This is a genomic window from Burkholderia latens, from assembly GCF_001718795.1.
Classification (GTDB): domain Bacteria; phylum Pseudomonadota; class Gammaproteobacteria; order Burkholderiales; family Burkholderiaceae; genus Burkholderia; species Burkholderia latens_A.
Genome location: NZ_CP013435.1, coordinates 1,820,887 through 1,877,764, shown reverse-complemented (window position 1 = coordinate 1,877,764; position 56,878 = coordinate 1,820,887). Strand labels below are relative to the sequence as shown.

51 protein-coding genes (2 of these 51 running past the window's edge) are annotated in these 56,878 nt (G+C 66.8%); 34 read left to right on the top strand and 17 right to left on the bottom strand.

Going from position 1 to position 56,878, the window contains the following annotated elements; translation table 11 throughout:
• From hflX to WK25_RS08700, 8 genes are all read left to right on the top strand, one after another.
• Positions 1-129, top strand: the 3' end of a protein-coding gene (gene hflX / locus WK25_RS08735) for a GTPase HflX (RefSeq protein ID WP_069241437.1). It extends 1,047 nt beyond the left edge of the window; the window shows 129 of its 1,176 coding nt (coding positions 1,048-1,176); the start codon falls outside the window, past its left edge; its stop codon occupies positions 127-129.
• A gap of 47 nt (positions 130-176) precedes the next feature.
• Entirely contained in the window at positions 177-1,553 is a 1,377-nt protein-coding gene (gene hflK, locus WK25_RS08730; RefSeq protein ID WP_040144275.1) for an FtsH protease activity modulator HflK, read from the top strand.
• Positions 1,554-1,568: 15 nt separating this feature from the next.
• Positions 1,569-2,468, top strand: a complete 900-nt coding sequence (gene hflC, locus WK25_RS08725; RefSeq protein ID WP_069241436.1) for a protease modulator HflC — start codon at positions 1,569-1,571, stop codon at positions 2,466-2,468.
• 36 nt (positions 2,469-2,504) lie between these two features.
• Positions 2,505-2,696 carry a DUF2065 domain-containing protein gene (locus tag WK25_RS08720; protein ID WP_009687995.1) on the top strand — a complete coding sequence of 64 codons (192 nt, stop codon included), beginning with the start codon at positions 2,505-2,507 and terminating at the stop codon, positions 2,694-2,696.
• A 98-nt stretch (positions 2,697-2,794) separates the two neighbouring features.
• Positions 2,795-3,943, top strand: coding sequence for an ATP phosphoribosyltransferase regulatory subunit (locus WK25_RS08715; RefSeq protein WP_069241435.1), 1,149 nt, complete (start codon positions 2,795-2,797; stop codon positions 3,941-3,943).
• 113 nt (positions 3,944-4,056) lie between these two features.
• On the top strand, positions 4,057-5,403 hold the full coding sequence (locus WK25_RS08710; protein ID WP_040144272.1) for an adenylosuccinate synthase: 1,347 nt from the start codon (positions 4,057-4,059) through the stop codon (positions 5,401-5,403).
• A gap of 8 nt (positions 5,404-5,411) precedes the next feature.
• Positions 5,412-6,008: a phosphoribosyltransferase gene (locus WK25_RS08705; protein ID WP_040144962.1), complete on the top strand. Its 597-nt coding sequence runs from the start codon at positions 5,412-5,414 to the stop codon at positions 6,006-6,008.
• Positions 6,009-6,275: 267 nt separating this feature from the next.
• Positions 6,276-8,189, top strand: coding sequence for a potassium transporter Kup (locus tag WK25_RS08700; protein WP_040144271.1), 1,914 nt, complete (start codon positions 6,276-6,278; stop codon positions 8,187-8,189).
• Positions 8,190-8,304: 115 nt separating this feature from the next.
• Here WK25_RS08700 and WK25_RS08695 read toward each other — a convergent pair whose 3' ends face one another.
• The gene (locus WK25_RS08695; RefSeq protein ID WP_040144270.1) at positions 8,305-10,629 is read right to left on the bottom strand and encodes a Tex family protein; all 2,325 of its coding nucleotides are present in this window, start codon (positions 10,627-10,629) and stop codon (positions 8,305-8,307) included.
• 160 nt (positions 10,630-10,789) lie between these two features.
• Between WK25_RS08695 and WK25_RS08690 the strand changes: the two genes are divergently transcribed.
• From WK25_RS08690 to WK25_RS08680, 3 genes are all read left to right on the top strand, one after another.
• On the top strand, positions 10,790-11,539 hold the full coding sequence (locus WK25_RS08690) for a hypothetical protein (RefSeq protein WP_069241434.1): 750 nt from the start codon (positions 10,790-10,792) through the stop codon (positions 11,537-11,539).
• A 77-nt stretch (positions 11,540-11,616) separates the two neighbouring features.
• Complete coding sequence (locus WK25_RS08685) at positions 11,617-11,832, top strand: YdcH family protein (protein ID WP_006755091.1); 216 nt, start codon at positions 11,617-11,619, stop codon at positions 11,830-11,832.
• Between the two features lie 55 nt (positions 11,833-11,887).
• On the top strand, positions 11,888-14,128 hold the full coding sequence (locus WK25_RS08680) for an ATP-dependent DNA helicase (protein WP_040144268.1): 2,241 nt from the start codon (positions 11,888-11,890) through the stop codon (positions 14,126-14,128).
• A gap of 82 nt (positions 14,129-14,210) precedes the next feature.
• Here the strand turns inward: WK25_RS08680 and WK25_RS08675 are convergent, their stop codons facing one another.
• Positions 14,211-15,035, bottom strand: a complete 825-nt coding sequence (locus WK25_RS08675; protein WP_040144267.1) for an outer membrane protein assembly factor BamD — start codon at positions 15,033-15,035, stop codon at positions 14,211-14,213.
• 41 nt (positions 15,036-15,076) lie between these two features.
• Here WK25_RS08675 and WK25_RS08670 point away from each other — a divergent pair, with 41 nt between their 5' ends.
• The 6 genes from WK25_RS08670 to phaR all read left to right on the top strand — a co-directional run bounded on the left by WK25_RS08670 (position 15,077) and on the right by phaR (position 22,193).
• Positions 15,077-16,282, top strand: a complete 1,206-nt coding sequence (locus WK25_RS08670; protein WP_069241433.1) for an RluA family pseudouridine synthase — start codon at positions 15,077-15,079, stop codon at positions 16,280-16,282.
• Positions 16,283-16,288: 6 nt separating this feature from the next.
• Positions 16,289-17,128, top strand: coding sequence for a peptidoglycan editing factor PgeF (gene pgeF / locus WK25_RS08665; RefSeq protein ID WP_040144265.1), 840 nt, complete (start codon positions 16,289-16,291; stop codon positions 17,126-17,128).
• A gap of 365 nt (positions 17,129-17,493) precedes the next feature.
• Positions 17,494-19,368: a class I poly(R)-hydroxyalkanoic acid synthase gene (phaC, locus tag WK25_RS08660; protein WP_069241432.1), complete on the top strand. Its 1,875-nt coding sequence runs from the start codon at positions 17,494-17,496 to the stop codon at positions 19,366-19,368.
• A 99-nt stretch (positions 19,369-19,467) separates the two neighbouring features.
• Positions 19,468-20,649 carry an acetyl-CoA C-acetyltransferase gene (locus WK25_RS08655; RefSeq protein ID WP_040144263.1) on the top strand — a complete coding sequence of 394 codons (1,182 nt, stop codon included), beginning with the start codon at positions 19,468-19,470 and terminating at the stop codon, positions 20,647-20,649.
• Between the two features lie 118 nt (positions 20,650-20,767).
• Complete coding sequence (locus WK25_RS08650; RefSeq protein ID WP_040144262.1) at positions 20,768-21,508, top strand: 3-ketoacyl-ACP reductase; 741 nt, start codon at positions 20,768-20,770, stop codon at positions 21,506-21,508.
• A gap of 118 nt (positions 21,509-21,626) precedes the next feature.
• Complete coding sequence (phaR, locus tag WK25_RS08645) at positions 21,627-22,193, top strand: polyhydroxyalkanoate synthesis repressor PhaR (RefSeq protein WP_011549704.1); 567 nt, start codon at positions 21,627-21,629, stop codon at positions 22,191-22,193.
• Positions 22,194-22,481: 288 nt separating this feature from the next.
• Here the strand turns inward: phaR and WK25_RS08640 are convergent, their stop codons facing one another.
• Positions 22,482-22,736, bottom strand: a complete 255-nt coding sequence (locus WK25_RS08640) for a hypothetical protein (RefSeq protein ID WP_040144261.1) — start codon at positions 22,734-22,736, stop codon at positions 22,482-22,484.
• A 284-nt stretch (positions 22,737-23,020) separates the two neighbouring features.
• Between WK25_RS08640 and rimO the strand changes: the two genes are divergently transcribed.
• From rimO to WK25_RS08620, 4 genes are all read left to right on the top strand, one after another.
• Positions 23,021-24,382: a 30S ribosomal protein S12 methylthiotransferase RimO gene (gene rimO / locus WK25_RS08635; RefSeq protein WP_069241431.1), complete on the top strand. Its 1,362-nt coding sequence runs from the start codon at positions 23,021-23,023 to the stop codon at positions 24,380-24,382.
• 3 nt (positions 24,383-24,385) lie between these two features.
• Entirely contained in the window at positions 24,386-25,312 is a 927-nt protein-coding gene (locus WK25_RS08630) for a sugar kinase (RefSeq protein WP_040144259.1), read from the top strand.
• Between the two features lie 196 nt (positions 25,313-25,508).
• Positions 25,509-26,051, top strand: coding sequence for a hypothetical protein (locus WK25_RS08625; protein WP_069241430.1), 543 nt, complete (start codon positions 25,509-25,511; stop codon positions 26,049-26,051).
• A gap of 110 nt (positions 26,052-26,161) precedes the next feature.
• Positions 26,162-27,346 carry a cystathionine beta-lyase gene (locus WK25_RS08620; RefSeq protein WP_069241429.1) on the top strand — a complete coding sequence of 395 codons (1,185 nt, stop codon included), beginning with the start codon at positions 26,162-26,164 and terminating at the stop codon, positions 27,344-27,346.
• 76 nt (positions 27,347-27,422) lie between these two features.
• Here WK25_RS08620 and serB read toward each other — a convergent pair whose 3' ends face one another.
• Complete coding sequence (gene serB, locus WK25_RS08615; protein WP_069241428.1) at positions 27,423-28,268, bottom strand: phosphoserine phosphatase SerB; 846 nt, start codon at positions 28,266-28,268, stop codon at positions 27,423-27,425.
• Between the two features lie 186 nt (positions 28,269-28,454).
• The gene (locus WK25_RS08610) at positions 28,455-29,396 is read right to left on the bottom strand and encodes a LysR family transcriptional regulator (RefSeq protein WP_040144255.1); all 942 of its coding nucleotides are present in this window, start codon (positions 29,394-29,396) and stop codon (positions 28,455-28,457) included.
• Positions 29,397-29,526: 130 nt separating this feature from the next.
• Here WK25_RS08610 and WK25_RS08605 point away from each other — a divergent pair, with 130 nt between their 5' ends.
• Both WK25_RS08605 and WK25_RS08600 read left to right on the top strand, forming a co-directional pair.
• A complete protein-coding gene (locus WK25_RS08605) occupies positions 29,527-30,543 on the top strand; it encodes a zinc-binding alcohol dehydrogenase family protein (protein ID WP_040144254.1) in 1,017 nt (338 codons plus the stop codon).
• Positions 30,544-30,703: 160 nt separating this feature from the next.
• Entirely contained in the window at positions 30,704-31,255 is a 552-nt protein-coding gene (locus tag WK25_RS08600) for a DUF6013 family protein (RefSeq protein WP_040144961.1), read from the top strand.
• Positions 31,256-31,375: 120 nt separating this feature from the next.
• On the opposite strand, the gene WK25_RS08595 is transcribed toward WK25_RS08600, so the two are convergent.
• The gene (locus tag WK25_RS08595; RefSeq protein ID WP_040144253.1) at positions 31,376-32,179 is read right to left on the bottom strand and encodes an ABC transporter permease; all 804 of its coding nucleotides are present in this window, start codon (positions 32,177-32,179) and stop codon (positions 31,376-31,378) included.
• A complete protein-coding gene (locus tag WK25_RS08590) occupies positions 32,176-32,877 on the bottom strand; it encodes an ABC transporter ATP-binding protein (protein WP_069241427.1) in 702 nt (233 codons plus the stop codon). Before WK25_RS08590 ends, WK25_RS08595 begins: the two co-directional genes overlap by 4 nt.
• A gap of 158 nt (positions 32,878-33,035) precedes the next feature.
• On the opposite strand from WK25_RS08590, the gene WK25_RS08585 reads away from it, so the two are divergent.
• The gene (locus WK25_RS08585; RefSeq protein ID WP_069241965.1) at positions 33,036-35,324 is read left to right on the top strand and encodes an AsmA family protein; all 2,289 of its coding nucleotides are present in this window, start codon (positions 33,036-33,038) and stop codon (positions 35,322-35,324) included.
• 129 nt (positions 35,325-35,453) lie between these two features.
• Here the strand turns inward: WK25_RS08585 and WK25_RS08580 are convergent, their stop codons facing one another.
• The gene (locus WK25_RS08580; RefSeq protein ID WP_069241426.1) at positions 35,454-35,906 is read right to left on the bottom strand and encodes a lipocalin-like domain-containing protein; all 453 of its coding nucleotides are present in this window, start codon (positions 35,904-35,906) and stop codon (positions 35,454-35,456) included.
• A 167-nt stretch (positions 35,907-36,073) separates the two neighbouring features.
• Here WK25_RS08580 and WK25_RS08575 point away from each other — a divergent pair, with 167 nt between their 5' ends.
• Complete coding sequence (locus tag WK25_RS08575) at positions 36,074-37,666, top strand: ABC-F family ATPase (protein WP_040144250.1); 1,593 nt, start codon at positions 36,074-36,076, stop codon at positions 37,664-37,666.
• Positions 37,667-37,894: 228 nt separating this feature from the next.
• Here WK25_RS08575 and WK25_RS08570 read toward each other — a convergent pair whose 3' ends face one another.
• The gene (locus WK25_RS08570; RefSeq protein ID WP_059544056.1) at positions 37,895-38,941 is read right to left on the bottom strand and encodes a zinc-dependent alcohol dehydrogenase family protein; all 1,047 of its coding nucleotides are present in this window, start codon (positions 38,939-38,941) and stop codon (positions 37,895-37,897) included.
• Between the two features lie 136 nt (positions 38,942-39,077).
• On the opposite strand from WK25_RS08570, the gene WK25_RS08565 reads away from it, so the two are divergent.
• Positions 39,078-39,542, top strand: coding sequence for an Lrp/AsnC family transcriptional regulator (locus WK25_RS08565; protein ID WP_040144248.1), 465 nt, complete (start codon positions 39,078-39,080; stop codon positions 39,540-39,542).
• 28 nt (positions 39,543-39,570) lie between these two features.
• Here the strand turns inward: WK25_RS08565 and WK25_RS08560 are convergent, their stop codons facing one another.
• Positions 39,571-39,936 carry a hypothetical protein gene (locus WK25_RS08560; RefSeq protein ID WP_040144247.1) on the bottom strand — a complete coding sequence of 122 codons (366 nt, stop codon included), beginning with the start codon at positions 39,934-39,936 and terminating at the stop codon, positions 39,571-39,573.
• 256 nt (positions 39,937-40,192) lie between these two features.
• Here WK25_RS08560 and WK25_RS08555 point away from each other — a divergent pair, with 256 nt between their 5' ends.
• The 3 genes from WK25_RS08555 to WK25_RS08545 all read left to right on the top strand — a co-directional run bounded on the left by WK25_RS08555 (position 40,193) and on the right by WK25_RS08545 (position 43,659).
• Complete coding sequence (locus WK25_RS08555) at positions 40,193-41,629, top strand: aldehyde dehydrogenase family protein (RefSeq protein ID WP_040144246.1); 1,437 nt, start codon at positions 40,193-40,195, stop codon at positions 41,627-41,629.
• Between the two features lie 132 nt (positions 41,630-41,761).
• Positions 41,762-42,952 carry an NAD(P)H-dependent flavin oxidoreductase gene (locus tag WK25_RS08550; RefSeq protein ID WP_069241964.1) on the top strand — a complete coding sequence of 397 codons (1,191 nt, stop codon included), beginning with the start codon at positions 41,762-41,764 and terminating at the stop codon, positions 42,950-42,952.
• Positions 42,953-43,017: 65 nt separating this feature from the next.
• Positions 43,018-43,659 carry an OmpW/AlkL family protein gene (locus WK25_RS08545; protein ID WP_040144245.1) on the top strand — a complete coding sequence of 214 codons (642 nt, stop codon included), beginning with the start codon at positions 43,018-43,020 and terminating at the stop codon, positions 43,657-43,659.
• A gap of 81 nt (positions 43,660-43,740) precedes the next feature.
• Here WK25_RS08545 and WK25_RS08540 read toward each other — a convergent pair whose 3' ends face one another.
• On the bottom strand, positions 43,741-43,944 hold the full coding sequence (locus WK25_RS08540; RefSeq protein WP_040144244.1) for a DUF1289 domain-containing protein: 204 nt from the start codon (positions 43,942-43,944) through the stop codon (positions 43,741-43,743).
• A gap of 340 nt (positions 43,945-44,284) precedes the next feature.
• Here WK25_RS08540 and WK25_RS08535 point away from each other — a divergent pair, with 340 nt between their 5' ends.
• From WK25_RS08535 to WK25_RS08520, 4 genes are all read left to right on the top strand, one after another.
• Positions 44,285-45,379, top strand: coding sequence for a polyamine ABC transporter substrate-binding protein (locus tag WK25_RS08535; RefSeq protein WP_069241425.1), 1,095 nt, complete (start codon positions 44,285-44,287; stop codon positions 45,377-45,379).
• Between the two features lie 86 nt (positions 45,380-45,465).
• The gene (locus WK25_RS08530; RefSeq protein WP_040144242.1) at positions 45,466-46,626 is read left to right on the top strand and encodes an ABC transporter ATP-binding protein; all 1,161 of its coding nucleotides are present in this window, start codon (positions 45,466-45,468) and stop codon (positions 46,624-46,626) included.
• Positions 46,623-47,552, top strand: coding sequence for an ABC transporter permease subunit (locus tag WK25_RS08525; protein WP_040144241.1), 930 nt, complete (start codon positions 46,623-46,625; stop codon positions 47,550-47,552). The genes WK25_RS08530 and WK25_RS08525 overlap by 4 nt, the downstream gene beginning before the upstream one ends.
• Complete coding sequence (locus tag WK25_RS08520; protein WP_040144240.1) at positions 47,549-48,370, top strand: ABC transporter permease subunit; 822 nt, start codon at positions 47,549-47,551, stop codon at positions 48,368-48,370. The genes WK25_RS08525 and WK25_RS08520 overlap by 4 nt, the downstream gene beginning before the upstream one ends.
• A 128-nt stretch (positions 48,371-48,498) precedes the next feature.
• On the opposite strand, the gene WK25_RS08515 is transcribed toward WK25_RS08520, so the two are convergent.
• Genes WK25_RS08515 through WK25_RS08505 form a run of 3 tightly spaced genes read right to left on the bottom strand, consistent with a single transcriptional unit; the run spans position 48,499 to position 51,913 of the window.
• Positions 48,499-49,305, bottom strand: coding sequence for a sulfite exporter TauE/SafE family protein (locus WK25_RS08515; protein ID WP_040144239.1), 807 nt, complete (start codon positions 49,303-49,305; stop codon positions 48,499-48,501).
• A gap of 18 nt (positions 49,306-49,323) precedes the next feature.
• Complete coding sequence (locus WK25_RS08510) at positions 49,324-51,015, bottom strand: bifunctional protein tyrosine phosphatase family protein/NAD(P)/FAD-dependent oxidoreductase (protein ID WP_069241424.1); 1,692 nt, start codon at positions 51,013-51,015, stop codon at positions 49,324-49,326.
• 28 nt (positions 51,016-51,043) lie between these two features.
• Complete coding sequence (locus WK25_RS08505) at positions 51,044-51,913, bottom strand: MBL fold metallo-hydrolase (protein ID WP_264162708.1); 870 nt, start codon at positions 51,911-51,913, stop codon at positions 51,044-51,046.
• 262 nt (positions 51,914-52,175) lie between these two features.
• On the opposite strand from WK25_RS08505, the gene WK25_RS08500 reads away from it, so the two are divergent.
• Positions 52,176-53,588 carry a sigma-54 interaction domain-containing protein gene (locus WK25_RS08500; protein WP_069241423.1) on the top strand — a complete coding sequence of 471 codons (1,413 nt, stop codon included), beginning with the start codon at positions 52,176-52,178 and terminating at the stop codon, positions 53,586-53,588.
• A 104-nt stretch (positions 53,589-53,692) separates the two neighbouring features.
• Here the strand turns inward: WK25_RS08500 and WK25_RS08495 are convergent, their stop codons facing one another.
• From WK25_RS08495 to WK25_RS08485, 3 genes are all read right to left on the bottom strand, one after another.
• Positions 53,693-54,721: a MerR family transcriptional regulator gene (locus tag WK25_RS08495; protein ID WP_040144236.1), complete on the bottom strand. Its 1,029-nt coding sequence runs from the start codon at positions 54,719-54,721 to the stop codon at positions 53,693-53,695.
• Between the two features lie 129 nt (positions 54,722-54,850).
• Positions 54,851-56,440: an efflux transporter outer membrane subunit gene (locus tag WK25_RS08490; protein ID WP_069241422.1), complete on the bottom strand. Its 1,590-nt coding sequence runs from the start codon at positions 56,438-56,440 to the stop codon at positions 54,851-54,853.
• Positions 56,441-56,442: 2 nt separating this feature from the next.
• On the bottom strand, positions 56,443-56,878 hold the final stretch of the coding sequence (locus WK25_RS08485) for an efflux RND transporter permease subunit (protein WP_069241421.1). 2,699 nt of this gene lie beyond the right edge of the window; 436 of the gene's 3,135 nt are visible here — the last part of the coding sequence; the start codon falls outside the window, past its right edge — the gene reads right to left on this strand; it ends in the stop codon at positions 56,443-56,445.

Here is a 56,878-nt window from a genome sequence, read left to right as displayed (position 1 = left end):
TTGCGTGCCGCCATCGCCGAAATCGCCTCCGCGGAACACCTCTCCGGCGCGACGTTGCCCGACGACGCGCTCGACGGCGCACCCGCAGAACCGCACGAAGACCACACGATTTCCGAACACGGGCGCTAACCGGTCCCGGCCGGTTCGCCGGCGTCCAATCTGGTGAACAAACTCTGGTGAACGAATACAACGAGCGGAGTACCTGGCGGCGGATGCGCGCCTTGCTGTCGATCAACGATCCCCGCTGGGGGCGTGGTGATGGCAAGGGCAACGACGGATCCCGTCCGCGTGCGAACGAATCGAAGCGTCCGCCCGGCGGCGACGGTGACGGCCCGCCCGATCTCGACGAGATGTGGCGCAACTTCAACCGGCGTCTGAGCGGCCTGTTCGGCGGCAAGGGCGGCAACGGCTTCCGGCCCGATAATGGCCGGGCCGCGCGCGTCGGCGTCGGCATCGTGATCGGCGTGCTGATCGCCGTATATGCGGGCAGCGGGCTGTTCGTCGTGCAGGACGGCCAGACGGGCGTCGTGCTGCAGTTCGGCAAGTTGTCGGGCACGGTAGGCCAGGGCGTCCACTGGCGCGCGCCATATCCGTTCGCGTCGCACGAGATCGTCGACACGTCGCAGGTCCGTTCGATCGAGATCGGCCGAAACAACGTCGTGCGTCTCGCGAACGTGAAGGAAGCGGCGATGCTCACGCGCGACGCCGACATCGTCGATGTGCGTTTCGTCGTTCAGTACCGGATCCGCTCCGCCACCGATTACCTGTTCCGCAGCGTCGATCCCGAGCGCAGCGTGTCGCAGGCCGCACAGGCTGCGGTGCGCGCGATCGTCGGCACGCGCAGTGCAGCCGACCTGCTGAACCAGGATCGCGACGCGCTGCGCGAGCAGCTATCCGCCGCGATTCAGCGCGATCTCGATCGCTACCAGTCCGGGCTCGAGGTCACGGCCGTCACGATGCAGAGCGTCACGGCGCCCGAGCAGACGCAGGCCGCGTATGCGGAAGTCGCGAAGGCGCGCGACGAGCGCGAGGCTGCGAAGCGGGCCGCGCAGGCCTACGCGAACGACCTGCTGCCGAAGGCGCAGCGCGATGCGGCGAAGCTCGCCGACGACGCAAATGCGTATGCGCAGCGCGTGGTCACCGAAGCCGAAGGCGACGCCGAGCGCTTCAAGCAGGTCTATGCGCAATATTCGAAGGCGCCCGCGGTGATTCGCGAGCGGATGTACCTCGAGACGATGCAGCAAATCTATTCGAACGCGACGAAGGTGTTCGTCGGCAACAAGGGCGGCAACAGCGTCGTGTACCTGCCGCTCGACAAGCTCGTCGAGCAGGGGCGGCAAAGCGCCGCGAATGCGACGGCCGCGACGAATGCGGCGAATGCGACGGCAGCCGCTGGCGCAGCCGTGCCCGACCAGTCATCGGCGCCAGCTGCTGCCGCGTCAAGCGCGCCGGCGAGCGCGGCTTCGGCTGCCGCGGCGCCTGCACCGGGCAGCGACGTGCTGCGATCCCGCGAAGCGTTCCGCAGCCGCTCGCGCGAAGACGATACGAAGTAACGGGGAGCGCAGAACATGAACCGAATCATTGCGCTCGTCGTCGCAATCGTGATCGCCGCGTTCGCGGCGTCGTCGACCGTGCTGAGCGTCGATCCGCGCCATATGGCCGTGCTGTCGGGGCGCGACGGCGCGCAGCCCGAGCTTGCCGGCCCCGGCATCCATTTCAAGCTGCCGCCGCCGTTGCAGACTGCGACGCTGATCGATACGCGCCTGCAATCGCTCGAATCGCCGGATCCGTTGCAGGTGGCGACCGAAGACAAGCACGATCTGCTCGTTGCGTACGCGGTCAAGTACCGGATCAGCGACCCGATGAAGTACTTCACGGCGACGGGCGGCGACCCGGCTGCTGCTGCCGAGCGGCTGGCTGCCGCGCTGAAGTCCGCACTCGGCGACGCGTTCGGCAAGCATGCGCTCGACGACGCGCTCGGCGGCCAGCGGGAGATCGCGAATGCGGCCCGCGATGCGGTGCGCGTACAGGCGTCGGGCCTCGGCGTCGACGTGGTCGACGTCCAGTTGACGCGTATCGACCTGCCCGCTGCGCAGACGGACGCCGTGTATCAGCGGATGATTGCCGCGCTGCGCGATCAGGCCGCGAAGGTGCGTGCCGACAGTGCGGCCGACGTCGAGCAGATCAAGGCCGACGCGGAACGCGAACAGCAGGCGGTGCTCGCGAATGCGTACAAGTCGGCGCAGACGATCAAGGGCGAGGGCGACGCGAAGGCCGCGTCGATCGCCGCCGACGCGTTTGGCCGCGATCCGCAGTTCTATCAGTTCTACGCGAGCCTGCAGGCTTACCGGAATACGTTCAAGCGCAACGACATCATCGTCGTCGATCCCGACAGCGAGTTCTTCCGTTTCATGCGCAGCCCGACGGGCGGCGCCGCACCGGCGGCGCCTGCTCCCCGCAAACACTGACCTTGGGGCGCCGCGACGAGCGGCGCCGTCGCTCGCATGGATCTGGCTGGCTCGTTGTTGCTCGCGGTAGCACTGATGCTGATCATCGAGGGGGCGTTCCCCTTCGTGTTTCCCGTCGCCTGGCGCGACACGTTTCGTAGAATAGCGGAGCGGCCGCCGCATCATATCCGGATCGGCGGGCTCATCGTGATGGCGCTCGGGCTCGTCCTGCTGCTGCTTGCCACTTGATCGGACGGCGCACCCGCCGTTCGTTCCGCCCGATTCCGATTTCCGATTCATTTGCGGCGCGTGTGTCGCGCCCTGTTTCCCGTCGTAGGACCGTACCGATGTCGACCTGGTTACTTCCCGAGAATATCGCCGACGTACTGCCGTCGGAAGCGCGCAAGATCGAGGAGCTGCGCCGCAGGCTGCTCGACCGCTTCCGTTCGTACGGCTATGAAATGGTGATGCCGCCGCTGCTCGAATACCTCGAGTCGCTGTTGACGAGCGGCGGCGCCGACCTGCGCCTGCGCACCTTCAAGCTGGTCGACCAATTGTCGGGCCGTACGCTCGGGTTGCGTGCGGACATCACGCCGCAGGTCGCGCGCATCGACGCGCATTTGCTGAACCGTCAGGGCGTGACGCGTCTTTGCTACGCGGGGCACGTGATGCATACGCGCCCGCGCGGCCTGCATGCCACGCGCGAGCAGATCCAGATCGGCGCCGAAATCTACGGCCATGCTGGGCTGGAAGCCGATCTCGAGATCCAGCAGCTGATGCTCGACGCGCTGCACCTCGCGGGGCTGTCGCGGATCCGCCTCGATCTGTGCCACGCGGGCGTGCTCGCGGCGCTGCTCGCGCGCGACGCGCAGGCGGCCGAGCGCGGCGAAGCGCTGTACGACGCACTGTCGGGCAAGGACGTGCCGCTGCTGAGTGAACTGACCGACGATCTCGGCGCGGACACGCGCGCGGCGCTGCGTGCGCTGCCGCAACTGTACGGCGACGCAAGCGTGCTCGACGAAGCGCGCGCACGCCTGCCGGTGCTGCCCGAGATCACGCGCGCGCTGGACGACCTCGCGCAACTCGCGGTCCAGGCGAAGGGCGTCGAAGTGGCGATCGATCTCGCCGATCTGCGCGGCTACGCTTACCACAGCGGCGCGATGTTCACGGCCTACATCGACGGCGTGCCGAACGCGATCGCGCGCGGCGGCCGCTACGACCACGTGGGCCAGGCCTATGGTCGCGCGCGGCCGGCGACGGGCTTCTCGCTCGACCTGCGCGAGCTCGCGCGGATTTCGCCGGTCGAGGCGCGCGGCACCGCGATACTTGCCCCGTGGGCGCAGGACGATGCGCTGAGCGCAGCCGTCGCGGCGCTGCGCGATGCGGGCGAGGTCGTGATTCAGGCGTTGCCGGGACACGACCACGTGCTCGACGAGTTCGCGTGCGACCGTTCGCTCGTCGAGCGGAACGGTGCATGGGTGGTCGAACCCCGTTAATCAGGCGTTCGCGGGCCGTCGTTTGACGTGCATATCGTTGAAGCGAAACGGAAAAATTCGGAATCGCCCGCGAACATAGGTAGAATACGTTTTTAACCAGCTAACGAATCAACATGTCTGCCAGCGCAGTGAACGTGACTCCCGGGCGCAATGTCGTCGTCGTGGGAACGCAATGGGGTGATGAAGGCAAGGGCAAGATCGTCGACTGGCTGACGGACCACGCTCAGGGCGTCGTGCGTTTCCAGGGCGGTCACAACGCCGGCCACACCCTCATCATCGGCGGCAAGAAAACCATCTTGCGCCTCATTCCGTCGGGCATCATGCGTGAAGGCGTCGCCTGCTACATCGGCAATGGCGTCGTTCTGTCCCCCGAGGCACTGTTCAAGGAAATCGGCGAGCTGGAAGAAGCCGGCGTGAACGTGCGTGACCGCCTGTTCATCTCCGAAGCCACGACACTGATCCTGCCGTACCACATCGCGATCGACCAGGCGCGCGAAGCGCGCAAGGGCGCGGGCAAGATCGGTACGACCGGCCGCGGCATCGGCCCCGCGTACGAAGACAAGGTCGGCCGCCGCGCGCTGCGCGTGCAGGACCTGTTCGACGCAAAGACTTTCGCCGACCGCCTGCGCGAGAACCTCGATTTCCACAACTTCGTGCTGACCCAGTATCTCGGCGGCGCGGCCGTCGATTTCCAGGCCACGCTCGATACGATGCTCGGCTATGCCGATCGCCTGAAGCCGATGGTGGCCGACGTGTCGCGCCGTCTGTACGACGCGAACAATGCCGGTCAGAACCTGCTGTTCGAAGGCGCGCAGGGCACGCTGCTCGACATCGACCACGGCACCTATCCGTTCGTCACGTCGAGCAACTGCGTCGCGGGTGCGGCGTCGGCGGGCGCCGGCGTGGGTCCGCAAAAGCTGAACTACATCCTCGGCATCACGAAGGCGTACTGCACGCGCGTCGGCTCGGGCCCGTTCCCGAGCGAGCTGTACGATGCGGACAATCCGCAGCGTCAGGACCAGGTCGGTGTCACGCTCGCGAACGTCGGCAAGGAATTCGGCTCGGTTACCGGCCGTCCGCGCCGCACCGGCTGGCTCGATGCGGCGGCACTGCGCCGCTCGATCCAGATCAACGGCGTGTCGGGCCTGTGCATGACGAAACTCGACGTGCTCGACGGTCTCGATGAAGTGAAGCTGTGCGTCGGCTACAAGGTCGACGGCAAGGACGTGGACATCCTGCCGCGCGGTGCGGTCGACGTCGCGCGTTGCGAACCGGTGTACGAAACGTTCGCAGGCTGGAAGGAAAGCACTGTCGGCATCAAGACGTGGGACGCACTGCCGGCGAATGCGCAGGCATACCTGACCCGCGTCCAGCAAGTGGCCGGCGTGCCGGTCGACATGATTTCGACGGGCCCGGACCGCGACGAAACGATCCTGCTCCGCCATCCGTTCAAGGTCTAATGTTCAGCATGACGCAGCAAATCACGATGACGGCGGCAGACTTGATGACCGATCCGCGCAACGACGACAAGAACCTGTGGGTGGGCTGGGACGAATACCATCGTCTGATCGAGTTGCTCGCGCTGCAGGTGCATGAATCCGGCTGGAAGTTCGACCAGATCCTGTGCCTCGCACGCGGCGGCCTGCGCGTCGGCGACCAGCTGTCGCGCATCTACGACGTCCCGCTCGCAATCCTCGCGACGAGTTCGTACCGCGAAGCGGCCGGCACCGAGCAGGGCGAGCTCGACATCGCGCAGTACATCACGATGACGCGCGGCAACCTCGCAGGCAACGTGCTGCTGGTCGACGATCTCGTCGATTCGGGCGTCACGCTCGCGCGGGTGCAGGAGCATCTGAAAGAGCGCTATCCGTCCGTCACGGCCGTGCGCTCGGCTGTGCTCTGGTACAAAGGTTGCTCCAAGGTGAAGCCCGATTACCATACGCAGTACTTGCCGACGAATCCGTGGATTCATCAGCCGTTCGAAGAATGGGACACGGTGCGTCCGCACAACCTCGAGGCATGGATCAAGCGCGGTCGCGCGCAGCGCGACGGCTCGGGCGCGTAAGCGGCCAGCCTCGATCGAACGAAAGCCTTGTACGGCGCCGCTTGCGGCGCCGTTTTCATTTGCGCCGCCCGCTGCGGCGATCGGCGGCGGCGGTAGGCAGACGGAGCGGGCCCGGCTATGATGGCAGCCCTGCCACAGCTCGCGCGTGATTGCATGCGCGGCGTGAATCACGTGGTGTCAGGGCAACAGGGCAGGACGGTGTTTCAGGGGGGCGCGAGTAGAATAGCGCTCGTTTTGTCCGAACCGGACCCGATTATTACGCTTCATATGAACGACACGACCCAGGCGACCGACGCCGCCCATGCGCATTCGACGCACCAACATTCGTTGCAGGCGCTCGCGATAGCGGCGATCGGCGTCGTGTTCGGGGACATCGGCACGAGCCCGCTCTATTCGCTCAAGGAAGCGTTCAGCCCCGCCCACGGCATTCCGTTGACCGAAGCGTCGATCCTCGGCGTGATCTCGCTGCTGTTCTGGGCGATCATCCTCGTGGTCGGCATCAAGTATCTGCTGTTCGTGATGCGCGCCGACAACAACGGCGAAGGCGGCGTGCTCGCGCTGATGGCGCTGTCGCTGCGGCCGCTCGATTCGAAAACGCGCGTCGCGGGCGCACTGATGGCACTCGGGATATTCGGCGCGTGCATGTTCTACGGCGACGCGGTGATCACACCGGCTATCTCCGTGATGTCGGCGGTCGAAGGCCTCGAGATCGCGACACCTCGCCTGTCACACCTCGTGTTGCCGATCACGATCGTGATCCTGATCGCGCTGTTCTGGATCCAGCGTCACGGCACCGCAACGGTCGGCAAGCTGTTCGGGCCGATCATGGTTCTATGGTTCATCGTACTCGCCGCGCTCGGCGTGTATCACATCATGCGCGCGCCGGGCATCATCGCGGCGATCAACCCATACTATGCCGCGTCGTTCATGGCGGACCACCTGCTGCAGGCTTACGTCGTGCTGGGCTCCGTCGTGCTGGTGCTGACCGGTGCGGAAGCGCTCTATGCGGACATGGGGCACTTCGGCGCGAAGCCGATTCGCCTCGCCGCGTACGGGCTCGTGATGCCGTCGCTCGTGCTGAACTACTTCGGCCAGGGCGCGCTGCTGATCCAGAATCCGAAAGCGATCGAGAATCCGTTCTTCCTGATGGCGCCGGAGTGGGCGCTGCTGCCGCTCGTCGTGCTGTCGACGGTCGCAACCGTGATTGCTTCGCAGGCCGTGATTTCCGGCGCGTATTCGCTGACGTCGCAGGCGATCCAGCTCGGTTACGTGCCGCGCATGAAGGTGCTGCATACGTCCGAGCTGGCGATCGGCCAGATCTACGTGCCGGTCGTGAACTGGCTGTTGCTGTTCGTGATCCTGTGCATCGTGATCGGCTTCAAGAGCTCCGACAACCTGGCTGCCGCGTACGGCATCGCGGTGACGGCGACGATGGTGATTACGACCGTGCTCGCGTGTGTCGTGATGGTGAAGGTGTGGAACTGGAACCGGCTGCTCGTCGGCGCGATCATCACGGTCTTTCTCGCGGTCGACCTCGGCTTCTTCGGCGCGAACCTGCTGAAGGTTGCGCAGGGCGGCTGGCTGCCGCTCGGGATCGGCGCACTGTTGTTCTTCCTGCTGATGACCTGGTACAAGGGCCGTCACATCGTCAAGGAGCGCACGGCCGCCGACGGTATCCCGCTCGAACCGTTCCTGCAGGGGCTGCTCGCGCATCCGCCGCATCGCGTGTCGGGTACGGCGATCTATCTGACCGGCAACGACAAGCTCGTGCCCGTCAGCCTGCTGCACAATCTCAAGCACAACAAGGTGCTGCACGAGCGGACCATTTTCCTGACCTTCGTCACGCGCGACATCCCGTATGTGCGCGACGACAAGCGCCTCAGTTCCCGCGATGCGGGCGGTGGCCTGTACATCGTCAAGGCGCAGTACGGCTTCAACGAGACGCCTGACGTGAAAGCGGTGCTGGAGGAATTCGGCCGCACGCACGACATGACGTTCGAGCTGATGGACACATCGTTCTTCCTCGCACGCGAAACGGTGGTGCCGACGCATCTGCCCGGCATGTCGATCTGGCGCGAACGCGTGTTCGCGTGGATGCATCAGAACGCGGCCAAGCCGACCGACTTCTTCTCGATTCCGGCGAACCGCGTCGTCGAACTCGGCACCAAGATCGAGATCTGACGTACGCACGGCCGCTCTTGCGGCCTGCGCGGTTTCTGCGGCGTGGTTCGCCGAAAACATGAAAAAACCCGCCTTTCGGCGGGTTTTTTCATACGGCGACGATGCGTCGCGCCGCTCAGCGCTTGAGCTTCGCGAACGCCGCGGCCATCGCGCCGGCGGGTTCCGGCTCGCGCGAACGTTGCGGGCGCACCGCGCCGCGGCCGGCGCCGCCGCGATCCTGGCCGCCGCGCGGCGCCATGCCGGGTGCGGCCGCATCGTCGTCGAGGCGCATCGTCAGCGCAATCCGCTGACGCTTCACGTCGACGTCGAGGACCTTGACCTTGACGACCTGGCCGGCCTTCACGACTTCGTGCGGATCCTTGATGAACTTCGTCGACATCGCGGATACGTGAACGAGGCCGTCCTGGTGTACGCCGACGTCGACGAACGCGCCAAATGCCGCGACGTTCGTCACGACACCTTCGAGCAGCATGCCCGGCACCAGATCGGACACTTTTTCGACGCCGTCGCGGAACGTCGCGGTCTTGAATTCCGGGCGCGGGTCACGACCCGGTTTTTCCAGTTCGGACAGGATGTCGCGCACGGTCGGCAACCCGAAACGTTCGTCGACGAATTCCGCCGGCGACAGGCCTGACAGTGCGTCACGGCTGCCGAGCACGTCGTCGATCCGCTTGTTGATCTTCGCGAGAATCCGCTCGACGACCGGATACGCTTCCGGGTGCACCGACGAGCGGTCGAGCGGATTCTCGCCGCCGTTGATGCGCAGGAAGCCGGCAGCCTGTTCGAACGTCTTGTCGCCAAGGCGCGGTACCTTGCGCAGGTGATCGCGCGACGGGAACGGACCGTTCGCATCGCGATAGTCGACGATGTTGCGCGCGAGCGTCGCATTGAGGCCCGACACGCGTGCGAGCAGCGCGACCGACGCGGTGTTCGCGTCGACGCCGACCGCGTTCACGCAGTCCTCGACCACCGCGTCGAGCGAGCGGGCCAGTTCGCGCTGGTTCACGTCGTGCTGGTACTGGCCGACGCCGATTGCTTTCGGTTCGATCTTCACGAGCTCGGCGAGCGGGTCCTGCAGTCGACGCGCGATCGACACGGCGCCGCGCAGCGACACGTCGAGATCCGGGAATTCCTTTGCCGCCAGCTCCGACGCCGAGTAGACCGACGCGCCGGCTTCCGACACGACGATCTTCTGCAACCGCAGCTCCGGATGCTTCGCGATCAGCTCGCTCGCGAGCTTGTCGGTTTCGCGCGACGCGGTGCCGTTGCCGATACTGATCAGCTCGGCCTGCGTCTGCGCGGCGAGCCGGGCGAGCTTCGCCAGCGAGCCGTCCCAGTCGCGGCGCGGCTCGTGCGGGTAGATCGTATCGGTCGCCAGCAGCTTGCCGGTGCGGTCGACCACGGCGACCTTCACGCCGGTGCGCAGGCCGGGGTCGAGGCCGATCACGGCCTTCGGGCCGGCCGGCGCGGCGAGCAGCAGATCCTTCAGGTTGCGCGCGAACACGCGGATCGCCTCGGCTTCGGCCGTTTCACGCAGTTGGGTGAGGAGTTCGTTCTCGATGTGCGGCTGCACCTTCACACGCCAGCACCAGCGGCACACGTCGGACAGCCACTTGTCGGCCGGGCGGCCCTGGTTCGCGATTCCGAAATGGCGCGCGATCATCGCTTCGCCTGGATGCGGAACCTGCGCGTCGAGTTCGTCGCCGAGGCCGAGCTTAACGGTCAGCACGCCCGCATTGCGGCCGCGGAACAGCGCCAGCGCGCGGTGCGACGGCACGGTGCGGATCGTTTCCGCGTAGTCGTAGTAGTCGCGGAACTTCTCGCCTTCCTCGTTCTCCTTGCCTTCGACGACCGCCGACGACACGACGCCCTGGCTGTGCAGGTAGTCGCGCAGCTTGCCGAGCAGTTCCGCCGTCTCGCCGAATTGCTCGGACAAGATGTCGCGCGCGCCGTCGAGCGCGGCCTTTACGTCGGCGACGCCCTTGTCGGCATCGACGTACGCGGCCGCCTCGGTTTGCGGGTCGAGCAGCGGATTGGCCAGCAGCGCCTGCGCGAGCGGCTCGAGCCCGGCTTCGCGGGCGATCTGTGCGCGCGTGCGGCGTTTCGGCTTGTAGGGCAGATAGAGGTCTTCGAGCACCTGCTTGCTGTCGGCCGCGTCGATCGCGGCGCGCAGTTCGTCGGTCAGCTTGCCCTGTTCGTCGATGCTCGACAGGATCGCGGCGCGGCGATCCTCGAGCTCGCGCAGATAAAGGAGCCGCTCCTCGAGCTGGCGCAGCTGCGTGTCGTCCAGGTTGCCGGTCACTTCCTTGCGGTACCGGGCAATGAACGGAACGGTCGAGCCTTCGTCGAGGAGTTGCACTGCCGCCGCGACCTGGCGTGGCTGGACGGACAGTTCGGTGGCGATGCGCTGTACGATCTTGAGTGCTACGGTTTCCGTCATGTCGTGGATGATCTGCCTGCTGAAATCGCGGCGCGGGCCGGCAGACCGCGCGGCGGGCTGCGAGACGGGCCCGCCGGACCAGATGCCGCGGGTGAGTGAAGCGGGGCATTTTGCCATAAATGGCGGAGCGTCCAGCCGGGGGGGTGATAGAATTTGGCACATGTCCCGCAGCTTTCCTACGACGTTGCCAACTTCCCGCATTTCTCTCGTCGCGCTCGCCGCAGCGCTTGCCGCGGCTTTGTCCGCCGGGCCCACTGCCGCATATGCGCAGGCCTCCGGCACGGCCGTGCCTGACACCGCCGCCGCGCCGGTTGCGGCCTCTGCCACGCAGGATTTTGACGCCCGTCAAAAAGTGCTCAATCAGCGTTCCGCGGAAAACGATTATCGTTATGCGGTGGCGGAGCACGATTGCTACAGCAAGTTCTTCGTCAACCACTGTCTCGGCAATGCGCGCGACCGGATGCGCGAGGAGCGGGCAAGCATCCGTCAGGAGCAGCTCGCCCTCGACGACGAACAGCGCGCGGTCCGGGCGCAGCAGCGCGACGAGCAGCAAGCGCTGAAGCAGGCGCAGAATGCGGCGGAGGCTCCGCAACGTGCCGCGAACGAGGCGGCGAACGCCGCTGCGTTCCGCGACAAGCAGGAGCAGAATGCACTGAAGCAGGCGCAGCGCGGTGCGGAAGGGCCGCAGCGCGCCGCGAACCGGCAGGCATACGACCAGAAGCAGGCGGATTTCCAGCGCAAGCTCGACCAGGCGCACCAGCAGGCCGCGCAAAAAGCGCAGGAGCGCTCGGAGAACGCCGCGCGCTACGAGCAGAAGCAGAAGGAAGCCGCCCAGCACAAGGCCGATGTCGAGCGGCGTCAGCAGGAAGCAGCCGAGAAGGCGAAGCAGAAGCAACAGCAGGGGCAGTAACGTGGTGGATTGATCCGGAATCAGTCTCGTGCGTGCCGGCACGCCAGCCGGCGCGCTGCTTCGATGAGGAGGCGCATATGCAAAACCGTCCCACGGAACAGCAGCAGGAATTGCACAACCGTTTGGCAGCATTGCAGGAGCAGCACCAGCAGCTCGCTCGGGAAATCGAGCTGAAGGAAGGACACTCCGACATCGACGACATTACGCTGCACCGGCTGAAGAAGGAAAAGCTGGCAGCCAAGGACAAAATCATTTTGCTGCAATCGCAGCTGGAACCGGATAAGCGCGCCTGAGCGCGGCCTGGCAAGCGCCGGCGCCGCCCGGGCGCTGGACACAGGAACGCTTGCCTTGAATTCACCGCTTGAAGCCAACCCCGATGCCCGGCGTGACGCGTCGTCCGCCGGGCGCGTTCGTGCGCCCGAACGCACGTTCGAGCTGAGCCGCAAGCGTGTCGACGAACTCGACACGATCTTCGGCGAAGGCGGACTCCTTGCGCGCGCGCTCGACGGTTATCGTCCGCGTCAATCGCAGATCGAGATGGCGCGCGCGGTCGCGTCCGCGATGGAGGCGTCCGCACGCCGGTTGCCCGAGCCCGAAATCTTCGAGACCCGCAAGCGGCCTGCGCGTCGGCTGGGCGACGCCGACAAGCCGGCCGATCCCGCCGCGGACACCTCTGTTGACACCGATACCGACGCCGGCGACAACACGCTGATCGTCGAAGCCGGCACCGGCACCGGCAAGACCTACGCGTACCTCGTACCGGCGATGCTGTGGGGCGGCAAGGTCATCGTGTCGACCGGCACGAAGCACCTGCAGGACCAACTGTTCCAGCGCGACATCCCGACCGTGCGCAACGCGCTCGCGGTGCCGGTGACGGTGGCGATGCTCAAGGGTCGCTCGAACTACCTGTGCCATTACTACCTGCAGCGTACGGCCGACAACGGCCGGCTGCCGTCGCGGCAGGACACCGCGTACCTGCAGGAAATCGTCCGTTTCGCGAAGATCACGAAGAGCGGCGACAAGGCCGAACTCGCGAGCGTGCCGGAGACGGCACCCGTGTGGTCGATGGTCACATCCACTCGCGACAACTGCCTCGGCCAGGAGTGCCCGCACTACAAGGAGTGCTTCGTGATGCAGGCGCGGCGCGAGGCGCAGCAGGCCGACATCGTCGTGGTCAACCATCACCTGTTCTTCGCGGACATCATGTTGCGTGACACCGGGATGGCCGAACTGCTGCCGAACGCGAACACGGTGATCTTCGACGAGGCGCATCAGTTGCCTGAAACGGCCACGCTGTTCTTCGGCGAGACGCTGTCGACCACGCAGATCCTCGAACTCGCGCGCGACACGGTCGCCGAAGGTCTTAGCCATGCGCGCGATGCGGTCGAATGGGTGAAGCTCGGCGGCGACCTCGAGCGCGCGGCCCGCGACTTGCGCCTTGCGTTCGCGAACGACCAGATCGTGCGCATGTCGCTTGCGCAGCTGGGCGACGATCATCCGATGTTCGGCGCGCTCGACGCGCTCGACGCGGCGCTCGATGCGCTCGCATCGGCGCTGGCCGGCCAGGCCGAGCGTGCGGAGTCGCTCGGCGCCTGCCTGCGGCGCGCCCGCGAATTGCAGGATCTGCTCGCCGGCTGGGTCACGCCCGCGGCGGCGGAAGCGGCCGCGAAGGCCGATGCCGCTGCAGCCGCCAACACCGCCGCCGGCGACGACCCGGGCGAGAAGGTGCGCTGGGTCGAGGTGTTCGCGCATACCGTGCAGTTGCACGAAACGCCGCTGTCGGTCGCGCCGATCTTTGCGAAGCAGCGCGCCGGCGTGCCGCGCGCGTGGGTCTTCACGTCGGCGACGCTGTCGGTGCGTGGCGACTTCACGCACTACGCGGCGCAGATGGGCCTCAGCTCGCGGCGTTCGATGACGCTCGCGAGCCCGTTCGACTATCAGACACAGGGGCTGCTGTACGTGCCGCGCAACCTGCCGCAGCCGTCGTCGCCGGCGTTCACCGATGCCGTGTTCGACGCCGCGCTGCCGGCGATCGAGGCGTCGGGCGGCGGGGTCTTCATGCTGTGCACGACGCTGCGTGCGGTCGACCGGATCGCATCGAAATTGCGCGACGTGATCGAATCGCGCGGCTGGAACACGCCGCTGCTGGTGCAGGGCGATGCAAGCCGCACCGAATTGCTCGATCGCTTCCGCTCGTACGGGAATGCGATCCTGGTTGGCAGCCAGAGCTTCTGGGAAGGGGTCGACGTGCGCGGCGACGCGCTGTCGCTCGTCGTGATCGACAAGTTGCCGTTCGCGCCGCCGGACGACCCGGTGCTCGCCGCGCGTCTCGACGCGCTGACCCGCAAGGGCCTGAGCCCGTTCGCGGTTCACCAGCTGCCGCAGGCCGTGATCACGCTGAAGCAGGGCGCAGGCCGGCTGATTCGCGCGGAGACGGATCGCGGCGTGCTGATGATCTGCGACACGCGGCTCGTCGACAAGCCTTATGGCCGCCGGATCTGGCAGAGCCTGCCGCCGTTCAAGCGCACGCGCGAGATCGCGGTCGTGCAGGACTTCTTCGACGAGCATCGCGCGCAACAACGCGCGTAGGCATACCGTCGCGCGCTGCCGCAGACGGCAACAAAAAACCCGGCTCGATGGCCGGGTTTTTTGCTGGTGCGGCGGGCGTCGCTCAGAATTGCCACCACGACTTCTTCGAGCCCGGGCGCGAGTGGCCCGTGATGTACGGGCTGTCCGGGAACGTGCCCGCGAGCACGCGCTTCGTATCTTCTGCGAGTTGCGGCTGGTTCAGCTTGCCGTACGACAGGATCATGATGTGCAGCGCGTCTTCGATTGCGGGCGCACCCTTGTAGTCCTTGATCGCGAGTTGCGCGCGGTTGATCGCCGCGACATATGCGCCGCGCCGGTAGTAGTAATCGGCCGCATGCACTTCGTGCGACGCGAGCGCGTTGACGATGTAGCGCATCCGGGCCGCCGCATCCGGCGCGTACTTGCTCTTCGGGAAGCGGTCCACGACCACCTTGAACGCATCGTACGATTCGCGCAGCGCCTGCGGATCGCGCTCGCTCATGTCCTGGCCGGAAAAGCGGCCGAACAGGCCGAGATCGTCGTTGAAGTGGATCATCCCCTTCAGGTAGTACGCGTACGGGATGTCCGGGTGGTCCGGGTGGAGCTGGATGAAGCGGTCGACGGCCTGGTCGGCGGCGGCCGGTTCGTTGTCCTTCCAGTTGCAGTACGCGACGTTGATCTGCGCCTGTTGCGCGAAATGACCGAACGGATCGCGGCCTTGCAGCGATTCGAAGTATTTCGCGCACTTGCCCCAGTCGCCGCCGGACAGTGCGTCCTGGGCCTCTGAGTATAATTTGTTGTTCGACCAGGTAGCCGTCTCGTCCTGCTTCTGCGGCAAGCCGTGGCAGCCGGCGATGAGGGCCGCGGCCGCTACCGCCGCAGCTCGGGCGGCGACGGTTTTGGCCGTACGTTTGGTCGAATTCATCATGCTCGCATGTCCTAGCTTCAAGTCTCGGTGACCCAGTCTAAATGACCCGTTCAAGTTCGCAGAATGCCCCGCGGGGCAAGTCAAATCGCGAAGATTATAGCCCAAGCGATCGGCCCGCCGACGCAGCGTCAGGGGATTCCCTCGATGACGATCTGGCCGGCGACGCGATCCGGGCGCCCGTCGTGCCGTCCGCCGCGGGCGACGACTCGCCTCGGATCGTCGAAGTGCCGTTGTCGCTTGCCGGCGAGCGCCTCGACAAGGCGCTTGCCCAGCTGTTTCCCGAATTCTCCCGCAGCCGCCTGCAGAGCTGGATCGACGCGCAGCGCGTGCTGGTCGACGGCGCGCCCGCGAAGATCCGTCAGCCGGTGCCGCTCGGCGCGAAAATCGCGCTTGTGCCCGACCTGCTGCCGGAGCAGCTCGCGTTTACGCCGGAGCCCGTGCCGCTCGACGTGATCTACGAGGACGATGCGCTCGTCGTGATCAACAAGCCGGCCGGCCTCGTCGTGCATCCGGCCGCCGGCAACTGGAGCGGCACCATCCTCAACGGCCTGCTGCACCGCTACGGCGACGCGGCGGCCGGCCTGCCGCGCGCGGGCATCGTGCACCGGCTCGACAAGGAGACGTCGGGCCTGATGGTGGTGGCACGCACGCTCGCCGCACAGACCGATCTCGTGCGCCAGTTGCAAGCCCGTACCGTGAAGCGCCGCTATTTCGCGCTCGTGTGGGGCACGATGCCCGACGAAGGCACGATCGACGCGCCGATCGGCCGCGATCCGCGCGAGCGCACGCGCATGGCTGTCGTCACCGGCGCGTCGGGCAAGCCCGCGCGCACGCATTTCCGCACGGTTGACACATGCGTGTGGCAACGTCAGCCCGTTTCGGCGATCCAGTGCGATCTCGAAACCGGACGCACGCATCAGATCCGCGTGCATTGCTCGCATGCCGGGCATCCGTTGCTTGGCGATCCGGTGTACGGCCGCGCGCGCGGCAAGCGCTCGGTCGCGCCGCTGCCGAACGGGTTCGCACGGCAGGCGCTGCATGCGTGGCGGCTCGGCCTCGTGCATCCGGTCACGGGCAAGACGATGCAGTGGCGTTGCCCGCTGCCGGACGACATGAATGCACTGGTCGCGGCGTTGGGCTTCGGCCAGGACGACGAATTCGACGATGATGACGACGTCTACGACGACGACGATTTCGCCGGCGAGTATCACGACGATGAGCCCTACGTGGACGACGAGGAGGAGTGAGTGCCGATGACGAACCTGGCGCCGTTGACATGGCATGACTGCATCCGCCCCGACTGGCACGTTTCGCCGCGCGTGCGGGCGCTGATCACCACGCGCGACGGCGGCGTGAGCGAAGGTCCGTATGGGCGCTGGCGGGATGGCGCCGCGTTGGCGGGCGGCATGAATCTCGGCCTGCACACCGGTGACGATCCGGCCCATGTCGCCGCCAATCGCGCGCGACTGCTCGCGCTCGCAGGCCAGTCGCGCGCGGCGTGGCTCGAACAGGTGCACGGCGCGCGGATCGTGCGCGCGGACGAGGTGATCGGCGCCGCGCCTGAGGCCGCGGCACCCGTGCAGGCCGACGCGAGCGTGACGGACCGCGCGGGTGCGGTCTGCGTCGTGATGGTCGCGGACTGCATGCCGGTGTTGCTGTGCGATGCGCAGGGCAGAGCCGTGGGTGTCGCCCACGCCGGCTGGCGCGGACTTGCGGCCGGCATCGTCGAGCAGACCGCGGCCCGCGTTGCCGCGCTCGCGGGCGGCGCGACGGACCAGCTCCATGCGTACCTCGGGCCGGCGATCGGTCCGCAGGCATTCGAAGTCGGCGCGGACGTGCGCGATGCGTTCCTCGACACGGCTGCGCAGTCGGAGCATGATGAGACGCGGCAGGCGTTCGTCGCGAGCGATGCCGCGCCGGGCAAGTTCCTCGCCGATCTGCCTGCGCTTGCCCGGCTGCGACTCGCTCGCGCTGGCGTCGCGCACGTGAGCGGCGGAACCGCATGCACGGTCACCGAACCCGCGCGCTTCTACTCATACCGGCGCGACCGCATCACCGGACGCATGGCCGCAGCCATCTGGCTGACCGAATGACGGCCGGCCGCGCGCTCGAACGCGCGGCTTATTGCACTGCAAAATGGACTTGTCTCGATATTGACGCGGCAATGCGTCGTTGCACTGACCACCTAATGAATAATCGCAGCGTCAAGTCAAGCAAAATATTTTATGTTTCCGCGGAAGCCTTGTCCCGTCTGTCGCGCGCGGATTATCTCCGGGATGAAACGTTCAGTGGTTTGACGCGGTGCTTCACATGGGGAAAACGATAATGATAAAAATACCGCACTGCGGCAGAATCTGGAGACGCCTCTCCAGAGCATGACGGCCCGGCTCGCAGTCGGCATGCGGCGCGCGAGCAGGATTTCACGATTGACGCTCACGAATCACCGGTAAGGCAGGTAATGACAGCATCGAAAAATTCGTCGACGTCCGCTCAGGCGGGCACTTCCGCGGGCAGCACCGGTTTCGGTCAGGCCGCGCAGCCGATGCAGCAGATGTTCGAGTCATGGCTGAACGCATGGCGCGGCTTCGCCGATCCGGCCCGCGCCGCAACGGCCGCGACTTCCGCGAACCCGTTCGCCGCCTTCCAGTTCCCCGCATCGCTCCCGTTCCAGATGCCGGCGATGCCCGATCTGGGCGGCCTCGGCAATCTCGCATCGCCGTTCGCGGGCCTGAAGCTGCCGGTTGCCGCGATTCCTCCCGAACGGCTCCAGAAGTTGCAGTCCGACTATGCGCGCGACTGCATGACGCTGATGCAGCAAGCCGCTGCCGCCAAGTTCGAGCCGCCGGAACTGAAGGACCGCCGCTTCAGCGCGGATGCATGGAAGGCGTCGCCCGCACATGCGTTCGCGGCGGCGTGGTATCTGCTCAACGCGCGCTACCTGCAGGAACTGGCCGATGCGCTCGAGACCGATCCGAAGACGCGCGAACGCATCCGCTTCTCGGTCCAGCAGTGGACGGCCGCCGCCGCGCCGAGCAACTTCCTCGCACTCAATCCCGACGCCCAGAAGTCGATCCTCGAAACGCAGGGCGAAAGCTTGCGCCAGGGGATGATGAATCTGCTCGGCGACATGCAGCGCGGCAAGATTTCGCAGACCGACGAATCGCAGTTCGTGGTCGGCAAGAACCTCGGCTGTACCGAAGGCTCGGTCGTGTACGAGAACGACCTGATCCAGCTGATCCAGTACGCGCCGAAAACGGACAAGGTGTTCGAGCGGCCGCTGCTGATCGTGCCGCCGTGCATCAACAAGTTCTACATCCTCGATCTGCAGCCCGAGAATTCTCTCGTCGCGCATGCGCTGTCGAACGGCCATCAGGTGTTCCTCGTGTCGTGGCGCAATGCCGATGCATCGGTCGCGCACAAGACGTGGGACGACTACATGAACGAAGGGCTGCTCGCGGCGATCGACGCCGTGCAGCAGATCAGCGGCCGTGAGCAAATCAACACGCTCGGCTTCTGCGTCGGCGGCACGATGCTCGCGACCGCGCTGTCGGTGCTTGCCGCACGCGGCGAACATCCGGCCGCGTCGATGACGCTGCTCACCGCGATGCTCGATTTCACCGACACTGGCATCCTCGACGTGTTCGTCGACGAGGCGCACGTGCAGATGCGCGAGCAGACCATCGGCGGCAAGAACGGCGCGGCGCCGGGCCTGATGCGCGGTGTGGAGTTCGCGAACACGTTCTCGTTCCTGCGGCCGAACGATCTCGTGTGGAACTACGTCGTCGACAACTATCTGAAGGGCCGCACACCTGCCGCGTTCGACCTGCTGTACTGGAACAGCGACTCGACGAGCCTGCCGGGCCCGATGTACGCGTGGTACCTGCGCAATACCTATCTCGAGAACAAGCTGCGCGTGCCGAATGCGCTGACCGTGTGCGGCGAATCCGTCGACCTGTCGCGCATCGACGTGCCGACCTTCATCTACGGGTCGCGCGAGGACCACATCGTGCCGTGGCAAACGGCGTATGCGTCGACGTCGATTCTGACGGGCCCGCTGAAGTTCGTACTCGGCGCGTCGGGCCACATCGCGGGCGTGATCAATCCGCCGGCGAAAAAGAAGCGCAGCTACTGGGTCAACGACAACGGTTTGCCCGAATCCGCGGACGACTGGTTCGCCGGCGCGACCGAGCAACCGGGCAGCTGGTGGACGAGCTGGGTCGAATGGCTCGACCAGTACGGCGGCCGCAAGGTGGCGCCGCCAGCCACTGCAGGCTCCGCGCAGTTCCCGGTGATCGAGCCGGCACCTGGCCGTTACGTGTTGCAGCGCGATTGACGAAAACCGGACAGCGGCGCACGCTGTCCGGTGCCCCGCAGTTTTTTTAACAGGGACGGTAGCGATGCACCGTGTCGTGCCGGCCCGGAGGAAACGGAAATGACGGACGTAGTGATCGTATCGGCCGCGCGGACCGCGGTCGGCAAATTCGGCGGCTCGCTCGCGAAGGTTGCGGCACCGGAGCTGGGCGCGACGGTGATTCGTGCGGTGCTGGAGCGTGCGGGCGTGAAGCCCGACCAGGTGAGCGAAGTGATCATGGGCCAGGTGCTGACGGCGGGCTCCGGGCAGAACCCGGCGCGCCAGTCGCTGATCAAGGCCGGCCTGCCGAATGCGGTGCCGGGCATGACGATCAACAAGGTGTGCGGTTCGGGCCTGAAGGCCGTGATGCTCGCGGCGAACGCGATCATCGCGGGCGATGCGGAGATCGTGATCGCCGGCGGCCAGGAAAACATGAGCGCGGCGCCGCACGTGCTGCCGGGCTCGCGCGACGGCTTCCGGATGGGTGATGCGAAGCTGGTCGACACGATGATCGTCGACGGGTTGTGGGACGTGTACAACCAGTACCACATGGGGATCACCGCGGAGAACGTTGCGAAGGAATACGGGATCACGCGCGAGGAGCAGGACGCGTTCGCGGCGCTGTCGCAGAACAAGGCGGAAGCCGCGCAGAAGGCCGGCCGTTTCAACGACGAGATCGTGCCGGTGGCGATTCCGCAGCGCAAGGGCGAGCCGGTGCAATTCGCGACCGACGAATTCGTGCGCCACGGCGTGACGGCAGAATCGCTGGCGGGGTTGAAGCCGGCGTTCGCGAAGGACGGGTCGGTGACGGCGGCGAACGCGTCGGGGCTGAACGACGGCGCGGCGGCGGTGCTGGTGATGTCGGCGCAGAAGGCGGCGGCGCTGGGTCTGACGCCGCTTGCGCGGATCAAGGCGTACGCGAACGCGGGCGTGGATCCGAGCGTGATGGGCATGGGCCCGGTGCCGGCGTCGCGCCGTGCGCTGGAGCGCGCGGGCTGGACGCCGGGCGACCTGGATCTGATGGAAATCAACGAAGCGTTCGCGGCGCAGGCGCTGGCGGTGCACAAGCAGATGGGCTGGGACACGTCGAAGGTGAACGTGAACGGCGGGGCGATCGCGATCGGCCACCCGATCGGCGCGTCGGGCTGCCGGATCCTGGTGACGCTGCTGCACGAGATGGTCAAGCGCGACGCGAAGCGCGGGTTGGCGTCGCTGTGCATCGGCGGCGGGATGGGCGTCGCGCTCGCGGTCGAGCGTCCGTAACGTCCGGCGTCGCGGTATAAACCAATCCGGGTGCCGGCCGATTGCGGCTTCGGCCGGCGCTACGTGAAGTCAGAGGGGGCCTCCGGCAGCTCTCGAATCTAAAAATGGAGTGAGATTTATGTCTCAGCGAATTGCGTACGTAACGGGCGGGATGGGCGGCATCGGCACCAGTATTTGCCAGCGTCTGTCGAAAGACGGCTTCAAGGTGGTCGCAGGTTGCGGCCCCAACTCGCCGCGCCGGGTGAAGTGGCTCGAGGACCAGAAGGCGCTCGGCTACGATTTCATCGCGTCGGAAGGCAACGTCGGCGACTGGGACTCGACCAAGGCAGCGTTCGACAAGGTCAAGGCCGAAGTCGGCGAGATCGACGTGCTGGTCAACAACGCAGGCATTACGCGCGACGTCGTGTTCCGCAAGATGACGCACGAAGACTGGACGGCCGTGATCGACACCAACCTCACGAGCCTGTTCAACGTGACGAAGCAGGTGATCGACGGGATGGTGGAGCGCGGCTGGGGCCGCATCATCAACATCTCGTCGGTGAACGGCCAGAAAGGGCAATTCGGGCAAACGAACTACTCCACCGCGAAGGCCGGCATCCACGGCTTCACGATGGCGCTTGCGCAGGAAGTCGCAACGAAGGGCGTGACGGTCAATACCGTGTCGCCCGGCTACATCGGCACCGACATGGTGAAGGCGATCCGTCCGGACGTGCTCGAGAAGATCGTCGCGACGATTCCGGTGCGGCGTCTCGGTGCGCCGGAGGAAATCGGCTCGATCGTCGCATGGCTCGCATCGAACGATTCGGGCTTCGCGACCGGCGCTGACTTCTCGCTGAACGGCGGCCTGCACATGGGCTGAACGTCCGGGCTGCGCAGGCCGGCTCGGCCGTGCAGCCTGGCGTTTCCGAAGGCCCCCGCCTCCCGTTCCGGGAGGCGGGGATTTGTCACTTGCGCTACGCTGCACCGAAAGGCGTTACATGACTACTACAAAGAAAACGGCCGAGCGGCTCATCAAGAAGTACCCGAACCGCCGGCTCTACGATACCGAGACAAGCACGTACATCACGCTGACCGACGTCAAGCAACTCGTGCTGGAGCAGGAGGATTTCAAGGTCGTCGATGCGAAATCCAACGAAGACCTGACGCGCAGCATCCTGCTGCAGATCATTCTCGAGGAGGAGAGCGGCGGCGTGCCGATGTTCTCGTCGTCGATGCTGTCGCAGATCATCCGTTTCTACGGTCATGCGATGCAGGGGATGATGGGCACGTACCTGGAAAAGAACATCCAGGCTTTCATCGACATCCAGAACAAGCTTGCCGATCAATCGAAGAACCTTTACGAAGGCAACGCGATGAATCCGGAAGTCTGGTCGCAGTTCATGAACATGCAGGCGCCGATGATGCAAGGGATGATGACGAGCTACATCGAGCAGTCGAAGAACATGTTCGTGCAGATGCAGGAGCAGATGCAGAATCAGGCCAAGTCGATGTTCAGCACGTTCCCGTTCAAGCAGCCGGGCGCGCCGGAACCGGAAAAGAAGTAACGCTCGCGCGGCGGGCCGGCCAACCGGCGGCGCGCGCAGCCGGTTGGCGGGCGCTGCTGCGTGCAGCGGGGCGTCACGCCGATTGCGCGCGGCGGCGCTGCGGCCGCCGCTTCAGGCTTTCGCCACGTATGGCCGACGATCGTTTGCGATCGTCGGGATCGGGCGTCCCTGCCGCGTCGGCGGGCGTGATCGCGGTCCGATCCATCGCATTTCACACGATCGTCGAAACGATTGCGCCGCCGTTGCGTCTCGCCGCGCTGCTCCCCGAGCGCGTCTCACCGGTCTTGCTCAAAGCGCCGGATCGAAATCGTGATGATCGTCCGCCGGCGGAAGGTCGAGCACGAGCTTCACTGCGCAGTAGTTCGACTTCAGCGAAAACACGCGACCGATCACGAGAAACGTCTGGCGCGAATTTTCCAGTTCGACGAAGTCGCCGGGCTGCGGCACGTGCGCGCCTTGGTCATACGAAAAGCTCGTGCTGGTTTGCTCGTTGATGGTTTCGGCGGCGTGCTCGGTGAATTCGATGGTGATGTGGGTGGTCATGCGAACCCCGTTGGGTAGGTGAATGGAGCGAATGTCGGGATTTTCGCATAGCGGCGCGGCCGCGCCGGGGCGATTGTCGTGCGGGGGCGGCCGGCAATCTCGCCCGGCGCCGGATCGCCGTCCGCGTGAAAGGGCTGGATCTCCGGTGCCTGCGGCCGCGCGATTCGCGCGTGCGCCCCGCGTGTTGGGGCCGCGATCCCGGGCGCCCGGTCTGCCGGTTTTGCCTCGCTGACCCATAAATAGCTGTAAACTCACGCTTTTGCCGCCACGCCCCCACATTCCAGATGTCCCAGTCCCCCAAAGTAGGCTTCGTATCCCTCGGCTGCCCGAAGGCCCTCGTCGACTCCGAGCAAATCATCACGCAGCTGCGCGCCGAAGGTTATGAAATCTCCGGCACGTATGACGGCGCGGATCTCGTCGTCGTCAACACCTGCGGCTTCATCGACGAAGCCGTGCAGGAAAGCCTCGACGCGATCGGCGAGGCGCTGACCGAGAACGGCAAGGTGATCGTCACCGGCTGCCTCGGCGCGAAGTCGAGCGCCAGCGGCTCGAACCTCATCGAGGAAGTCCATCCGAAGGTGCTCGCCGTCACCGGCCCGCACGCCGTGGGTGAAGTGATGCAGGCCGTGCATTCGCACCTGCCGAAGCCGCACGATCCGTTCGTCGACCTCGTGCCGGCCGCCGGCATCAAGCTCACGCCGCGTCACTACGCATACCTGAAGATCTCCGAAGGTTGCAACCACCGCTGCACGTTCTGCATCATCCCGTCGATGCGCGGCGATCTGGTGTCGCGTCCGGTCGCCGAAGTGATGCTCGAGGCCGAGAACCTGTTCAAGTCGGGCGTGAAGGAACTGCTCGTGATCTCGCAGGATGCGAGCGCGTACGGCGTTGACGTGAAGTACCGCACGGGCTTCTGGAACGGCAAGCCGATCAAGACGCGCATGACGGACCTCGTCGCCGCGCTCGGCGAACTCGCCGCGCAGTACGGCGCGTGGGTGCGCCTGCACTATGTGTATCCCTATCCGAGCGTCGACGAAGTCATTCCGCTGATGGCCGAAGGCCCGTTCAAGGGCCACGTGCTTCCGTATCTCGACGTGCCGTTCCAGCACGCGCATCCGGAAGTGCTCAAGCGCATGAAGCGTCCGGCGAACGCGGAGAAGGTGCTCGAGCGCGTGCAAAAGTGGCGCGACATCTGCCCGGATCTGACGATCCGCAGCACGTTCATCGCCGGCTTCCCGGGCGAGACGGAAGAGCAGTTCGACACGCTGCTCGATTTCATTCGCGAAGCGGAACTCGATCGGGTCGGCTGTTTCGCGTATTCGCCGGTCGAAGGGGCGAGCGCGAACGAACTCGACGGCGCACTGCCGGACGAGGTTCGCGAAGCGCGTCGCGCGCGTTTCATGGAGGTCGCCGAGGAAGTGTCGGCACGGCGCATGCAACGCAAGGTCGGCAAGACCGTGAAGGTGCTGATCGACGAAGTCAACGCGGAAGGCGGCATCGGCCGCACGGCGGCGGATGCGCCCGAGATCGACGGCGTCGTTTATGTCGAGCCGGCGGCGAAGGCTTCGAAGCGCTACAAGGTCGGCGATTTCGTGTCCGTGAAGATCACCGGCGCGGACGGTCACGACCTGTGGGGCGAGGTCTGAGCGATGGCCGCAGCGTTCCCGCAGATCCTCGCGCTCGGCGAGGCGATGATCGAATTCAACCAGTCGCAGCCGGGGCGTCCGGAGTTTCTGCAGGGCTTTGGCGGCGACACGTCGAACTTCTGCATCGCCGCGGCGCGCCAGGGCGCATCGACGGGCTTCGTATCCGCGATCGGTGACGATCCGTTCGGTCGCTTGCTGGCGGACATGTGGGCGGCCGAGCAAGTCGACACGACGTATGTGCGGATCGACCGCACTGCGCCGACCGGCGTGTATTTCGTCACGCACGGAACCGACGGGCACCAGTTCGATTATCTGCGCGCGGGCTCGGCGGCGAGCCGCTATTCGATCGCCGACCTGCCGTTCGATGCGCTGGCCGCGGCGAAGGCCGTGCATCTGTCGGGTATCAGCCTTGCGATCAGCACGACCGCGTGCGACGCGGCGTTTGCGGCGATTGCGCATGCGCGCAGCAACGGCGCGCAGGTCAGCTTCGACACGAACCTGCGCCTGAAGCTGTGGCCGCTGCCGCGCGCCCGCGCGGTGATGCGCGAAGCGCTGCGGCAGACCGACATCTGCCTGCCGAGTTGGGACGACGTCACGGCACTCACGGGCGCGAACGATCGGGACGCGATCGTCGATGCGATGCTCGAGCACGGACCGCAGGTCGTCGCGCTGAAGCTGGGCAGGGAAGGCGCGTATGTGGCAACCCCGAACGAACGTCGTGTGGTGCCGGGTTTCGCGGTCGAGGCCGTCGACGCGACGGGCGCGGGCGACTGCTTCGGCGGCGCGTTCGTGGCGCGGATCGTCGCGGGCGACGATCCGTTCGCGGCCGCGCGGTACGCGAACGCCGCGGCGGCATTGTCGACGACGGGCTACGGCGCGGTCGCGCCGATTCCGCATCGCGCGGCGGTCGAACGCCTGATGCAGGGCTGACGCGAATCGCGCACGCCGGCCGGGCGTTCGCGCACGACATGCGAGACGCGACGTGAACGCGTGGCGAACGGCATGCGTATCGCGCGAGCGGCGCCGTTGAATGGGGGCCGTCCGGCGCTCGCGATGGCGTCGATCGGCGTGCGACGAGATATCGCCGCGATTGTCGAGCGAATCTGAAGCAAGGGAGCAACACGAAGTGGGTGGATATTCGGAATGGCAACGTGCGCTGGTGATCGCCGGCGCACTGGCGGCAGCTCTGGCGGTGCCCGGCGTGGCCGCGGCGCAGGCCGCTGCGCCGGGTGTGCAGCAGGATGACGCGGCACCGGCGCGGCCGCTGCGGCCGAATCCTGAATTCGCGCGCCTGCCGCGCTACGAGGGCACGCTCGGCGACCGGCCGATCGTCGTGCATCTCGGGCCGAAGACGGACGAAGAGGGCGTGCACGGCGAATACCAGTTTGCCGATACGGGCGAGGTGATCCTGCTCGCCGGCGATCGCGATGGCGACACGCTCGAAATCGAGGAGTCGAACGACGGCACGAACATCACGGGCGTGTGGATCGGCCGCTTCGATTCGACGGGCGGGTTGAAGGCCGACCGGATGAATTCGGATGAATCGGATCCGCAACCGGTCGTGCTGCGGCCGGCGCCTGGCAAACGCGCCGCGCTGCACGTTCGCGACGGCCGCGTGCAGGAAATCGAGACGGTCGGCGGCCTGGTCAACCTGCGTACCGACGACTGAGCGCGCTGGCTTGGTGCAGGCGCCGCGCATTGTACCGGGCCAAGCGCGCCGTTTTTGGCTAATCTAACGACATCTTCCGCAACCGAACGGCCTAGCCACGGCCTCCTGCCATGACTCAATCCGCCCCGAAGCGCGCGCTGCAAACCCGCATCGTTCAACCCGACGACGTCATTCCGGAAGGCTTCCGTTCGTTCGTGCCGCCGGTCGCGCGTGCGTCGACGGTCGTGTTCCCCGATCTCGCGACGATGCGCGCGCTCGTGTGGCACAACGACAACCAGTGGCGCTACGGTCTGCATGCGACGCCGACGTCGCTCGCGCTCGCGCAACGGCTCGCCGAGATCGAGGGCGGTACGCACGCACTGCTGCAACCGTCGGGCCTTGCGGCCATCTCGAACGTCTACTTCGGGCTCGTGAAGGCGGGCGACGACGTGTTGATCCCGCACAACGTTTATGGTCCGAACGCCGACTTCGGCAACTGGCTCGCGAAGGATTTCGGCATTACCGTGCGCTTCTACGATCCGCTGGTCAGCGCCGGGATTGCCGACCTGATCCAGCCGAACACGCGGCTGATCTGGATCGAGGCGCCGGGCTCGGTGACGATGGAAGTACCCGACGTACGAGCGATCACGACGGCCGCGCGGGCGCGCGGCATCGTCACCGCAATCGATAACACGTATTCGGCCGGGCTCGCGTTCAAGCCGTTCGAGCACGGCGTGGACATCTCGGTGCAGGCGCTGACCAAGTACCAGTCGGGCGGCAGCGATTTGCTGATGGGTGCGACGATAACGGCAAACGCGGAGCTGCACGCGCAACTGAAGCTTGCGCGGATGCGCTGCGGGATCGGCGTGTCGGTCGACGATTGCTCGCTCGTGATGCGCAGCCTGCCGAGCATGCAGGTGCGCTTCGACGCGCACGGCAAGAGCGCGCTTGCACTTGCGCAATGGCTGAAGACGCGTCCGGAGATCGCAACGGTGCTGCACCCGCAACTGCCGGACTGCCCGGGCCATGAATCGTTCGTACGCGACTTCACCGGTGCGGGCGGGCTGTTCTCGGTGGTGTTCGACGAACGCTACAGCAGCGAGCAGATCGATCGCTTCGTCGAGGCGCTCGAGTTGTTTGCGATCGGCTGGAGCTGGGGCGGCGCGTGCAGCCTCGCGATGCCGTACGACGTTGCGTCGATGCGCACGGACTGGCCGCATCGCGGCACGCTGGTGCGCTTCTACGTCGGTCTCGAGGACGAAAGCGATCTTCGCGCGGACATCGAGCGCGCGATGCAGGCCACGCTGGGCCGATAACCGACCGAAGCGGAAAAACGAAACGCCGGCGCGATTGGACATCGCGCCGGCGTTTTCATTGGCGGAGTGGCGCGGATCAGAACAGCCGCAGCAGGCCGTCGAGGCCGACGTGGTCGAACGCGACGGTTGCCGCGTCGCGCACGACCGGCTTCGCGTGGAACGCGACCGACAATCCGGCTTCGGCCATCATCTTCAGGTCGTTTGACCCGTCGCCCATCGCGATCGCGCGGCTCGGCGCGATGCCGAGCGATGCGCACGTGTCGCGCAGCATGCGCGCCTTCACGTCCGCGTTGACGATCTCGCCGAGCACCTTGCCGGTCAGCTTGCCGTCGACGATTTCAAGCGTGTTCGCGTGTGCATAGTCGAGGCCGAGACGTGCCTGCAGGCGCTCGGTGAAGAACGTGAAGCCGCCCGATACGAGCAGCGTCTTCAGGCCGGCGGCCCTCACGCCCGCGAGCATCGTCTCCGCGCCCGGCGACAACTGCAGCCGCTCCTCGTACACGCGCTCGAGCGCCCGAGCGTCGAGCCCCGCGAGCAGCGCGACGCGGCGCGTGAGGCTTTCGTTGAAATCGCGGATTTCACCGCGCATCGATGCTTCGGTGATCTCCGCAACCTGGGTCTTCAGCCCGCAGAAATCGGCGATTTCGTCGATGCATTCGATCGTGATCAGCGTCGAATCCATGTCCATTACGACGAGTCCGAAATCGGCGAGCGTCCGGCCGGCCTCGACGAAGCCGAAGTCGAGCGCATGCGTGCCGCAGTACGCATCGATGTCGAGGCGCTGCGCCGGGTTCGCGTTTTCGATGCGCAGTGCGTGCTCGTCGGTCTGCACGATACGGGAGCCGCGCGACAGCGCAAGCAGCGGTTTGTGATGCGCGTCCGACAGCGGCGCGAGACTCTGGATGACGAGATTGTGGGTCATGACGGAATGATTGGAAGCGAATGAAACGCGGGTGCGGCCGCTGGCGGCCGTGTGCGGGCACGGCCTGTCCGGCCTTCGGCCGTTGCGTCGCGAACGCGCCATTGTAGCCCGTTGCTGTCCGAGCGCGACCGGAACGCCGTGGCGGCGCGGCGTACGCCGCCGACAGCGCCGGTTCGCGGACGTCGGTCAGCGTGTATGCACGCGATCCCAGTAAGGCGGATCGCCGAAGTGTTCAGCCAGGAACGCAATGAACGCGAGCGTCTTCAGCGGCACGTGCGCACGGCTCGGATAGACGGCCCAGATCGCGACGTCGTCCGCGAACGGGTAATCGTCGAGCACGGTGACGAGCGCGCCGCTCGCGAGCTGCGGGCCGACGTCCCAGGTCGACTTGATCGCGATGCCGAAGCCGTCGACGAGCGCCTCGCGGATCGCCTCGCCGTTGCTTGCAACGAGCCGGCCGCTCACGCGTACCGTGAGCCGGCCTTGCGGCGTAACGAACGACCAGTCGCGCTGGTCGCCGAGGATCACGCATTCGTGCTGCGCGAGATCGGCCGGATGCCGCGGCGTGCCGCGCTCCGCGAGATACGAGGGCGAGCAGCACACCACGCGCCGGTTCGTGGCCAGCTTGCGCGCCACGAGCGTCGAATCCTTCAGCGCGCCGAGGCGAATCGCGACGTCGTAGCCGTCGTCGACGAGATCGACGATCTCGTCGGAAAGACGCAGATCGAGCGATACGGACGGATAGCGGCGCAGAAATGCCGGAATCACCGGCGCGACGTGCTGGCGGCCGAACGACGACGACATCGACACCTTCAGCCGGCCATACGGCTCGCTGCGGCCATGGCCGACGGACGCGCGCGCCGCATCGGCGGCCGACAGCAGCGCCTCGGCGCGAGCCATGAACACCTCTCCGTCCTGGGTGAGAGAGATCCGGCGCGTGGTGCGATGCAGCAATCGTGCGCCGAGCTGGCGCTCGAGCTGCGCGATACGCGCGCTCGCGACCGCGGCCGACACGCCATACTCGCGTCCGGCCGCGCTCACGTTCGCGAGCAGCGCGGCGCGAACGAACAGGCCGACGTCCAGCAGGTCCAGCGGCTTGTCGGGAGCGGGGATTGGGTCGGATGTCATTATTCTGAGATTCCTGAAAATGTTTCAGGAAATATAGCGGTTTTCTCGAAGGATCGGGCGCCATACGATGGCGTTCATGGGCTGCGCCGCGGCCCGACCGAATTTCCTGGACACGATAGGAGCTACCGTTATGAAAGCAGTTGGACTGACCCGTTACCTGCCGATCGACGACCCGCAAGCGCTGCTCGACGTCGACGTGCCGCAACCCGAGCCCGGCCCGCGCGACCTGCTCGTGAAGGTCGAGGCGATTTCCGTGAACCCGGTCGACACCAAGGTCCGCGCGCCGAAGCCGCAGGTCGAGGAGAGCCCGCGCGTGCTGGGCTGGGATGCTGCCGGCACGGTCGTCGCGGTGGGCGCCGACGTCACGCTGTTCCGGCCGGGCGACGCGGTGTTCTACGCGGGCAGCATCACGCGCGCCGGCGCGAACAGCGAATTCCATGCGGTCGACGAGCGGATCGCCGCGCACAAGCCGCGCACGCTGGATTTTGCGGCGTCGGCCGCGCTGCCGCTCACCGCGCTGACCGCGTGGGAGGCGCTGTTCGACCGGCTGCGCGTGTCGCCGCAGGGCGCCGATGCGGGCAAGTCGGTGCTGATCATCGGCGGGGCGGGCGGCGTCGGCTCGATCGCGATCCAGCTCGCGAAGACGCTCGGGAAGCTGCGCGTGATCGCGACCGCGTCGCGGCCCGCATCGGCCGAATGGGTGCGTGCGCTCGGTGCGGACGACGTGGTCGACCACTTCGGCGACCTGCCCGCGCAATTGCGTGACATCGGTCATCCGAACGTCGATTACGTGCTGATCTTCAACGACACGGACCGTCATTTCCCTGCCGCGGCGGAAGTCGTCCGGCCGCAGGGCGGCATCTGCACGATCGTCGAGAACGCGAAGCCGGTCCCGGTCGAACTGCTGAAGGCGAAGAGCGCCGCGTTCCACTGGGAGTTCATGTTCACGCGCGCGATGTTCGAGACGCCGGACATGATCGAGCAGCACAAGATCCTCACCGAGGTCGCGCGGCTCGTGGACGACGGCACGCTGCGCACGACGCTCGGCGAACAGCTCGGCACGATCAACGCGGCGAACGTGCGGCGCGCGCATCAGATGCTCGAGGCCGGGCGCGCGATCGGCAAGCTGGTGCTGAGCGGCTTCTGATCGGGCATCGCGCGTACGGGATGCGCGGCCGCGAACGCAAGCGGGGTAACACCCGATGCGTTTGCGGCGCATTGCATGCCGCTTGGCGGTAGACTGGCAACGCATCATGCATCGAAAACCGCGCGGCACGCGCGTGCCGCCGCATTACAAGGAGGTCAGCATGAGCCAACGCAGCTTGTCAGTCGCCGTATCGTGGTCGGCCGTGTTCGCGGCGGCATGCGTAAGCGCAAGCGTATTCGCGGCGCCGCCGGTCAAAGGCAGCCTGAAGGGCGGCGGGACGGGGCAGCTCGAATACACGGTCAAGGTCGATTCGAAGACCTTCGGCAATATGCAGGAGACGCGCAAGATCCGCTCGGGCGAGACGGACGACTTCAACTGGAAGTCGGTGCCGCCGGGCGGTGCGGTCGCGATGCAGGACGGTTGCCCGAGCGCCGACAGCCTGCCGCGCGACGAGAACGGCGCGATGGTGCGCCAGACCCAGGTGCGGCTCGCGCCGTCGGTCGACGCGAAGGGGATCGCGAACGTGCAACTGAGCTTCCAGGCCGCCGCGCCGAAAGGCACACGCAACGTGAGCGCGGGTGGCAAGACGCTGCAGTGTCCGGACGTCGTGTCGGTGAGCCAGGTCAAGTGGGTGTCGATTTCGACGAATGGCGGGTCGAAATCGGTCACGATGAGCGACGGCACGAAGGTGACCGTGTCGATCAAGCACTGAGCCGGTGCGCGCGCAACGAGTATCGGGACGAGCCGTATGTTGCGCGGGGCCGTCGGCAAACGCGGCACCGCGCGCCGACGGCGCACTGCCCGTACGCCGCATGCGCCGCGGCGTCGCGCGTCAGCGCGTGCGTTCCTCGAGCCGCGCGGCAAGAAACCGGTGATCGGCCGAGAACAGCCGGCGATACGTCATCAGTACCGCGCCGACGGTGCCGAGCGCCGACGCCGCGGCGATCAGGAACATGATCACGATCTGATAGCGCACGGCCTGCAGCGGCGACTGGCCGGCCAGCACCTGGCCGGTCATCATCCCCGGCAGACTTACGACGCCGACGACGGCCATCTGATTCAACGTCGGCAGCATGCCCGCGCGCACGGCCTGACGCGCGGCGTCCTGCGCGGCTTCCCAGCGCGTCGCGCCGAGTGCGAGTGCGGTCTCGACACGGTCGCGCCGCGCGGTGAGCTCGTCCATCATCCGTTCGACGCCGAGCGCCACGCCGGTAAGCGTATTGCCGAGAATCATCCCCAGAATCGGGATCGCGTATTGCGGTTCGTACCACGGGTGAATGCGGATCACGACGAACAGGCCGATCGCCGCGACGAGCCAGCTGCTGACCCAGATCGACGCGATGCTGTCGATGCGCTGCCCGCGGTACGCGTGCTTGCCGCGCGCGGCGCCCGCGAAACCTGCGATCAGCGTCATCAGTGCGGTGAGCGGCAGCACGACCGTCCAGTGCGGATGGCCGAACACCCAGCCGAGGACGTAACCGATCGCGAGCAACTGCACGACGGTGCGCACGGCGGCCAGCGCGAGCTGGCGACCGAGGCCGAGCGACAGCGCGGCCGAGATCGCGCCATTCACCGCGACGAGCGCGGCGGCGATCCCGACGTCGACGAGGCTCAGATCCTGCAGCGCTGGGCTCATTGCGCACCCTCCGTCGAGGCTGCGGCTTGCAGCACGCCGGCCTGCATCACGAGCCGCGTCGTCGCGATCCGCGCGGCCTGCGCCGGATCGTGGGAGATCCACATGTATGCACGCGCATCGGATGCTGCGTCGAACCATGCGTCGACGAGCGCTTCGATCGCACGCGTGGAATCGGGATCGAGCGCGGAGGTCGGCTCGTCGAGCAACAGCACGTCGGGGTCAAGCTGCAGCACGCGCAGCAGCGCGGCGATCTGCGCTTCGCCGCCCGACAGATCGCTCGCACGCTTGTCGAGAAAATCGGCGCCGCGCCCCGCACGCGCGGCGAGCGCTTCGACGCGCGCGCGGTCGAACGTCGCGTCGCGATAGACCGCGAGCGAGTACGGATAGCGCAATTGCGCGTCGACGGTGCCGTCCATCTGAGCGGGGCGCTGGCGCACATACGCGATGCTGCGTCGGTAGCGCGGAATCGCGCCGCGCCTGATGCGCTTGCCGCGCCACAGCACTTGGCCGCCATCGAGCGGATCGAGCAGCGCGAGCGCGCGCAGCAGCACGCTCTTGCCTGAGCCCGACGGACCCGTGATAGCAATTCGCGATCCCGCGGCAAGGCTGAAATCGGTCGGCGTCAGCAAGGTCTTGCCGGTGCGTGCGTCGCGGCGCGTGATGCGCTGTGCGTCGATGAGACCGTGGGGGGCTGTCATGTCACAAATGAAAAAAAGCGTTAATGGCGCCGAGGCGTTGCGGCGGCGTGCGTCATAATAACCATTGAAAAGCCGCCGATGTCGTGCTTCGTGCTCCGCGCGCGTATGCAACAGCCCGATGTCGCGTGCAACTTCTGCAGAACAACAACGGAACCGCCATGACGCTCACCCGAACCATCGGCAAGACCGCTGCATGGATCGTCGGTATCGTCGCACTGATCATCGTCGCTGCCGGCGTCTTCATTGTCACGTTCGACTGGAACCGCGCGAAACCGTGGGTCAACGAACATGTGAGCACCGCGCTTGGCCGTCCGTTTGCGATCAACGGCGACCTCAGGGTCGACTGGCGCCGCCCGCAGAGCGAAACAGGCTGGCGCGCATGGGTGCCCTGGCCTCGCATCTCGGCCACCCGGCTGGAGATCGGGAACCCCGACTGGGCGAAGGGCTCCAAGTTCGTCACGCTCGACGCCGCGCACTTCGATCTCGCGATTCTTCCGCTCCTCACCCACCAGATCGTCATTCCGTCGATCGACGTCGTCAACCCGGCCGTCGACCTCGAACGGCTCGCCGACGGTCGTAACACGTGGACCTTCCAGTTCAAGCAGTCGGGCCAACCGAAGACATGGAAAGTACGGCTCGACAGCTTCGCGTTCGCGAAGGGGACCGTCGTTTATCGAGACGCAATCACCAAGGCCGATCTGACGATCGGGATCGATACGCTCGGCCAGCCGGTTCCGCTCGGTGACGTGCTCAAGGAGCAGGAACAGAAGTCGCGTGCGGCATCGGCGCAGCGTGTCGGCAAGCGCGGCGCCGCGCAACTCGCGGCGAAGGCGAACGCGGAAGCCGCGTCCGGTGCGTCAGCGGCGCAAGGTGCGAGCGAAGTGCCTGCGGCCGCGTCGGCGCGCGCGTCCGCCGCTGCGCCCGTTGCCGCGGCTTCGTCCGCATCGGCGAGTGCGGCTGCCGCCGGCGCGAGCGGCGCATCGGGCGCCGCCGCGCGTGTGCAGCCGGCCGGCCCGATCTACGCGTTCGGCCTGAAGGTCGATGGCCGCTACAAGAACGTGCCGATCACCGGCACCGGCAAGGTGGGCGGTGTGCTGGCGATCGAGAATGCGACGCAGCCGTTCCCGCTGCAGGCCGACGTGAAGGCCGGCGACACGCGGCTCGCGATCGTCGGCACGCTGACCGATCCGATGCACCTGGCGGCGATCGACCTGCGGCTGTGGCTGCAGGGCACGTCGATGTCGCATCTGTACCAGCTCACCGGCATCACGCTGCCCGACACGCCGCCGTACGCGACCGAGGGGCGCCTGATCGGCCAGATCAAGCAGAAGGCGAGCACGTTCCGCTACGAGAACTTCCACGGTCGCGTGGGCGGCAGCGATCTCGCGGGCACGCTGACGTGGGCGCAGCGCGAGCCGCGGCCGAAGCTGTCGGGCGAACTCGTGTCGAACCTGCTGCAGTTCTCCGACCTCGCGCCGGTGATCGGCGCCGATTCAGCCGCGAGCAAGGCCAAGCGCGGCGACACGACGCGCCAGCCGCCGGACCGCGTGTTGCCGGTTGCGGCGTTCCGCACCGAGCGCTGGAGCGCGATCGACGCGGACGTGAAGTTCACCGGGCGCAAGCTGATCAAGAGCCCGCAACTGCCGATCACGAACCTGTACACGCACATCCTGCTGCAGGACGGCGTGCTGACGCTCGAGCCGCTGCAGTTCGGCGTCGCGGGCGGCACGCTTGCGACGAATGCGCATCTCGACGGCAGCCGCACGCCGCTGAAGGGGCGCTTCACGCTGACCGCGCGCCACCTGAAACTCAAGCAGTTGTTCCCGACGCAGAAGGTCATGCAGACTGCACTCGGCGAGATCAACGGCGACGCATCGCTGTCGGCGACCGGCAATTCGCCGGCCGCGCTCGCGGCCACGTCGACCGGCGAAGTGAAGGCGCTCGTCACGGACGGCCGCATCAGCCTCCTGCTGATGGAGGCGGCGGGCCTGAACGTCGCGAATGTCGTCTACGAAAAGCTGTTCGGCACCCGCGACGTGAACATCAATTGCGCGGCGATCGATTTCGTCGCGAACGACGGGCTGCTCCAGCCGAAGGTCTTCGCGCTCGATACGGACGATGCGCTGATCAACGTGGACGGCCCGATCAACCTGCGCGACGAATCGCTCGACCTGAAGATCCATCCGCACACGAAGGGTTTCCGGATCTTTTCGCTGCGCTCGCCGCTTTACGCGAAGGGCACGTTCAAGAATCCGAAGGTTGGCGTCGAGGCGGGCGCGCTCGCGCTGCGCGCCGGCGCGATGGTCGGGCTCGGGCTGATCAACCCGTTCGCGGCGCTGATCCCGTTGATCGCGCCGAGCAACAACCGCGACGTGCCGTGCTCGCAGCTGTTCGGGCAGATGAACGCGAAGGCCGCGCAGAAGGGGGCGGCGAAGGCCGGCAAGTGACGCGCGACGGCGGATCGGGATCCGGAACGACACACGCACCGGCGGCGTCTGTCGCGATGCCGGCGGCGCCGCAGCCCCGGTAGCGGCCTCGACGGCGCGCTCGTGGTTCCGCTGTCCGACCGCCGCGCTTCAGCGGCGCGCGCGCGCGCAGACGAGCACCGCGTCGACCTGCCGGCCGTCGACGACCACGGGCTTGGCCGTGCCGAGCTGCAGGCGATTGCCTTCGACGCTGACGACCCGCTGCTGGACGTTGCCGATCCAGTTTGGAAACAGGCTCACGTCCATCTCGTGCGTCAGCGTCCCGTTGTCGTCAACGTTGAAAGGGCCTGAATACGCAACATAGCCGCGCGCGGCGGCGGCGCGTTCGTCGCGGCTGCCGCCGTGCAGATCGCCGTCGGCATAGGGCGGCCGGCCGGCTGCCATCAACTGCGCGGACATATAGCCGTCCGGCGTGTAGAGAATCCAGCCGCGTACGTCGCGGCCGAGCGCGTAGGTGATGGTGCCGCCGTCGCGCGGGCGGACTTCATAGGACACGAGGCGCCATGCGCCGACGAGTTGGTCGCGAAGCTGGCTGGCGGGCATGCGGGTTTCCGGTATGACGGCGACGACGCGCGCGCCGTCGTGTTGACGGGGGTGAGCGGCGGCGCGCGACACGTGCGCGAGGCCGCCGCGGCGGTGCGGTCGGCAGTTTCTCCGACACCTGCTAAAATACACGGTTTTCCGTCGATTTCTCTCTTACGGGACCTGCCGTGCTTTCTACTGCCAACATCACGATGCAATTCGGGCCGAAGCCCTTGTTCGAGAATATCTCGGTCAAATTCGGCGAGGGCAACCGCTATGGTCTGATCGGCGCGAACGGCTGTGGCAAGTCGACCTTCATGAAGATCCTCGGCGGCGACCTCGAGCCGAGCGCCGGCAACGTCGCGCTGGAGCCGAACGTGCGTCTGGGCAAGCTGCGCCAGGACCAGTTTGCGTATGAAGACGTGCGCGTGCTCGACGTCGTGATGATGGGCCACACCGAGATGTGGGCCGCGATGACCGAGCGCGACGCGATCTACGCGAACCCGGAAGCCACCGACGACGACTACATGCACGCGGCCGAGCTGGAAGGCAAGTTCGCCGAATACGGCGGCTACGACGCCGAGGCGCGCGCGGGCGCGCTGCTGCTCGGCATCGGCATCGAGGAGAAGTTCCACAACGGCACGATGGCCGACGTCGCGCCGGGCTGGAAGCTGCGCGTGCTGCTCGCGCAGGCGCTGTTCTCGAAGCCGGACGTGCTGCTGCTCGACGAACCGACCAACAACCTCGACATCAACTCGATCCGTTGGCTCGAGCACACGCTCAACGAGTACAACTCGACGATGATCATCATCTCGCACGATCGTCACTTCCTGAACTCGGTGTGCACGCATATGGCCGACATGGACTACGGCACGCTGAAGGTCTGGCCGGGCAACTACGACGACTACATGCTCGCATCGGCGCAGGCGCGTGAGCGTCAGGCGGCGGCGAACGCGCGCGCGAAGGAACGCGTGGCGGAGCTGCAGGACTTCGTGCGCCGCTTCTCGGCGAACAAGTCGAAGGCGCGCCAGGCAACGAGCCGCGCGAAGCAGATCGACAAGATCAAGATCGAGGAATTCAAGCCGTCGTCGCGGCAGAACCCGTTCATCCGCTTCGAGTTCGACAAGAAGCTGCACAACGTTGCGGTGGTCGCCGAAGAAATCACGAAGAAGTACGAGCGTACGATCTTCCAGAACTTCAATCTGTCGGTGCAGCCGGGCGAGCGCATCGCGATCATCGGCGAGAACGGCGCGGGCAAGACGACGCTGCTGCGTTCGCTGCTCGGCAACCTGCCGCTCGATCACGGCACGGTGAAGTGGGCCGAGAACGCGAACGTCGGCTACATGCCGCAGGACACGTACGAGGAGTTCCCGGACGACATTACGCTGATGGACTGGATCGACCAGTACCGCAAGGAAGGCGACGACGAAACGATGGTGCGCGGCACGCTGGGCCGCCTGCTGTTCTCGTCGGACGACATCAAGAAGTCGGTGAAGGTGCTGTCGGGCGGCGAGAAGGGCCGCATGATCTGGGGCAAGCTGATGCTCGGCCGCCACAACGTGCTGCTGATGGACGAGCCGACCAACCACATGGACATGGAGTCGATCGAATCGCTGCAGATCGCGCTCGAGCAGTTCGAAGGCACGCTGATTTTCGTGTCGCACGACCGCGAATTCGTCAGCGGCCTCGCGAACCGGATCATCGAAGTGCGCACGGACGGCACGCTGTTCGACTTCGGCGGGAATTACGAGGATTTCCTCGCGAGCCAGGGGCAGGAATAATCGCCCGGGCGGCCACGCCCGCTCCAACGTGACGGAAGCCCGCCGGGTGCAAGCCTGGCGGGCTTTTTCGCATTCGCGCACCGTGTTCGTCGGCCATCGTGGCCGGATCCTTGCGCGTCCACCGCGCGATGCCCGCCGCGTCACGCGTGCGCGGCGGCCGTCATGCGTGCCCGATTCAGCATGCGGAATCGGGAACCGCGGTGTCCTGCATCGCTCGCGCACGCGCGATCAACGCGAAAAGTCCGTCACGACCGTCACGCCTGCGCCTTCGAACCGGTTCATGTTCATCAGCGCGTCGATCGACTCGCCGAGCCGGATCTCCTTGCCGATCAACCGGCTCGGCGCGAGTTTGCCGGCATGCACCATATCCAGCATCGCGTCGTAACGATGCGCCTGCATCCCGTGGCTGCCGAGTATCTCCAGTTCGTGCGCGATGACCTTGCTCATCGGCACGGCAGGGGCCGCATGCTCGCCGAGCATCAGCCCGACCTGCACGTGCTTGCCGCGGCGGCGCAGATTGCTGATCGAGTTGAAACAGGTGTCCGGATGGCCGAGCGCATCGAGCGACACATGTGCGCCCCCGCGCGTGATCTCCTTCACCGCCTCGACAACGTCCGCGACTTCCGACGCATTGACGGTCGCCGCCGCGCCGACCGAGCGCGCCAGCGCGAGCGCGCGATCCGAGATGTCGATCGCGACCACGTTCGCGCCGATCGCATTCGCGATCATGATCGCCGACAGACCCACGCCGCCGCAGCCGTGCACGGCGACCCATTGGCCGGCCGACGTGCGGCCCTGGTCGACCACCGCGCGAAACGACGTCACGAACCGGCATCCGAGGCTCGCCGCGGTCGGGAAATCGAGCGCATCGGGCAGCCGTACGAGATTCAGGTCCGCATGATGGATGCCCACGTATTCTGCGAACGAACCCCAGTGCGTGAAGCCGGGCTGAAACTGTTGCTCGCATACCTGCTGGTTGCCCGAGTGGCATTCCGGGCAGTGGCCGCACCCGGCGACGAACGGCACCGTCACGCGGTCGCCCGCCTTCCAGCGCGTGACCGACTTACCGGCCGCGACGACGACGCCTGCCAGTTCATGGCCCGGCACATGCGGCAGCACGATGTCCGGGTCGTGCCCCATCCAGCCGTGCCAGTCGCTACGGCACACGCCCGTTGCTTTGACCTCGATCACGACGCCGTCGGGCGCGGGCGCGGGATCGTCGACGTTCATCAGCCGCGGCGCCGCGCCAAACGCTTCATAGACAATTGCTTTCACTCTCTCCTCCGTATTGGAATGACTGTTTCAATATAGCCGCGAACAGGCGGATTTTTCCTTCGCTTTTCGATTGAGAAACGGGTGTTCCTGAGATAGCCTTGCCGCTGGCACGCGTTCGCCGCAAGGAGCTTTCATCATGGAACAATTGGATCGAATCGACCGCGGGATGCTGGACATGCTGCAGCAGGACGGGCGCGTATCGAACGCGCGGCTCGCCGAAGCGTTCTCGCTCAGCGAGTCATCCTGCTGGCGCCGGCTCCGACGGCTCGAGGAAGCCGGTTTGATCGCCGGCTATCACGCGCGGCTCGACCGCCGGAAGCTGGGGTTCGGCGTCATGGCGTTCGTGCAGATCGTCTGTACGCAGCACGGCGAGGAAGTGACGGCGGAATTCGAGCGCCTGATCGAGGCGAGTCCGAACGTGCTCGCGTGCGACAACACGACCGGCGAAGCGGATTTTCTGCTGCAAGTCGTGGCCGCCGATCTCGACGACTACAGCCATTTCGTCGAAAAGGTGCTGCGCAAACTGCCGGGCGTGTTGAGCATTCGCTCGAACCTGTCGCTGCGCCAGTTGAAGTCGACGCAGCGGTTGCCGATCGCGTGACGGCGCGCCGCGGCGCTCGCACCGGCGCTCAGTCGGCCAGCCGCTTGTCGGCGAGCGCCTTGCAGCAGTCTTCGTACACCCATTGCACGAGTTTCGCGCGGTAGTCGAGGTCGTCGGTATCGACGATTTCCTCGACTGCGTCGCGCGCCCATGATGCGTCGACGAAGTCTGCGTGTCGCTTCGCGATGTCCTGCGCAAGGGCGGCCAGCTTCGCGATCGCGAGCCAGTCCGCGTGCCGGTGATGGCGGTCCAGCCAGCGGTGCGCGGCCTGCACCTGGAACGCTGCATCGGGCCAGCATTCGTTCAGGTAATACGCGCCGAGATTGCCGCAGGTAAGCCAGCACAGCAGTTCCAGGCGATCTTGCGAGCCGAGGTTGGGGGATGCGTCGGTCATGGCAGCGCTCACGAAAGCATCGATTCCGGGTGGCGCGGCGTGCAGCGGCCGGCGCCGATATTAAAAACATAGCACGATGCGGGCCACGTGGCGCGCCGGCGTGGCGCGGATGCCGAAAGCGCGCAGAAACCGCCGCCGGGAGCCAGTGCGCCCACGCTCGTGCAGCGTTCGCACGGGAGCTCGCGCTGCGCGAAGGTGTTGCCGCCGGGGCGCGCGACACTCGTTAGAATGGCCGTTTTCCGGGAGACAGGAAGCGATGAAAATCTACGATCAGTTCTACATCGACGGCGCATGGCGCAAACCGGACGGAGCAAGCAAGATCGACGTGATCGATTCGGCCACCGAGGCCGTGATCGGGCGGATTCCCGAAGGCGTCGCGTCGGACGCGCAGCACGCTGTCCGTGCGGCGCGTGCCGCATTCGATGGATGGGCCGCAACACCGGCCGCGACGCGCGCCGGCTACTTGCGCAAAATCGTCGAGCGCCTGCAGACGCGCAGCGAGGAACTCGCGCAGTCGATCACCGGCGAAGTCGGGATGCCGATCAAGCTGTCTCGCGCGATCCAGGTCGGCGGCCCGATCTACAACTGGAACGCATATGCGAAGCTCGCCGAATCGTTCGAATTCGAGGCGAAGGTCGGCAACTCGCTGGTAGTGCGCGAGCCGGTCGGGGTCGTCGCGGCGATCACGCCGTGGAACTACCCGCTCAACCAGATCACGCTGAAAGTCGCGCCGGCGCTTGCGGCCGGCTGCACGGTGGTGCTGAAGCCGTCCGAAGTCGCGCCGCTCAACGCATTCATGCTCGCGGAGGCGATTCACGAAGCCGGCCTGCCGCCGGGCGTGTTCAACCTCGTGTGCGGGTACGGCCCTGTCGTCGGCGAGGCGCTGGCTACCGACCCGGACGTCGACATGGTCTCGTTCACCGGCTCGACGCGCGCAGGCAAGCGCGTGGCCGAACTCGCTGCGGCGGGTGTGAAGCGCGTCGCGCTCGAACTGGGCGGCAAGTCGGCGTCGGTGATTCTCGACGATGCCGATTTTGCGGCGGCTGTGAAGGGTACGGTCAATGCGTGCTACCTGAACGCGGGGCAGACGTGCTCCGCGCATACGCGCATGCTGGTGCCCGAAGCGCGCTACGAAGAGGCTCGCGCGCTTGCGAAGGCGGCGGCCGAAGCGTACGTCGCGGGTGATCCGCGGCTCGAAACGACGCGCCTCGGCGCGCTCGCATCGGCCGCCCAGCAGCAGCGCGTGCACGCCTACATCCAGCGCGGGATCGACGACGGCGCGGAGCTTGTGACGGGCGGCACCGGTCTGCCGGAAGGGCTCGACAAGGGTTTCTTCGTGAAGCCGACGGTGTTCGGGCGCGTCGATCCGAGATCGACGATCGCACAGGAAGAAATCTTCGGGCCGGTGCTGTCGATCATCACGTATCGCGATGAAGAGGAAGCGGTGCGGATCGCGAACGATTCGCCGTACGGGCTCGGCGGCGCGGTGTGGGCGGGCAGTGACGAACGCGCAATGCGTGTCGCGCGGCGCATCCGCACGGGGCAGGTCGACATCAACGGCGGCACGTGGAACGCGGCCGCGCCGTTCGGCGGCTACAAGCAGTCGGGGCACGGCCGCGAGAACGGCGTGTACGGGCTCGAAGAGTATCTCGAGTACAAGTCGATGCAGCTGAAACACGGGCATCCGGCCTGACCGTCGCCAGATTGCCCAGGCCCCGCAACGGCACGCTCGCGTGCCGTTTTTTTATTGACGGCCGTCAAGGTGCGCGCCGGTGGATCGTCGATCATCGCGGTTCCGATTTCCGATGTTTCGACGAGGCTCCAGATGACCGCACGCACTTCCTTCCCGCCGCTCACGATCCGCGGCCGCACGTTGCTGCCCGTAGTGCAGGGCGGCATGGGCGTGGGGATCTCCGCGCACCGTCTCGCGGGCAGCGTCGCACGCGAAGGTGCGCTCGGCACGATCGCGAGCATCGACCTGCGTCATCACCATGCGGACCTGCTCGCGCGCTGCCGCGCGAACCCCGACCGCGCGACGCTCGAGGCCGCGAACCTCGACGCACTCGCCCGGGAGATCCGCCTCGCGAAGACGTACAGCGAAGGTCGCGGGATGATCGCGGTCAATGTGATGAAGGCGGTGAGCGCGCATGCGGACTACGTGCGCGTCGCATGCGACGAGGGCGCCGACGCGATCGTGATGGGCGCCGGCCTGCCGCTCGATCTGCCCGACCTCACGCAGGGCCGCGACATCGCGCTGATTCCGATCCTGTCGGACAGCCGCGGGATCGCGCTGGTGCTGAAGAAGTGGATGAAGAAGGGCCGGCTGCCCGATGCGATCGTGATCGAGCATCCGGCGCGTGCGGGCGGGCACCTCGGCGTCACGCAGATCGACGACATGAACGACGCGCGCTTCGATTTCGCGCGGGTGCTCGACGAGACCGCGCAGGTGATGGCATCGCTCGGCATCGCGCGCGACACGATTCCGCTGATCGTCGCAGGCGGCATCAACAGTCACGACACGGTGCGCGCGGCGCTCGCGGCAGGCGCGAACGGCGTTCAAGTGGGCACGCCGTTCGCGGTGACGGAAGAGGGCGACGCGCACCCGAACTTCAAGCGCGTGCTGGCCGATGCGCAGCCCGAGGACATCGTCGAATTCGTCAGCGTGACGGGGCTGCCCGCGCGCGCGGTGAAGACGCCGTGGCTCGATCGTTACCTGCGCAACGAAACGCGCATTCGCGACAAGCTCGGTGCGTTCAAGCAGCGCTGCCCGACGGCCCTCGAATGCCTGAGCGTGTGCGGCCTGCGCGACGGCATCGAGAAGTTCGGCCACTTCTGCATCGACACGCGGCTCGCGGCCGCGTTGCGCGGCGACGTCGCGAACGGCCTGTTCTTTCGCGGCCGCGAAGCACTGCCGTTCGGCAACGCGATCCGCAGCGTGCGCGACCTGCTCGACCTGCTGCTGACGGGCCGTGCGGCGGAGCCTGCGACAAAGCGTCCGATGTTTACGCTGGCTTGATGAATATCAAGATGAGGCAAAGACCCTACGTAGAGAATGGAATCAATTCTTCAAGGGTCCGCATCATGCACAAAACCATTCGAACATGTGTCACCGCCGCCGCTGTCGCGGCCACCGTCGTAGCAATGCCGTCGCTGTCGTACGCGGCATCGCCGGGTGACGGGATCAACCAGGGCGACGTGCTGGTACGGCTGCGCGCGATCAGCATCCAGCCGAACGAGCGCGCGAGCGACACGCTCGGCGCGATCAACACCGGCGTGAACAACGCGATCGTGCCGGAGCTCGACTTCACGTACATGATCCGCGACTACCTGGGCGTGGAGCTGATTCTGGGCACGTCGCGTCACCAGATGACGTCGAGCCTTGGCAATCTCGGCGGCGTCGGCGTGCTGCCGCCGACGCTGCTGCTCCAGTACCACTTCAATCATGCGGGCAAGGTGCGTCCGTACGTCGGCGCAGGCCTGAACTACACGTACTTCTACAACAACGGGCTCAACGTCGGCGGGGAGGGCGTGTCGATCAACAAGAGCAGCTTCGGTCCGGCACTGCAGTTCGGCGTCGACGTGCAGCTCACGAAGAAGGTGTTCATGAACGTCGACGTGAAGAAGATCTGGATGAGCACCGACGCGACGCTCGGCGACAAGGGCATCGGCACGCTGCACATCGATCCGCTGATCGTCGGCGTGGGCGTCGGGATGAAGTTCTAGACGCAGCGCGCGCGCACGGGAACAGAGTTGGGGTTGGCGGCATGGCAGTTGGCATGCCGCTCTTTTTTTGTGTGCGCGGAATTACAGCTTGTCGTACTGGAAACGCATCGCGGTGCCGTCGCGCGTGATGCGCTCCCAGATCGCGCGTTTTTCGTCGTCGCTCAGGAACACCCAGTTCGATACCTCGGCGGCGGTGCGGCCGCAGCCCTTGCAGACTTCGTCGAAGAGGGTGGAACAGACGCCGATGCAGGGGCTGTCGGGCAGGTCATGGAGATTGGATGCCATCGGAAGGGTCGCGCCGTGAAATCGTCAGGGCGTCATTTTAATGCATCGGCCGACGCGGCCCGGTCGCGCGGGCGGCGGCCGGCTTCGGCGCCGCTTTGTTTTCCTGATGGACAGCCGCCGATTACCCGATAGAATTCCCCCGGAACGCCCCGCTGCGCGGGCCGCACGACCGGCCGGCAGCGGGAATCTGTTCCGTTTGCGCGACACGGTCATGATTTTTTTGTGACGGAGCGCGAATGATGGTAGCGTTCGGGGTTTTCGAGGGGCGGCGCGCCAGAACGCGCCGCCATGACGAGGCAGACGGCAGCCGGACACACGGTCCGGCCGGAGGGAGAACGGGATGAAGGCAAAGGTAGTGGGCCGGTTCGCAGCGCTTGCGCTGTGCGTGGGTGCATCGGCGGCGGCGGCGAAGGATACGCAACTCAATATCTATAACTGGTCGGACTACATTGCGAAGGACACGATCCCGAACTTCGAGAAGCAGACGGGCGTCAAGGTCCGCTACGACAACTACGACAGCGACGACACGCTGCAGGCGAAGCTGCTGACGGGCAGCTCGGGCTACGACATCGTCGTGCCGACCAGCAATTACGCGGGCAAGCAGATCGCTGCCGGCATCTTCACGCCGCTCGACAAGTCGAAGCTGCCGAACCTCAAGTACCTCGATCCGCAACTGATGGCGCTCGTCGCCGGCGCCGACCCGGGCAACAAGTACGCGGTGCCCTGGGCATACGGCACGACGGGTCTCGCCTACAACCTGACGAAGGCGCAGCAGGCGCTCGGCAAGGTGCCGCTCGATAACTGGGACATCCTGTTCAAGCCGGAAAACCTGTCGAAGCTGAAGAGCTGCGGCGTGTCGGTGCTCGACGCGCCGGACCAGATGTTCGCGGCCGCGCTGCACTACATCGGCAAGGATCCGATGAGCACGAACCCGGCCGACTACAAGGCCGCGATGGACGTGCTGAAGAAGATCCGCCCGTACATCACGCAATTCAACTCGTCGGGCTACATCAACGACCTGGTCGGCGGCGACGTCTGCTTCGCATACGGCTGGTCGGGCGACGTCGTGATCGCGAAGCATCGCGCGGCCGAAGCGAAGAAGCCGTACAAGATCGAGTACTACATCCCGAAGGGCGGCGCGCCGGTCTGGTTCGACGTGATGGCGATCCCGAAGGATGCGAAGAACAAGGAAGCCGCGCTGCAGTGGATCAACTACATCGAGGATCCGAAGGTGCACGCGGCGATCACGAATGCGGTGTATTACCCGAGTGCGAACGCCGAGGCGCGCAAGTACGTACGCCCGGATGTCGCGAACGACCCGGCCGTCTACCCGCCGGCCGACGTCGTGAAGACGCTGTTCCTGCTCAAGCCGCTGCCGCCCGAAATCCAGCGTCTGCAGACGCGTCTGTGGACCGAGCTCAAATCGGGCCGCTGACCCGAGCCGCAGTGAGCCAGCAGTCATGAAGCCCCTGGTGCCCCCGGGGGCTTTGTTCGTCAAACGCAGGAGAGAAGCAGCACATCATGAATAGCCAGTCGGGCGCGCCGGTCGCGGGCGTGCCGTCCTTCGTTCCTTCGACCGGCGCCGCCGCGCGCGCCGAGAACTTTGTCCAGATCGTCGACGTCGTCAAGAAATTCGGCGAGACCGAAGTGGTCCGCAACGTGAACCTGACGGTGCGCCAGGGCGAGCTGTTCGCGCTGCTCGGCAGCTCGGGGTCCGGCAAGTCGACGTTGTTGCGGATGCTCGCCGGCCTCGAGACGGTCACGTCCGGAAAGATCCTGATCGACGGCGAGGACCTCGCGCAGATGCCGCCGTACAAGCGGCCCGTGAACATGATGTTCCAGTCGTATGCGCTGTTCCCGCACATGTCGGTCGAAGCGAACGTCGCATACGGGCTGAAGCAGGAAGGCACGCCGAAGGCCGAGCTGAAGGAGCGCGTGGCCGCCGCGCTCGAGCTCGTGCAGATGAGCAAGTACGCGAAGCGCAAGCCGCATCAGCTGTCGGGCGGCCAGCAGCAGCGCGTCGCGCTCGCGCGTTCGCTCGTCAAGCGCCCGAAAGTGCTGCTGCTCGACGAGCCGATGTCGGCGCTCGACAAGCAGATCCGTCAGCGCACGCAGATCGAACTCGTCAACATCCTGAAGAAGGTCGGCGTGACCTGCATCATGGTCACGCACGATCAGGAAGAGGCGATGACGATGGCGAACCGGCTCGCGGTGATGAGCGAAGGCCAGATCGTGCAGATCGGCTCGCCGAGCGAAGTCTACGAGTATCCGAACAGCCGCTTCTCGGCCGAGTTCATCGGCTCGACGAACCTGTTCGACGGCGTCACCGTCGAGGACGAACCCGACCACGTGTACATCGAATCGCCGGAGTTGCCGAGCCGGTTGTACGTGAGCCACGGGATCACGGGGCCGCTCGGGATGCCGGTCACGGTGTCGGTGCGCCCCGAGCGGATCGCGCTCACGCGCAAGCCGCCCGAAGGCGCATTCAACTGGGCGCGCGGGCGCATCACGAACGTCGCGTACATGGGCGGCTATTCGCTGTATCACGTGAAGCTCGACGCGGGCAAGACGGTGATCGCGAACGTGTCGAGCCTTGCGATCACCGAGCTCGATACGCCGGCGCTCGGCGACGAGATCTACGTGCGCTGGAGCGCGACCGCAGGCGTGGTGCTGACGTCATGAGCGCGCTCAAGTCCTTCTTCGCATGGCCGGTGCGACGCTTCAACCTGACGGGCGCGACGGCGGTCGTCGCGGGGCCGTACACGTGGCTCGTGCTGTTCTTCCTCGTGCCGTTCGTGCTGGTCGTGAAGATCAGCTTCGCGGAACTGCAGCTCGGCATCCCGCCGTATACGGAGCTCGCGTCGTACGCGGACGGCGTGGTGCACATCGCGCTGAACCTGTCGCACTACGCGTTCCTGCTCACCGACAGCCTGTATTTCGCGACCTACGTGAACTCGGTGGTGGTGGCCGCGATCACGACGCTGCTGTGTCTGCTGATCGGCTATCCGATGGCGTACTACATCGCGCGCTCGAATCCCGCGACGCGCAATCTGCTGATGATGGGCGTGATGCTGCCGTTCTGGACGTCGTTCCTGATCCGCGTGTACGCATGGATCGGGATCCTGAAGAACAACGGGCTGCTGAACAACTTCCTGATGTGGATCGGGCTCACCCATACGCCGATCGAGCTGTACCGCACGAACTACGCGGTCTACATCGGCATGGTGTATTCGTACCTGCCGTTTCTCGTGATGCCGCTGTACGCGCATCTCGTGAAGATGGACCTGCGTCTGCTCGAGGCCGCGTACGACCTCGGCGCGAAGCCGTGGAAGGCGTTCGTGCAGATCACGCTGCCGCTGTCGAAGAACGGGATCATCGCGGGCTGCCTGCTGGTGTTCATCCCGGCGGTCGGCGAGTACGTGATCCCGGAACTGCTCGGCGGTGCGAACACGCTGATGATCGGCCGCGTGATGTGGAATGAATTCTTCAACAACGCAGACTGGCCGATGGCGTCGGCCGTGACCTGCGCGATGGTGCTGCTGCTGCTCGTGCCGATGGCGATGTTCCAGCACTTCCAGGCGAAGGAGCAGGAGGGCCGCCGTCGATGAAGCCGAATCGCTACCTGCAGTTCGCGGCGCTGTTCGCCGGCTTCGCGTTCCTGTACATCCCGATCATCAGCCTGATCGTCTATTCGTTCAACGAGTCGAAGCTCGTCACCGTGTGGTCGGGCTTCTCGTTTCGCTGGTACGCGGCGCTCGCGCAGGACGACGAGCTGCTGACGGCCGCGTGGCTGTCGCTGAAGATCGGCGTGCTGACCGCGTTCGCGTCGGTGTTCATCGGCACGTGGGCCGGCTTCGTGCTCGCGCGGATGGGCCGTTTTCGCGGCTTCGCGCTGTTCAGCGGGATGATCAATGCGCCGCTCGTGATTCCCGAGGTGATCCAGGGCATTTCGCTGCTGCTGCTGTTCATCGAGCTCGCGAAGTGGATCGGCTGGCCGGCCGAGCGCGGCGTGTTCACGATCTGGCTCGGCCACGTGATGCTGTGCATCTCGTACGTCGCGATCATCGTGCAGTCGCGCGTGCGCGAGCTGAACCCGTCGCTCGAGGAAGCCGCGCTCGATCTGGGCGCGACGCCGCTGAAGGTGTTCTTCACGATCACGCTGCCGCTGATTTCGCAGGCGTTGATCGCAGGCTGGCTGCTGTCGTTCACGCTGTCGATCGACGACCTCGTGCTGTCGGCGTTCCTGTCGGGCCCCGGCTCGACGACGCTGCCGCTCGTCGTGTTCTCGCGCGTGCGCCTTGGCCTGAATCCGGAGATGAACGCGCTCGCGACGCTGTTCATCATCGCGGTGACGGCCGGCGTCGTGATCGCGAACTTCGTGATGCTGCGCCAGGAGCGCAAGCGGTTGGCGGCGTTCGCGGCCTGACGGCCTGCGCGGCCTGCGCGGCCCGCGCGGCCCCGCGCCGCGTGCTGCCGACGCAACGAAAAACGCCCGGTGCCGACGACGAGTCGGGCCGGGCGTCTTGCTTTGCGGATCGGGCGCTCAATGCCGATTCATGCGCCGACCGCCGCTTTCGCGAGCAAGCCGAGCGCGACGCACACGAGCACGGCCGCGAAGCCGGCTTGCACGTGCCGCGCGGAAAGGCGTCGGGACGCATTGCGGCCGATCGCCATCCCGACCGCGGTCGCGACGGTGAACCACAGCATCATGTCGAGCGGCGCGCGCGTGCCCGACACGAGCGTCGCCAGCACGCCGCCGGTGCCGACGAGCGCGATCACCATCAGCGACGTCGCGACCACGCCGTGCATCGACACGTTCGTCAACTTGCGCAGCATCGGCACGATCACGAAGCCGCCGCCGACCCCGAGCAGCCCGGTCATCAGCCCCGTCACCGCGCCGGTCGACGCGAGCGCGAGCCCGACCGGCCATGACCACACGAGACGGCCCGTTTCAGGATTCACGCGGCCGACGCACAGCGGCGACTCGTCCGCGTCGCCGGGCGCATGGCGCAGCGCCTGCCGCAGCAGGCGGCCCGCGACGACCAGCATCGTCAGCGCGAACAGCGCCAGCAGCACGCGTTGCGGCAGCACGTGCGCGAGTTTCACGCCAAGCGTCGTGAGCGGCACGCCAGCCGCGGCCATCAACAGCGCGGCGCGATAGCGCACGAGCCCGCGGCGAAAGCCTTCGAGCGCGCCGAGCGCCGCGCTGCCGGCGACGGCGACGAGCGCGACGGGCGTGGCCTGCTGCATCGGCCAGCCCATTCCGACGACGAGCGCGGGCACCGCGAGAATGCCGCCGCCCGCGCCGGTGAGGCCGAGCACGGCACCGACGAAACCGCCGAGTACAAGGGAAATCAGCATGGTGTCATCGGGTTACGCTCAACGTGCGATCGCGGGCTTCGCAAGCCATTCGCGGCCCTTGAGCATCGCTTTCCAGTAGAGCGGCGGCAACACGCGCTCCTTGAGCAGCCATGCGAGCCGCGAAGGGCGCTTGCCGTCGATCAGCCACGCGGGAAACGTGGGCGCGACCTTGCCGCCGTACAGGAATTCGGCAAGCACGATCTTGCCGCGCTCGACGGGGAGCGGGCACGAACCGTAGCCGTCGTACGCGGCGTCTCCGTGCGCGCGGCCCAGCGACGCGAGCACATTGTGCGCGACGACGGGCGCCTGCTTGCGCGCGGCCGCGGCCGTCTTCGCGTTGGTCGTGTTGGTGACGTCGCCGAGCGAGAAAATGTCTGCGAACCGCTTGTGCCGCAGCGTCGCCGGATCGACGTCGATCCAGCCGGCCGCGTCGGCGAGCGGGCTCGCGCGCACGAAGTCGGGCGCCTTCTGCGGCGGCACGACATGGATCATGTCGAACGCGCGCTCGACGGTCTCCGTGCCGCCGTCGGGCAACGCGCGCCGGAACGTCGCGCGCCGTGCGGGCCCGTCGATCGCGACGAGGTTGTGGCCGAACGACAGCGCGATGTCGTAGCGTTTTACGTACTCCATCAGCGCGGGCACGTAGTCGGCAACGCCGAACAGCGCGCCGCCCGCGTTCAGGAACTCGACGTTCGCGGCGCCGAGGCGGCCCGTGCGCCGCCAGTGATCGCACGACAGGTACATCGCCTTTTGCGGCGCGCCCGCGCATTTGATCGGCATCGGCGGCTGCGTGAACAGCGCGTCGCCGCCGCGGAACGCCTGCACCAGCTCCCACGTGTACGGTGCGAGATCGTAGCGATAGTTCGACGTGACGCCGTTGCGGCCGAGGGTTTCCGCGAGACCGTCGATCGCGTGCCAGTCGAGTTTGAGCCCCGGGCAGACGACCAGCTTGCGGTAACCGATGCGCCGGCAGCCGTCGAGTACGACCGCGTGCATGTCGGGTTCGAAGCCGGCGACGGCCGCGCGGATCCATTTCACGCCGCGCGGCAGCAGGTCGGCGATCCGGCGCGCCGTCGTGTCGGGCCGGAACACACCCGCGCCGACCATCGTCCAGCCCGGCTGGTAGTAGTGCGTATCGGCCGGGTCGATCACCGCGATATCGAGCGATGCGTCGCGCGCGAGCAGGCTCGACGCGATCGCGACGCCGGCCGCGCCCGCGCCGACAATCACGATGTCGTGCCGTGCGTCGACGGTCGGTGCGGCGGCGCGCGGCTCGTGCGCGGTACGTTGCGTGACGCTTCGTTCGAGACGCGGCGCGAGCGCGCCGAGGTCGTAGCCAGCCGCGGCCGCGATGGCGACGATGTCACCGGCCGCTCGGCGGCCAGCCTGCGACAGCGCCCACAGGGTCGCGGAACGCGTGCCGCTGCGGCAATACGCGAGCACCGGGCCGGCGAGCGTCGCGACCAGCGCGCCGAACTGCTCGGCCTGCTCGTCGGTCACCTTGCCGGTATCGACGGGCAGGTAATGGACGGCGATGCCAAGCGGCGCGGCGGCGGCGCGGATCTCGGCGACGGTCGGCTGGTCGGCGCCTTCGCCGTCGGGGCGGTTGCAGACGATCGTGCGGATGCCGGCCGCCTGCACGGCGGGCAGGTCGTCCGCGGCGATCTGGGGCGAGACCGACAGCAGGTCGGTCAGCGTGCGGATGTTCATGTCGGGGGCTCCGGGTGAGGGTGGCGGCTCAGATCGCGTCGAGCGGGATCTTCAGGTAGCGCACGCCGTTGTCTTCGGGCCCGGGCAGGTGCCCGGCGCGCATGTTGACCTGCACCGACGGCAGCATCAGCACGGGCATGTCGAGCGTCGCGTCGCGCGCGGTGCGCATCGCGACGAAATCGTCCTCGGTCACGCCGTCCTTCACGTGCACGTTCGCGCGGCGCTGCTCGGCCACGGTCGTCGCGAACTGCACATCGCGGCCGCCCGGCTGGTAGTCGTGGCACAGATACAGGCGCGTGTCGGGCGGCAGCGCGAGCACGCGCGCGATCGAGCGGTAAAGCGTGCGCGCGTCGCCGCCGGGGAAGTCGCAGCGGGCGGTGCCGTAGTCGGGCATGAACAGCGTGTCGCCGACGAACGCGGCACGCTGCGTCGCGTCGTCGACGCAGTAGGTCAGGCACGCTGGCGTGTGGCCGGGCGTGTGCAGCGCGCGGATCGTCAGCGCGCCGAGCGGGAGCGTGTCGCCGTCGTCGAGCAGGCGGTCGAATTGGCGGCCGTCGTGCGCGAAGTCCGGCCCGGCATTGAACAGCGCGCCGAACACGTGCTGCACGCGGCGCACGTGCGAGCCGATCACGATCTGGCCGCCGACGTGCGCCTTCAGGTACGGCGCAGCCGACAGATGGTCGGCGTGCACGTGCGTTTCCAGCAGCCAGTGCACGGTCGCGCCGAGTTCCGCGACGCGGGCGATCAGCCGGTCGGCACTGGCGGTGCGCGTGCGGCCGGATTTCGGATCGTAGTCGAGCACGCTGTCGATGAGCGCGCATGCGCGGCTCGACGTGTCGAGCAGCAGATAACTGACGGTATGGGTTGCCGGGTCGAAAAAGCCTTCGACCGACATCATGGGGGCATGGCTCACGGAGGGTCCTCGCTCGGGTTCTGCGTCTGCAATTGGCACTCCATTGATCAAGAAGCGTGCCAGTCGCGGCCGGCGCGCCGGTCGATATCGCAGATGCTTGATTTTGCGCGGATTTTCGAGGCGCTCGCGGCCGGGTGCGCGCACGGCCGGCTGGCTGTCGTCGATGTCGACTGCCATCTCTGGCAGTGTCGTGGCAGAATTGGCAGCCAGCTGGCAGTTTGTCAGTTCCTTCGCATCGAGCATCCCCATGAATCCGCACGACACCATTCCGATCGTTCCCGCGCCGTCGCGCGACATGACACCCGACGTGCGCGCGCTCGTCGCATATCTCGAGCAGGATCCGCAGCCGACGATCGTCGTCGATCCCGACTACCGCATCCTCGCGGCGAACGATGCGTACCGGCGCCAGTTCGGTGTGGCTGGTGTCGAGCACGTGGGCCGGCACTGCTTCCAGGTCTCGCATCACTACGACGTGCCGTGCGATCAGGCGGGCGAGCATTGCCCGATGAAGCAGGCGCTCGAGTCGCGCAGCCTGAACCGCGTGCTGCACATCCACCACACGCCGCGCGGCCCCGAGCACGTCGACGTGGAATTGCGGCCGATCTTCGATGCGCGAGGCGACGTGGTCGCTTACGTGGAGCGGCTGACGACGGTGCGCAGCGCGTCCGCGCAGCCGAGCGCGGAAGGGCTCGTCGGTGGCGCCGATGCGTTCAATGCGGCGCTCGGCGCGCTGCAGCGGGTCGCGCCGTCGATGTTGCCCGTGCTGCTGCTCGGCGAGTCGGGCACCGGCAAGGAACTGTTCGCGCGGGCGCTGCACGAGGCGAGCGAACGCGCGATGGGGCCGTTTGTCGTCGTCGATTGCTCGGGCATCGCGGAGACGCTGTTCGAGAGCGAGCTGTTCGGCTACGAGAAGGGCGCGTTCACCGGCGCGAATCAGCGCAAGCCGGGGCTCGTCGAGACCGCGCAGGGCGGCACGCTGTTTCTCGACGAAATCGGCGACGTGCCGCTGCCGATGCAGGTGAAGCTGCTGCGGCTCATCGAGTCGGGCACGTTCCGGCGGGTCGGCGGCGTCGAGGCGCTGCGCGCGGATTTCCGGCTCGTCGCGGCGACGCACAAGCCGTTGCGCGAGATGATCGACGACGGACGATTCCGCCAGGACCTGTACTACCGGATCAATGCGTTTCCGATTCAGCTGCCCGCACTGCGCGAGCGGCGCGGCGACGTCACGCTGCTGGCGGAATCGATCCTGCGGCGGATCGCGAACGCGGGCGCCGGCACCGGCGACGCGAACGCACGGTCGTTCGGAGCCCGGCCGTTCGCGGCCCGGCCGTTCGTGCTGACCGAGGGCGCGCGTGCGTGCCTGGACGCATACGCATGGCCCGGCAACATCCGCGAGTTGCGCAACGTGCTCGAACGCGCGTGCCTGTTCGCGGACGACGGGACGATTCGCGTCGAGCATCTGCCGGCCGAGCTGGTCGCGGCGGCGGCCGCGCCGCAGAAGCTTGCGGCACAAGCGCGCGGCGTGTCTGACGCGGAGCTCGTGCGGATCGCGGGCACGTTCGACGGTACGCGCAAGGAGCTGGCCCACGCGGTCGGGATGAGCGAGCGCACGCTGTATCGGCGGATGAAGGCGCTCGGGCTCGGTATGCGCGGGCGGTAAACGGTGCACGGACTGGCGCACCGTGCGACGCCCCGTCGAGCGATGAACGGTGCGCGGGCCGGCACGACGCGGGCGGCGCGCGTGCCGCCCGCGTCGTCACCGGATCAACGCACCGGTGCGAGCTGCGCCATCGCGTCGCGCATGAAGCCGAGCAGCGTATCGTCGACCCACGAGTCCTTCGTGAGCGCAGGCTCGGTCATCATCGCCTTGCGGAATTTTGCGTGCGTGGCCGGATCGTCGCCCGCATAGCCGCGGAACAGTTCCATCCAGCGCTGCGCAAGCGCACGGCCTTCCGGCGAATCGGGGCGCTTGCCGGCTTCCATCGCATCGCGCACGTCCGCCATCAGTTGCGGCCATTCCATCGCGCGTTCGCCGTAGTGCGCGCGCATGAAGCGGATTTCCTCCGGGTTCAGGTACTTCTCGAAGATCCGCATCTTCGTCTCGGCCATCGCCTTCAGCACGTAGTCGCGCAGCGCGGTCGTGATGCCGATTTTCGACTGCATCGCGGGTTCGTGCTCATGCATCACGTTCAGCTTCGCGAGCAGCCGCGGATCGTTGTTCGTGTCGCGCACGAGCAGCGCCATCCATCGCCCGGCGAGCGTGCGCACGCGTTCGTCCTCCGGCGGCACGCCCGCGTCGTGCAGCGAACGCACCTGGGCAACGAGCGCGGCCCATTCTGCATCGCCGGTCTGGCTCTTGCGGTACATCGGCAGGCGCGCGAGTTCTTCCTCGGAAAAATATTTGTCGTACACGGTCATCAACTCCAGTGTGATAAGCCAGTCGGCCAGTTCCGGCTCCGTGCCCGCGGCGAGCTGCGCGTGCAGGTGCACGAGCCGCTCGCGCAGCTGCGCGGCCTGCGCGAGCTGCCGGTCGAGCGACGCGATCTGCTTCGCGACGAGTTCGACGAGCGGGGTGCCGGGCTGGTTCAGGTAGTCGCCGATTTCAGCGAGCGACAGTCCGAAGCGACGCAATGCCTGGATCTGATGGAGCCGGGCGATGTCGTGGCGGTCGTACAGCCGGTAGCCGTTATCGGCGCGCGCCGAAGGTGTCAGCAGGCCGATCGCGTGATAGTGATGAAGCGTGCGGACGGTCAGCCCGCTGCGTTTCGCCAGTTCTCCCACTTTCAGCCGCATGATGTTCTCCGTTCGGTGCGCACACTGGAGTCTCGAACGTTACGCTACGTAAGGGTCAAGCGGAAGATTTCAGGTCGGCGCGCGGGGTGAGGCCGCGCGCCGTGCCCTGTGCGCCGAGACGCACAACCGTTACTGCGGCGCCGGTCGTGCGTCGGGCGTGGTCGCGGCGGCGTGGGGGGCGGGGACGTCCTGAGCCGCGTGGCCGGCGGCGCCGGCTGCATCGGCGTTCGCGGCTTGAGCCCTGTTGCCGGCCGGGTCGACCGGCGGCGTGCCCATCGCCTGATAAAGCCGCGCGGTGTCCGCGAAGCGTGCGCCGGTCGCGCGGATCTCGTCGAGCCGCGCATTGCGATACTGCAGTTCGCTCGCGCGCGCGGCCGACGGCGGCAGCGCACCGAGCCGCACGCGGGCGGCGGCGTCGTCGTAAGCGCCGCGCGCCGACAACGCGGCGCGCGACGACGCATCGAGCGCCTCCGCATCATGCTCGAGTGCGGCGAGCGAATCGGCGACGTTCTGGAATGCGGCGAGCACCGTCTGCCTGTACTGGTCGACCGCGGCCTCGTACGTGGCCTTCGCCGCGCGGCGCTGCGCGAGCAGCGCGCCGCCATGGAACAGCGGCTGGCTCAGCGACGCGCCGACGTTCCAGATCGTACCGGCGCCCGACAGCATCGCCGGCCAGCTGAAGCCGCCCTTGCCCATCGCCGCCGACAACGACAGCTGCGGGAACAGCTGCGCAGTCGCGACGCCGACTTCGGCGGCGGCCGCCTTCAGCCCCGCGTCGGCGGCCTGAATGTCCGGCCGGCTTTGCAGCAGCGCCGACGGCACGACCACGGGCACCTGTTTCGGCAGATGCAGGTCGGCGAGCGCGAGGTCGGCGGGCGGTCGGTCCGGCGTGCGGCCGATCAGTACGGCGAGCGCGTGGCGGGCGGTGTCACGCTGCTGGCGCAGCGCGGGCAGGCTGGCCGCGACGGTGTCCGCGCTTTGCTGCGCATTCAGCGCGTCGCTGCGCGACGCGGAGCCTAGCGCGTAGCGGCGTTGCGCATCATGCGCCTGGTCGCTCGCGAGCGCGACGAGCCGTTCGGTCGTCGCGATCTGCGCATTGAGCACCGACACCGTGATCGCCGCGGTGACGATGTTCGCGGCGAGCGCGCGGCGGGCCGATTCGAGCTGGAATGCGCTGACGTCGACGCGTTTCGCGAGCGCGCGATTCGCGAAGCGCGCCGCGCCGAACAGGTCGAGCGTATAGCTTGCCTGCAGCTGCCCGACGAACGTGTCGTACAGCAGCGTCGGCGCGCCGAGCGCGGGGATCGGCACGCCGAGCGCGCGCTGGCGCGCGGCCTGCCCGCCGGCGTCGATCGACGGCAGCATCGAGCTGCCGACCTGCGCGCGCAACTGCTCGCGCGCGGCATCGAGCGAATGCGATGCCGCACCGAGCGTCGGGCTGTTGCGCAGCCCTTCGTCGACGAGTGCGTTCAGCGCGTCGGAGCGGTATTGCGTCCACCAGTCGGGCACCGGTTGCGCGCCGACCTCGAACTGCTGGGCCACGCCTTGCGCGACGACGGTCTGCTGCACTTGCGGCGCGGCGCCGTAATGCGCGGGCGACGGCATCGCGGGCGGCTCGCCGCTCGGCGCGAACCATGCGCAACCGGTAAGCGGCCCCGCGAGGGCCGCGGCGGCGAGCGCGCGCGCGGTCTTCGTTTTCAGGTTCATCGACAATTCCATGGTCAGGCTCCGGACGGCGCGGCAGGCGTGCCGCCGTCGTGCGGGTCGCGCTCGTCGCGCTTCACGCGGAACCATGCGGCGTACAGCGCGGGCAGGTAGAACAGCGTCAGCACGGTCGCGCTCGTGATCCCGCCCATCAGCGCGGTCGCCATCGGCCCGAAAAAGTTCGAGCGCAACAACGGGATCAGCGCGAGCACGGCGGCCGCGGCCGTCAGCGTGATCGGACGGAAGCGGCGCACGGTCGCGCCGACAATCGCGTCGAAGCGTCCGTGGCCGGCCGCGATGTCCTGCTCGATCTGGTCGACGAGAATCACCGAGTTGCGCATGATGATCCCGAACATCGCAATCACGCCGAGCATCGCGACGAAGCCGAACGGCTGGCCGAACAGCAGCAGCGTGCCGACCACGCCGATCAGCCCGAGCGGCGCGGTCAGCACC

What these genes read in the sequence shown, in the direction of transcription:
- pgeF (WP_040144265.1), top strand. Translation starts at nt 16,289, where the DNA reads ATGACGAACCTGGCGCCGTTGACATGGCATGACTGCATCCGCCCCGAC.
- WK25_RS08550 (WP_069241964.1), top strand. Translation starts at nt 41,762, where the DNA reads ATGACCGCACGCACTTCCTTCCCGCCGCTCACGATCCGCGGCCGCACG.
- WK25_RS08710 (WP_040144272.1), top strand. Translation starts at nt 4,057, where the DNA reads ATGTCTGCCAGCGCAGTGAACGTGACTCCCGGGCGCAATGTCGTCGTC.
- WK25_RS08535 (WP_069241425.1), top strand. Translation starts at nt 44,285, where the DNA reads ATGAAGGCAAAGGTAGTGGGCCGGTTCGCAGCGCTTGCGCTGTGCGTG.
- WK25_RS08720 (WP_009687995.1), top strand. Translation starts at nt 2,505, where the DNA reads ATGGATCTGGCTGGCTCGTTGTTGCTCGCGGTAGCACTGATGCTGATC.
- WK25_RS08650 (WP_040144262.1), top strand. Translation starts at nt 20,768, where the DNA reads ATGTCTCAGCGAATTGCGTACGTAACGGGCGGGATGGGCGGCATCGGC.
- WK25_RS08555 (WP_040144246.1), top strand. Translation starts at nt 40,193, where the DNA reads ATGAAAATCTACGATCAGTTCTACATCGACGGCGCATGGCGCAAACCG.
- WK25_RS08690 (WP_069241434.1), top strand. Translation starts at nt 10,790, where the DNA reads ATGTCCCGCAGCTTTCCTACGACGTTGCCAACTTCCCGCATTTCTCTC.
- WK25_RS08715 (WP_069241435.1), top strand. Translation starts at nt 2,795, where the DNA reads ATGTCGACCTGGTTACTTCCCGAGAATATCGCCGACGTACTGCCGTCG.
- phaC (WP_069241432.1), top strand. Translation starts at nt 17,494, where the DNA reads ATGACAGCATCGAAAAATTCGTCGACGTCCGCTCAGGCGGGCACTTCC.
- WK25_RS08545 (WP_040144245.1), top strand. Translation starts at nt 43,018, where the DNA reads ATGCACAAAACCATTCGAACATGTGTCACCGCCGCCGCTGTCGCGGCC.
- WK25_RS08655 (WP_040144263.1), top strand. Translation starts at nt 19,468, where the DNA reads ATGACGGACGTAGTGATCGTATCGGCCGCGCGGACCGCGGTCGGCAAA.
- WK25_RS08605 (WP_040144254.1), top strand. Translation starts at nt 29,527, where the DNA reads ATGAAAGCAGTTGGACTGACCCGTTACCTGCCGATCGACGACCCGCAA.
- WK25_RS08505 (WP_264162708.1), bottom strand. Translation starts at nt 51,913, where the DNA reads ATGATGTCGGTCGAAGGCTTTTTCGACCCGGCAACCCATACCGTCAGT.
- WK25_RS08560 (WP_040144247.1), bottom strand. Translation starts at nt 39,936, where the DNA reads ATGACCGACGCATCCCCCAACCTCGGCTCGCAAGATCGCCTGGAACTG.
- WK25_RS08620 (WP_069241429.1), top strand. Translation starts at nt 26,162, where the DNA reads ATGACTCAATCCGCCCCGAAGCGCGCGCTGCAAACCCGCATCGTTCAA.
- WK25_RS08700 (WP_040144271.1), top strand. Translation starts at nt 6,276, where the DNA reads ATGAACGACACGACCCAGGCGACCGACGCCGCCCATGCGCATTCGACG.
- WK25_RS08600 (WP_040144961.1), top strand. Translation starts at nt 30,704, where the DNA reads ATGAGCCAACGCAGCTTGTCAGTCGCCGTATCGTGGTCGGCCGTGTTC.
- WK25_RS08685 (WP_006755091.1), top strand. Translation starts at nt 11,617, where the DNA reads ATGCAAAACCGTCCCACGGAACAGCAGCAGGAATTGCACAACCGTTTG.
- phaR (WP_011549704.1), top strand. Translation starts at nt 21,627, where the DNA reads ATGACTACTACAAAGAAAACGGCCGAGCGGCTCATCAAGAAGTACCCG.
- hflC (WP_069241436.1), top strand. Translation starts at nt 1,569, where the DNA reads ATGAACCGAATCATTGCGCTCGTCGTCGCAATCGTGATCGCCGCGTTC.
- WK25_RS08595 (WP_040144253.1), bottom strand. Translation starts at nt 32,179, where the DNA reads ATGAGCCCAGCGCTGCAGGATCTGAGCCTCGTCGACGTCGGGATCGCC.
- rimO (WP_069241431.1), top strand. Translation starts at nt 23,021, where the DNA reads ATGTCCCAGTCCCCCAAAGTAGGCTTCGTATCCCTCGGCTGCCCGAAG.
- WK25_RS08540 (WP_040144244.1), bottom strand. Translation starts at nt 43,944, where the DNA reads ATGGCATCCAATCTCCATGACCTGCCCGACAGCCCCTGCATCGGCGTC.
- WK25_RS08670 (WP_069241433.1), top strand. Translation starts at nt 15,077, where the DNA reads ATGACCCGTTCAAGTTCGCAGAATGCCCCGCGGGGCAAGTCAAATCGC.
- WK25_RS08610 (WP_040144255.1), bottom strand. Translation starts at nt 29,396, where the DNA reads ATGACATCCGACCCAATCCCCGCTCCCGACAAGCCGCTGGACCTGCTG.
- WK25_RS08515 (WP_040144239.1), bottom strand. Translation starts at nt 49,305, where the DNA reads ATGCTGATTTCCCTTGTACTCGGCGGTTTCGTCGGTGCCGTGCTCGGC.
- WK25_RS08510 (WP_069241424.1), bottom strand. Translation starts at nt 51,015, where the DNA reads ATGAACATCCGCACGCTGACCGACCTGCTGTCGGTCTCGCCCCAGATC.
- WK25_RS08500 (WP_069241423.1), top strand. Translation starts at nt 52,176, where the DNA reads ATGAATCCGCACGACACCATTCCGATCGTTCCCGCGCCGTCGCGCGAC.
- WK25_RS08705 (WP_040144962.1), top strand. Translation starts at nt 5,412, where the DNA reads ATGACGCAGCAAATCACGATGACGGCGGCAGACTTGATGACCGATCCG.
- WK25_RS08695 (WP_040144270.1), bottom strand. Translation starts at nt 10,629, where the DNA reads ATGACGGAAACCGTAGCACTCAAGATCGTACAGCGCATCGCCACCGAA.
- WK25_RS08580 (WP_069241426.1), bottom strand. Translation starts at nt 35,906, where the DNA reads ATGCCCGCCAGCCAGCTTCGCGACCAACTCGTCGGCGCATGGCGCCTC.
- WK25_RS08565 (WP_040144248.1), top strand. Translation starts at nt 39,078, where the DNA reads ATGGAACAATTGGATCGAATCGACCGCGGGATGCTGGACATGCTGCAG.
- WK25_RS08525 (WP_040144241.1), top strand. Translation starts at nt 46,623, where the DNA reads ATGAGCGCGCTCAAGTCCTTCTTCGCATGGCCGGTGCGACGCTTCAAC.
- WK25_RS08490 (WP_069241422.1), bottom strand. Translation starts at nt 56,440, where the DNA reads ATGGAATTGTCGATGAACCTGAAAACGAAGACCGCGCGCGCGCTCGCC.
- serB (WP_069241428.1), bottom strand. Translation starts at nt 28,268, where the DNA reads ATGACCCACAATCTCGTCATCCAGAGTCTCGCGCCGCTGTCGGACGCG.
- WK25_RS08590 (WP_069241427.1), bottom strand. Translation starts at nt 32,877, where the DNA reads ATGACAGCCCCCCACGGTCTCATCGACGCACAGCGCATCACGCGCCGC.
- WK25_RS08630 (WP_040144259.1), top strand. Translation starts at nt 24,386, where the DNA reads ATGGCCGCAGCGTTCCCGCAGATCCTCGCGCTCGGCGAGGCGATGATC.
- WK25_RS08495 (WP_040144236.1), bottom strand. Translation starts at nt 54,721, where the DNA reads ATGCGGCTGAAAGTGGGAGAACTGGCGAAACGCAGCGGGCTGACCGTC.
- WK25_RS08675 (WP_040144267.1), bottom strand. Translation starts at nt 15,035, where the DNA reads ATGATGAATTCGACCAAACGTACGGCCAAAACCGTCGCCGCCCGAGCT.
- WK25_RS08530 (WP_040144242.1), top strand. Translation starts at nt 45,466, where the DNA reads ATGAATAGCCAGTCGGGCGCGCCGGTCGCGGGCGTGCCGTCCTTCGTT.
- WK25_RS08520 (WP_040144240.1), top strand. Translation starts at nt 47,549, where the DNA reads ATGAAGCCGAATCGCTACCTGCAGTTCGCGGCGCTGTTCGCCGGCTTC.
- WK25_RS08585 (WP_069241965.1), top strand. Translation starts at nt 33,036, where the DNA reads ATGACGCTCACCCGAACCATCGGCAAGACCGCTGCATGGATCGTCGGT.
- WK25_RS08640 (WP_040144261.1), bottom strand. Translation starts at nt 22,736, where the DNA reads ATGACCACCCACATCACCATCGAATTCACCGAGCACGCCGCCGAAACC.